Raw genomic sequence first — 53,288 nt, forward strand, 5'->3', positions numbered from 1 at the left:
CGCCTGTCCGCCGACCTGCGCACCCTGGAGCAGAGCACCTACCTGGGCGGCTCGCAATTTGAAGACCTCTATGCCATGGCCATTGCACCCACGGGCGAGGTGTTGGTGGCAGGCAGTACCAGCTCCACCCAGTTCCCCGGCACGGCGGGCGGCGCCCAGCCGGTCGCCGCTGGCGGGGGCAATGACGGGTTCGTCGCACGCCTGTCCGCCGACCTGCGGACCCTGGCGCAGAGCACCTATCTGGGTGGCGCAGGCTACAACGTTGTCCAAGCCCTGACCATCGCTCCCTCGGGGGACGTGCTGGCGGGAGGCTATACCGATGCCATCCACTTCCCCGGCACGGCGGGCGGCGCCCAGTCAGTTATCAATGGCGGGTTCTACGATGGCTTCATCGCACGCCTGTCCGCCAGCCTGCGAACCCTGGAACAGAGCACCTATCTGGGCGGCACCGACATGGAAGCCATCAGTACGCTGGCCATAGCCCCCTCGGGCGAGGTGCTCGTGGGCGGGTTGACGTACTCGCGGAATTTCCCGGGCGCGGCAGGCGGGGCGCAGCCAGGGACCAACAGCAGCGGCGTCATAGGCTTCATCACACGCCTGTCCGCCGACCTGCGCGCCGTCTCCCCCCAGACCATCACCTTTGCGCCACAGGCCAGCCAGGTCCTCGGCAGCCCTGGCTCCACCTTCACCATAGACCCTCCCGCCATGGCCAGCTCCGGCCTGCCGGTGGACTACGGCAGCGCCACCCCGGCCGTCTGCACCGTCTCGGGCACCACGGTCACGATGATCGATGGCGGCATCTGCACCCTGGTGGCCCGCCAGGCGGGCAATGCCCACTGGCTGCCCGCCGACGCAAGCGCCGATGTCCGCATCCGCAGAGCCCAGGCCATCCGCTTCCCGGCACAGGCCAGCCGGTCCTTCGAGGCGGGAACGATCTTTGCAATCGACCCGCCCGCCACGGCCAGTTCCGGCCTGCCGGTGGAATACGCCAGCACGACCCCAGGCATCTGCACGGTCTCGGGCAACAGGGTCACGATGGCGGGCGAAGGCATCTGCACGGTGACCGCCAGCCAGCCCGGCGATGCGCGGTGGATGCCGGCCACCGAGGTGGCGCAGGACATCGCGCTGACTGCGGTGGTGCCGCCTACCCTGCCGCTCCCCGTAGATCCTCCTGTAGATCCTCCTGTAGATCCACCCGTAGATCCTCCTGTGGATCCACCTGTAGACCCACCTGTGACTCCACCCGTGCCGCAGCCCGCTCCGGCGCCCATTCCCGCACTCGGCGCCTGGCCGCTGGCGCTGCTGGGTGCTATGGCGGCAGGCTTCGGTGCGCACGCACTGCGGCGGCGTGGCGTCTTCAGCGCAAGGCAAATCCCAGCGCCACGCCTGCGAACAGGGCGGCACCGATCCAGTGGCTCTTGCTGAAGGCGACGAAGCAGCCCTCGCGCGTGCGGTGGCGGATCAGGGTGAAGTGCCAGATCACCTGGGCCGCGGCCACGGCCAGGCCCAGCCAGAAAGGCCAGGCCAGGCCATAGGGCGCCAGCGCCCAGATAGTGAGCAGGCCGCAGAGCGCGAAAAAGCCCATGACAGCCGCCACGTCGAAGCGGCCCAGGGTGATGGCCGAGGTCTTCATGCCGATCCTGAGGTCGTCGTCGCGGTCCACCATGGCGTATTCGGTGTCATAGGCCAGCACCAGGAACATGTTGGCGAGCCACAGAATCCAGGCCGTGGCCGGCACCTGGCCCTGCACGGCGGCGAAGGCGATGACGATGCCGAAGTTGAAGGCAATGCCCAGGAAGGCCTGGGGCATGGCGAAGAAGCGCTTGGTGAACGGGTAGAGGATGGTGAACAACACGGCGGGCACGGACCAGGCCACGGCCTCCCAGCGCGTGCTCAGCACCAGGCCCAGCGAGACCAGGGCCAGGGCTGCGCCCAGCAGGGCGGCCTCCTTGACCGAGACCAGTCCCGAGGTGATGGGCCGCTGCGTGGTGCGCTTGACGTGGCGGTCGAAGTCGCGGTCGGCAATGTCGTTGATGCAGCAGCCGGCGCTGCGCATCAGCACCGTGCCCAGCACGAAGACCACCAGCAGATGCCAGCCCGGAAACCCGCCCGCTGCCACCCACAGTGCGGCCAGCGTGGGCCAGACCAGGACCAGCCAGCCGGCCGGCCGGTTGAAGCGGACCAGGTCCAGATAGAGCGACAGTTTGCTGCGCCGGGGCGCAGGCATGGGCGTAGAGGAGGTGGTGGGCATGGCGTCTGGGCGCCGATGGCGGCCGTGGGCCGACCATCGCACGCATCACATTCGAAAATGCCCGCATTGTCGCCGCTGGACGGGCGGGCTCGGCGGCGCGCCTCAGCAGCGCCTGCCGGCAACGCGGGTTTGCGCCCACTCCACGGCACAGATCACCAGCGCCATCCAGGCCAGGCCCAGCAGCCAGCCGGCCAGCACATCGCTGGCATAGTGCACGCGCAGCACCACGCGGCTGGCGCCCACGCCCAGGGCGACAGCCAGGGCCGCCAGGCCCACGGGCCAGCGCCAGGCCGGGCGCAGGTACGGCAGCAGCAGCCAGGCCAGCATCAGATAGAGCACGAAGGTGCCCGCACTGTGGCCGCTGGGGAAACTGAAGCCGCCTTCAGGCACCCAGCCACCCACGGGGCGCGGACGGCCCACGCTGGTCTTGATGGCGCGTATCCACAGGCCCACGCCAGCCGTGGCCACCACCCAGGCGGCCGCATGCAGCCAGTCGCGCCGCCACAGCAGCAGCGCCAGCACGGCGGCCGACAGCGACACCATCCAGGCCACATTGCCCAGTTGGGTGAAGGCGACCACGGGGCGCACCCAGGCATCGGTGGCATGGCCGGCCAGCCACAGGTGCAGGGCCTCGTCGAGCACCGGCCAGTCGGTGCAGGTGGCGCAGCCTGCGGGCTGGGCCAGGCCCAGCATGTCGCGCACCATCACGGCCAGTGCCAGCAAGGCCAGCACGCCGGCGGCAGCCAGGCCCAGCCATGCGGCCCGCGGCATGGGCAGGCCTGCGTGGCGCAGCCGGGCCGTGGCAGGCAGGCGCAGATAGAAAAAAAGGCCGCCCAGGGCGGCCAGTACCAGGCACAGGCCGCCCGTGGCGGCGTGTGCGTCAATCCAGGTCCAGAGCATGCGGTGGCATCACTCCCGGGCCAGGGTGGGTACGCGGGAAGACTGGGGTTTGCGCAGCATCAGTCTTCGAGCAGGGCGCGCAGCATCCAGGCGGTCTGCTCGTGCACGGTCAGGCGCTGGGTCAGCAGGTCGGCCGTGGGTTCGTCGCTGGCCTTGTCGGCCAGGGGGAACAGGCTGCGCGCCGTGCGGGCCACGGCCTCGTGGCCGGCGACCAGGATGCGCACCATCTCCAGGGCCTTGGGCGGGTCGTGGGGCACGTCGGCCAGGCTGGTGAGCTTGCCGAAGTCGGCATAGGAGCCCGGCGCGAAATGGCCCAGCGCACGGATGCGCTCGGCGATGGGGTCGACGGCGTTCCACAGCTCCGTGTACTGCCCCATGAACATGGTGTGCAGCGTGTTGAACATCGGGCCGGTGACGTTCCAGTGGAAATTGTGCGTGGTCAGATACAGCGTGTAGGTGTCGGCCAGCAGGGCCGACAGGCCCTTGGCGATGGCCGCGCGGTCCTTGTCGCTGATGCCGATATGGATGGCGGAGGAGCGCACGGACGCCGGTGCCACGTCGGCCAGTGCGGCCTTTGCAGGCTGCACTGCCTTGTCCGCCTTGTCGGCCTGCACGGCCTCTGGCTTCTTTGCACCGGACTTGTCTTTGCTGGCATTTTTGGCCATGGGATCCCTTTCAGCTTCGTACAAACGGAAGATGCTCCCGGCAGGTCGCCCGGGAGCCAGTTGCAACGATAACGCAAGCGCGGCGGCCCCACAGGCCCGACTCGCGCGCCGGTGCGGTCATCAGGACAGGCGTTTGACGCCGGGCAAGGCGCAGGCGTAGACGGCGTTGCGCAGGGCGGCGATGGCCTCGTAGCGCGTGAAGCTGCGGCGCCAGGCCAGGACCACGCGGCGTGTCGGCGGGGCCGAGCCGTCGTCCTCGAGGATGGGCAGGTAGCGGATGTGCGGCTCGTCGGTCTTGCGGCGGCGCGCCGTGGTCTCCAGCGCATCGGCGGGCACGGACAGGCGCGGCACCAGGGTCACGCCCATGCCGGCGGCCACCATGTGCTTGATGGTCTCCAGCGACGAGCCTTCGAAGGTGCGGCGAATGCCTTCGGCATTGCTGGCATAGCGTGCGAACTCGGGGCAGACCTGGAGCACATGGTCGCGGAAGCAGTGGCCCGAGCCCAGCAGCAGCATGGTCTCGTTCTTGAGATCGCTGGTGGAGACATGGTCCTTCTGGGCCAGCGCATGGGTGCTGGGAACGGCGGCCATGAAGGGCTCGTCGTACAGCGGCGCCAGCGCCAGGCCGGTGTCGGGGAAGGGCTCGGCGACGATGGCGCAGTCGATCTCGCCGGTGCGCAGCATCTCCAGCAGCTTGATGGTGTAGTTCTCCTGCAGCATCAGCGGCATCTGCGGCGTGCGCATGATGGAGTTGCGCACCAGGTCCGGCAGCAGGTAGGGGCCGATGGTGTAGATCACACCCAGGGTGAGCACGCCGGACAGCGGGTCCTTGCCGCGCTTGGCGATTTCCTTGATCTCGGCGGCCTGCTCCAGCACGCTTTGCGCCTGACGGATGATCTCCTCGCCCAGCGACGTGACCGACACTTCGCCGGCACTGCGCTCGAAGAGCTTGACATCGAGCTCCTCCTCCAGCTTCTTGATCGCCACGGACAACGTGGGCTGGGACACATAACAGGCTTCGGCGGCGCGGCCAAAATGCTTTTCACGTGCCACGGCCACGATGTATTTGAGTTCGGTAAGTGTCATTGGCGAGCTGTGTCTGGGAGGGAGCCTCGGAAAATACGATGGTCTTACACCAAGAACCTGTGCCGGAACCTTTGTGCAATCAGGCCTTGCGGCCGGCTTGCCGGGGTGCTCCCCTCAAAAGTTCCTGCACAGGTTCTAGGATTTGTCCTAATTCGATTGTGCCAGTCCTCGTCCGCGCATGACCACTGCGCGCTCCCCGACCCGCCGGCTTTTTGTATTTATCCACCTAGTGCAACGGCCGGCGCATCCGGTCGCGTTGCTGCATGAGCTGGTCCATGCCTATCAATGCAGCCAGGCCTATGGCCACGATCACGGTAAAGACCGGAAGGTCCAGGGCGCTGATCACGGCAAAGCCTTGCGGCCTAGCATAACGCTGTGTCTCTGAAATGCATACGAAGTCCGCTGCGGCCATGCCGGTGTAATGCATGGAACAGACCGCCGCGCCCATAACGGCGGCGGCCAGCGCACGCATGCCCGGCGAGCTGGTGCGAAACGACAGCCACAGCGCGGCGCTGGCCGCGGCCACGGCGATGCCCACGGACAGCAGCACGGTGGGAACGGACCAGACGATGAAGCCCGGAAAGCGCATGCCATACATGCCCAGGTAATGCATGAAGGCCACGCCCAGGCCCAGCAGGGTGCCCGCGCCCAGCACGCGCGCCCCGCTTTCGGGCCGCCGCGCGACAAAGGCCAGCGCCACCGAGGTGGCGGCAACGGCGGCGCACAGGGACAGCAGGGTTTCGACCATGGAGTAGCCCGAACCCATGCCCAGGTTCAGCGCCAGCATGCCCGTGAAATGCATGGACCACACGCCGATGCCGCCCAGCGCCGTGCCCGCCGCCAGCAGGTTCAGCCAGCTGATGCCCTCGCGTCCCCGGATGCGCTGCGCCGCAGTCAGGGCCACGAAGGAGCCCAATACGGCAATGCCATACGACAGGACCACCAGGCCCATGCGCCAGGAGGTCTCGACGATCTCATTCGCTTGAACGGCTTCATTCATGTTGGCAGCTCCTCATTCGCAGAAAAATGGGACAACACAAGAGTGATCGCGGCCGTCCTCCCCGTGGGGGAGGCTTGGCAGGCCATCCCCTCCCGGATGGAGCTACCCTGTTTTTTGTGACTCAATGTACCAAAAGGTCACAAATATTCAATGCCGTAACGGGACGGCGCTGTCACCGCCAGGACGGCATGAAGCGCTCCATTTCGATGGCTACAACGCGCGTGGAAACCATGTCTGGTGCGGGCTGCAGGCCTGCGGAAGATGCCGCTGCCAGGCAGCACCCGGACACGTAAAAATACGTAACACAACCACCCGGCAGGAATGGAACGGGCCGATCAGGCCTTGAGGAATTCGGCCTTGCCGCCCAGCCAGCGGCCCACATGGCGCTGGGCCAGTTGCGGGTGCTGCTCCAGCATGCGCGGCGCCAGCTCGCGGGCCCAGTCAAGCAGCATCAGGTCCTGCTCCAGGTCGGCGAAGCGCAGCATGGGAGCGCCGGACTGGCGCGCGCCCAGGAATTCGCCGGGGCCGCGGATCTCCAGGTCGCGCCGCGCGATCTCGAAGCCGTCGTTGGTCTCGGCCATGGCACGCAGCCGGTCCTTGGCCGTCTCGCCCAGGCGCCCACTGTCTCCCACCGAATACAGCAGCACGCAGGCCGAGGCCGCCGCCCCCCGCCCCACGCGCCCGCGCAGCTGGTGCAGCTGCGACAGGCCGAAGCGCTCCGCATGCTCGATGACCATGAGCGAGGCGTTGGGCACGTCCACGCCCACTTCGATCACCGTGGTGGAGACCAGCACGCCCATGACCCCGGCGGAGAACAGCTCCATCACGGCCTTCTTCTCGGCCGTGGGCATGCGCGAGTGCAGCAGGCCGACCATGACGCCGGGCAGCATCTCGCTCAGATAGGCATGGGTGGCCGTGGCGTTGGACAGGTCCAGCGCCTCGCTTTCCTCGATCAGCGGGCAGACCCAGTAGACCTGTCGCCCTTCCGCGACCTGGGCGCCTATGCGCTCGATGACCTCGTCCTTGCGGCTGTCGGCAATGAGCTTGGTGACGATGGGCGTGCGGCCCGGCGGCAGCTCGTCGATGGTGGACACATCCAGGTCGGCGTAGTAGCTCATGGCCAGGGTGCGCGGGATGGGCGTGGCGCTCATCATCAGCAGATGGGGCTCCATGCCCGAGGCCGCGAGCTTCTGGCGCAGCGCCAGCCGCTGGGCCACGCCGAAGCGGTGCTGCTCGTCGATGACGGCCAGCGCCAGGTTCTTGAACTGCACCTGGTCCTGGATGACGGCGTGCGTGCCCACGACCAGGGCCGCCTCGCCGCTGTGGACCAGCTCCAGCATGGCGGTGCGTTCCTTCTTCTTCTGCGCGCCGGCCAGCCAGGCCACGCGCTTGCCCAGCGGGGCCAGCAGCGGCTCCAGCCAACCGACCAGCTTGCCGAAATGCTGCTCGGCCAGGATTTCGGTGGGCGCCATCAGCGCGCACTGCCAGCCGGCCTCGATGCAGGCCACGGCCGACAGCGCCGCCACCACGGTCTTGCCCGATCCCACATCGCCCTGCAGCAGCCGGTGCATGGGCATGCGGCGCTCCATGTCGGCAAGGATCTCGGCCACCACGCGCTGCTGGGCGCCGGTCAGGCCAAAGGGCAATTGGTCCAGGAACTGGCGCGCCAGGCCCTGGGCGCTGTCCATGGGCTGGGCGCGCAGCACGGGCGCCCTGAGCCGCGCGCGTTCGCGCTTGGCCTCGTATTGGGACAGTTGCTGGGCCAGCAGCTCCTCGGCCTTCAGGCGCTGCCAGGCCGGGTGCGAATGGTCTTCCAGCGTGGCCAGGGCCACATCGGGCGTGGGGTGGTGCAGGAACTGCAGCGCATCGCGCAGGCTGAACAGCGGCGGCAGCCCGCCGTTGCCATGGAACTGCGCCACGGGCGGATGCTCGCCCTGGGGCAGCGTATCGGAGAGATCGGCGCGCAGCATGGCCGTGACCGCCGCGCGGCGGATGTAGGCCTGGGGCAGGCCCGCCACCGTGGGATAGACGGGCGTGAGCGCCGTGGGCAGGTCGCCGCCCGCCGCGCGAAACGCCGGGTGCAGCATCTGCCGGCCCCAGAAGCCCCCCTTGACCTCGCCGCGGATGCGCAGCCGCGCGCCCACGGACAGGGTCTTCTGGTGCGAGGGGTAGAAGCTGAAGAAGGTCAGCACGCATTCGGCCGTGCCATCGTCCACCGTGACCTTGAGCATGCGGCGCGGGCGCAGTTGCACCTCGCTGTGGGTCACCGTGGCCTCGATCTGTACCGTATCGCCCTCGCGGGCATTGCGCAGCGCGGTGATGCGCGTCTCGTCCTCATAGCGCAGCGGCAGGTGCAGTGCCAGATCGATGTCGCGCACCAGGCCCATCTTCTGCAGCGCCTTCTGCGCGGCGCTGGCTGCGGGCTTGGCGGGCGCTGCGGGCTTGTCTCCTGCCTTGTCTCCTGCCTTGCCGCCCTTGCCTGCGGCCTTTCCCTTGCCGGCACGCGCGGCCTTGCCGCCGGGGGCGTCGCGCCCCAGATCTGGGAAGGCAGAGGAGACGTTCAAGGGCATGGGCTATCCTGTTTCAGAGCATGCGCATGGGCATAGGCGGGCATGCAGCATAGTGTATGAATATACAGGTGTAGGCAACACGCCACGTTCATGCCGGATGCCCTTGCCCAAAGCACCCTTGAGGCCCCGGGTCTCTGGGGAAGCCGCTACCATGCACGCTGACGTTACGTAGTGTTACCCCGCCACCGAATGCCATGTTGAAGCGTATCAATGTCCAGCATGTCACTCTGGGCATGTTCCTGCACGAGTTCTGCGGCTCCTGGATGGAGCATCCTTTTTGGCGAACCCGTTTCCTGCTCCGCTCCGAGGCCGACCTCCAGCGCCTGCGCTCCACCTCCATCCAGGAGGTCTGGATCGACGTGCGCAAGGGCCTGGACGTGGGTGTCCAGGTGCCTTGCCTGCGCTTTGACCCGCAGGACGAGCTTCGCCACCAGATCCCGGACAGCGCCCGCCCTGTCTCCGAGCAGAGCACGGCCCCCATTTCCACCGCCACCGAGCTGCGCCGCGCCGCCCAGACCTGCGTGCAGGCCAAGCAATTGCTCAGCCGCCTGTTCAGCGACGCGCGGCTGGGCCGGCCCGTGGACGCCACCGCCGCCGGGCAGCTGGTGGACGATGTGACGGCCTCCGTGGCGCGCAATCCCCACGCCCTGATCGGCCTGGCTCGGCTGAAGACGGCCGACGACTACACCTACATGCACAGCCTGGCCGTGTGCGCGCTGATGGTGGCGCTGGCCAAGCGCATGGGCCTGGACGACCACAGCCTGCGCAAGGCCGGCATGGCCGGTCTCATGCACGACCTGGGCAAGACCGCGATCCCGGTCGCCGTGCTCAACAAGCCCGGGCCGCTGGACGATGCGGAATGGGCGCTGATGCGTGCCCACCCACGCCATGGCGAGCAGCTGCTGCGCCCGCTGGGCCTGGACGACGAGGTCATCGATGCCTGCCTGCACCACCACGAAAAGGTGGACGGCAGCGGCTACCCCGACGGACTGCAGCAGGGCGACATCGGCCTGCTGGCGCGCATGACGGCGATCTGCGATGTCTACGACGCCATCACCTCGGACCGGCCCTACAAGAAGGGCTGGCCGCCCTCGGAGGCGCTGCGGCGCATGGCCGAGTGGAGCCCCCGCCATTTCGACAAGCGGCTGTTCGAGCAGTTCGTGCAGACCGTGGGCATCTATCCGCTGGGCTCGCTGGTGCGCCTGCATTCGCAGCGCCTGGCCGTCGTGGTCGATGCCTCGCCGGGCAGCCTGCTGGCGCCGCGCGTCAAGGTGTTCTATTCGCTGCGCCAGGCCTGCCGCGTCACGCCCGAGATCGAGGACCTGTCCGAGAGCCAGGGCAACGACCGCATCATCGCGCGCGAGGACCCGGTGAACTGGGACTTCCCGGATCTGGAGACGCTGTGGCTGGAGTTCGAGCGCCAGCCCCAGACGCAGGCCCAGATGGCCAAGTGACCGCCGCGAAATTCCGGGGATGACCCCAGGGTTTGCGACAATGGCGGACTTCCGTTCAACGAACTTGGAACGGGCCATGTCCGGCCCTCAAGCACTGCATGTCCTCCCTGTCCCGTGTGTTTTCGCTCAGCGATTTCGACTTCGAGCTTCCTGAGAACCTGATCGCCCAGCATCCTGCCGCCCAGCGCAGCGCCTCGCGCCTGCTCGACGGCCGCGACGATGCCACCCCGCCCACCGACCGCATCTTCCACGAGCTGCCCGACCTGCTGCAGCCCGGCGACCTGCTGGTGTTCAACGACACGCGCGTGCTCAAGGCACGCATCTTCGGCGAGAAGGCCAGCGGCGGCCGGCTGGAGCTGCTGGTCGAGCGCGTGCTCGAAGGCAACGATGTCGTGGCCCACATGCGCGTCAGCAAGAAGCCCCTGCCCGGCTCGCGCATCCACCTGTGCGGCGGCAAGAATCGCGGCGGCTTCGACGCCGTGCTGCGCGGCCGCTGGCCCGACGAGAACGGCCCGCTGTTCCACCTGAGCTTCGAAGGCCCGCGCGGCGAGACGCCGCACGAGCTGATGGAGCGCTTCGGCCACCTGCCGCTGCCGCCCTATATCGAGCGCCACCAGGACACCGGCAACGACCCCGACGCCGCCGAAGACAGCGAGCGCTACCAGACCGTCTTCGCGGCCCGCCCCGGCGCCGTGGCCGCGCCCACGGCCGCCCTGCACTTTGACGACGCCGTGCTGGCCCGCCTGGCCGAGCGCGGCATAGAGCGCGCCAGCGTCACGCTGCACGTGGGCGCCGGCACCTTCCAGCCCGTGAAGACCGAGAACCTGGCCGACCACCAGATGCACAGCGAGTGGTACGAGATCCCGCTGGCCACGCTGGCTGCGCTGGAACGCTGCCGCCAGCGCGGCGGCCGCGTCGTCGCCGTGGGCACGACCACGGTGCGCACGCTGGAGTCCTGGGCCCAGACGGGCCAGTTCTCCGGCGACACGCGCATCTTCATCACGCCCGGCTTCGAGTACCAGGTGGTCGATCTGCTGATCACCAACTTCCACCTACCCAAGAGCACGCTGATGATGCTGGTCAGCGCCTTCGCGGGCTACGAGCAGGTGATGGCGCTGTACCGCCATGCGATTGCGCAGGAGTACCGTTTCTTCAGCTATGGCGATTCCATGCTGCTGAAGAAGAAAAGCACCCCCTGAGTCGCTTCGCGCCTTCCCCCCGTTGCACGGCGCCTCTCTACCCGCTTCGCGAGGGAGGGGGCATACGGGCAGCCGGCGACGCCCTCGCGGCGGGGCGGCGCGGCCGGCTTAGGCCCTTGCTTGGTGTCCCTCGCCTCAGGCCGCGCCAGGTTCAAGCGCCAAGCCCGAAACGCCGCATGTTCAACCAAAGTAATGGCAGAGCCTGCGGCCCTTGACCTCGTGCACGCTGACGGGGATGCCGTAGAGGCTGCTGAGGACCTCGTCCTGCACGACCTCGGCCGGCGTGCCCGCCACGGCCAGGCGGCCGTCCTTGAGCGCGATGATGTGGTCGGCGTAGCACGAGGCGAAGTTGATGTCATGCAACACCATGACCACGGTTTTGCCACGCTCGGTGACGGCGCGGCGCAGCAGGCCCATCATGCTGACGGCGTGGGCCATGTCCAGATTGTTCAGCGGCTCGTCCAGCAGGATGAAGGGCGTGTCCTGGCACAGCACCATGGCGATGTAGGCGCGCTGGCGCTGGCCGCCTGAAAGTTCGTCGAGAAAGCGCTCGGCCAGCGGCGTGAGCTGCAGGTACTCCAGCGCCTCGTCCACATGGCGCAGGTCTTCGGGGCCCAGCCGGCCCTTGCTGTGCGGAAAGCGGCCAAAGCCCACCAGGTCGCGCACCGTCAGGCGCAGCGTGCTCTGGTTGTCCTGGCGCAGAATGGCCATGATGCGCGCCAGCGCCTCGGTGGGCGTGGTGGCCACGTCGAGGCCGGCCACCCGCACCTTGCCCGCCGTGATGGGCATGAGGCGGCTGACCAGAGACAGCAGCGTGGACTTGCCCGCCCCGTTGGGCCCGATGATGGCCGTCAGCGCCCGCTCGGGCACATCGAAATTGAGCTCCTGCAGCACTGCCGTGCCGCCATGGCGCTTGAGCAGATCACGCACCTCGATCATTGGGTCCCCTTGCGCATGAGCAGCACGATGAAGACGATTCCACCCAGGAACTCCACCACGATGCTCAGCACGGTATTGAATTGAAAAAGCTGCTCCAGCAGCACCTGCCCACCCATGAGCAGCACGCAGCCCCAGAGCACGGCCGCAGGCAGCACCCAGGCATGGCGGCGCGTGCCCATGGCGTGATAGGCCATGTTGCTGACCAGCAGGCCGAAGAAGATCACCGGGCCGACCAGGGCCGTGGACACGGCCACCATGCAGGCCACCACGGCGAGCAGCCGCAGCACGCGGCCCTCGTAGTCCAGGCCCAGGCTGACGGCGGCATCGCGCCCCAGCGAGATCACGTCCAGCACGCGGCGCTGGCGCCAGATCCAGGCGCTGCCCAGGGCGATCAGCAGCAGCGACGGCAGCAGCAGCTGCAGGTTCACCGCGTTGAAATTGGCGAACATGCGGTCCTGCAGCGCCGTGAACTCATTGGGATCGAGCACGCGCATGGCCAGCCCGGCCAGGCTGCGAAAGAAGATGCCTCCCACCATGCCCACCAGCAGCATCAGGTGCAGGCTGCTGGCATGGCCCACGAACAGCCAGCGCATCAGCAGCACGCTGAAGCCCATCATCAGCACGATGTTGAGCGCATAGCGCCCGACCTCGCCCATGGCGGACACGCCCGCCGCGCCCAGCATCAGCACCATGGACGCCTGCACGAACAGGTACAGCGCATCCAGCCCCATGACGGAAGGCGTGAGGATGGTGTTGTGCGACACGGTCTGGAACACCACGGTGGACAGGCCGATGGCACAGGCCACCAGCGCCATGGTCAGCACCTTGGCGCCCCGGTGCTCCAGCACGAAGGCCCAGTCGGTCTTGACGCCCACGGTCATGAAGGCCAGCAGGCACAGCAGGGCCAGCGCGCCCAGCAGCGCCAGGCGCGCGCCATGGCCCCAGCTGCGCGCTGCAGGCCCATCGGAAGCAACGGATTGCGGCAGGCTGCTCATGCACGGTCCTTGCGGCGGCGCAGGATCAGCGCCAGGAACAGGGCACTGCCCAGCACGCCCAGCACGGTGCCCACGGGGATTTCATAGGGAGCGATCAGCAGCCGCCCGACCAGGTCGCACAGCACGGTCAGGCCCGCGCCGATCAGCGCCACCCACAGCACGCTGCGGCGCACGTTGTCGCCCAGAACCAGGCGCACCACGTTGGGCACGATCAAGCCCACAAAGGGCAGGTTGCCGGCCGTGACCACCACGGCCGAGGTGGCCACGGCCACCACCACCAGCCCCTGCCACACCAGGCGCCGGTAGTTCAGGCCCAGGTTGGTGGCAAAGCTCTCGCCCAGGCCCGCCACGGTGAAGCGGTCGGCCGCCAGGCAGGCCAGGGCCGTGACGCCCAGCGACAGCCACAGCAACTCGTAGCGGCCTTGGACCACCAGCGAGAAATCGCCGTTGGACCAGGACTTGAGCGCCTGCATCATGTCGAACTGCAGCGCCAGAAAGCTGGCGGCTGCCTCCAGCACGCCGGCCAGCACCAGGCCGACCAGGGGCACCATCCACGACGAACGCAGCCGGATGCGCGAGAGCACGGCCAGGAACAGCGCCGTGCCCAGCAGCGCCGCCACGGCCGAAATCCCCATCTTGGCCATCACCGGCCAATGCGGCACCCAGAGGAACGCGGCCAGCATGCCCAGGCTGGCCGACTCCACCGTGCCCACGGTGGAAGGCTCCACGAAATGGTTGCGCGCCAGCATCTGCATGAGCAGTCCGCAGACCGCCATCGATGCGCCGGCCAGCACCAGGGCCAGCGTGCGCGGCACGCGGCTGTACACCAGCACCTGGCTGGCCAGGTCGTCCTCGCTGCGCGACCACAGCACGCTCCAGTGCATGTCGCCGGCGCCCACCATCAGGCTGGCCAGCGACAGCGCCAGCAACAGGCCCAGCGCGAAAAGCCAGGCAAGGGCCTGGCGCGATGGGCGTGACATGGGCGCGGCGTGCGCGGTGGCGACAGGCGGGCTCAACGCTTTGAGGTCATGTGCGGGTGAAGGCATCCGACAGTTGCTGGATATTGGCCTTCAGCGCGCCCGGCCCGGCGTTGGACAGGGTGTACCAGTTGGCTGCGTTCAGATAGACCACCTGCTTGCCGCGCCAGGCCTTGGTGGCACGCACCAGCGGGTTGTCCAACAGTTGCTGGGCGGTCTTGCCATCCTGGCCGATGGCCACGTCGCGGTCGATGACGAACAGCCAGTCGGGATTGGTCTTGAGCAGGAACTCGAAGGAGACCACCTGCCCATGGCGCGCCACCGTCAGGTTGTCGATGGCCGGCTTCACGCCGAACACATCGTGCAGCATGCCGAAGCGCGAACCCGACCCATAGGCACTGAGCTTGCCGCCCGAGGTCAGCAGCACCAGCCCCTTGCCGGCGTCCTGCGCCTTGCCATGCAGTGCGGCGATGGCCTGCTCCACGGACCGGACCTCGGCCTCGGCCTTGTCCTGCAGGCCGTAGACGGCGCCCAGCGTGCGGATGTTGCGGTAGATGTCGGCCATCTGGTGCTGGTCGCTGACACTGAGGTCCAGCACGGGGGCGAAGCGCGACAGCTCCTTGTACTTGGCCTCGGAGCGGCCGCCCACGATGATGAGGTCGGGCGACAGCGCCTTGATGGATTCGTAGTCAGGCTCGAACAGGCTGCCGATGCGTGCGTATTTCGCATCGGCATAGCGGGCCAGCAGCGGCGGCATCTTGAACTCGGGCACTCCCCGCACCTCGCCGCCCAGCGCCTGCAGCGTGTCCAGCGCCGCCAGCTCGAACACCAGCACGCGCACGGGCTTGAAGGGCACCTGGATCTCGCCCTTGGCATGCGGCACGGTCACGGTCTTGCCAGCCGCTGCCGTCTGGGCATGGGACATCTGCGCCGCCAGCGGCAGCGTGACCAGCACGCCCAGGCCCTGGCCCATCTTCGCCAGGATCCGGCGACGGGAATGATTTGCATTCATGGTGTTCATCTCTACAGTGATTGCTGTATTGCCAGGAAGTTCAAACATTGGCCTTTGCGGCATCAGGGAAGTGCCGGCGTGCCGTCCGGCATGCGCTCGCAGGCCGGCAGGCCCTGGGCGAAGCGCCCAGGGTTGAGCAGGGCCACCAGGCCGCAGGCCAGCGAGCCCTGCCACTGCAGGTAGTCATGGCTGGTCTCGTGCTCGGCCTGGGTGACTTCGTAGCCCTTGGCGCGCAGCACATCGGCCAGGTGGCGGTTGGTTTCCAGGATGCCGTCCTGCCCGCCGCGTGCGCGCTCGTAGCGGCCCGCATCCAGATAAAAGCGCACGGGCTGGCGCGGCTCCTGGGCATAGCGGCGCTGCACCCAGCCCGGCACCTCGCCGGCCGGCGACCACCAGAACGATCCCGACATGCTCAGCACGTTGCCGAACCAGCGCGCATTGACCAGGCCCGCATAGGCCGAGGCCAGGCCGCCAAAGCTGGAGCCACCGATCACCGTGCGCGCCGCAGGCTGGCCCAGGCCCTGCTCCCCCACCCAGGGCATCAGCTCCTCATCCAGAAAGCGTGCGAAGGCGGTGTTGGGCGGCAACTCCCTGCCGCGCGCCTGCGGGCTGGCGTTGTCCACCAGCACCACGGCCGTGGGCGGGATCAGGCCGTCGGCCATGAGGTTGTCGATGAGGGTGGGCGTGGACACCTGCTTCGCATAGGCGTTGCCGTCGAACAGCACCAGAAGCGCCTCGGGCGCCTGGCCGCCCGCCGGGCGGTAGGTCCAGACATCGCGGGTGTTGCCCAGCACCCGGCTGGACAGGCGGTGCTGCACCAGCGCCCCCTGGGCCACGCCCGCGCGCGGCGCCACCCAGGGCTGGGGCGGCGCCTTGGGCAGCTCCAGCACGGAGGCGCCCTGGAAGGCGTCGAGGAAGCCGCCCTCGGGGGGCTGCGGAAACACCTTGGGATTGAGCGGATCGCGCTGCGCCGTGGCCAGCAGGGCGCGGCGCTGCTCCATGGCCGAGCCTGCGATCAGCGGCACATCGGGCGCCAGGCGGTAACTGAGCCGCGCGTTGTCGGCCATGCGGAAGCTGGCCCACCAGACATCGCTGCCGTCGAGGTGCTGCAAGGGATCGTGATTGCCGGCCGGGCTGCCGAACAGGCGAACCCCCTGCATGCCGGCGCGCGGCTGGCCACGCCACAGGAAGGTGACCAGGGACTGGCCGCCGGGCAGCGGCTCCACCATCGGCGTGCCCTCCTCCTGCACGCGCCGCCAGAAGGCGTCTGCCGCCACGCCCGAACCCGCGCCGCGCTGGATGGCCTGGGCCAGGGCCTGCAGGCGTGGGCTTTCCAGTGCAGGCAGCTCCAGGGCCTGCACAGACTTGGCGCCCAACGGCGCAAGACTGGAGGTCAACCGCAGCGCAAAGCGGCCGGTTGCGGATTTCACCTCGCCGGCCATCAGCGCGTCCGTTGCGATGTGGCGCGCCACCAGCCTTTGCCTGCCGGCCCCCTCCGTGACCCACATCAGCGACTGCGCACCGCCATCGGGCCGCGCCAGGCGGCGCAGGTGCCGGCCCTGGGCATCCTCCAGGTCCAGGGCCACGCCCTGCCCTTCGAATTCACCCTGGACCACGTGGCCGGCGGGCAGATCGACGCGCCAGGACTCGCGCCCACCGGCAGCCAGGACCCCTGTGGCCGCCTGGCCCGGCGCCAGCGTGCCCGGCCGTGCGGCCAGGGCCTGCCGCGATGCGGCTGCCGTCATGTCTTCACCGGCATGGACGGCTGCGCCCAGCAGGCACAGCAGCGAGGCGGCCAGGCACAGGCCTTGTCGTGCAGCTTGCGCCATGGCGTCAGAAGTCCACCGTAGCCGAGACACGCACCGTGCGCGGGCCGCCCGTGGTGGCGAAGTTGTCGTTGAAGCTGCCGGCCCAGTAGGACTTGTCGAACAGGTTCTCCACCGTGGCGCGGAAGGTGACGGGTTTGGCCGCGATGCGGGTGGCATAGCGCGCGCCCACGTCCACGCGGGTCCAGCTGGGCATCTTCAGCGTGTTGGCCGAATTCACCCATTGCGCGCCCGTATAGATCAGCCGGCCGGTGAGCGTGGCGCCCGGCAGCGCGGGCACGTCCCATTCGCCGCCCAGGTTGGCCGTCCAGCGCGGCACGCCGTAGACGCCGAAGCCATCGCGCGCGCCGCCCTGGGTCTTGCTCTGGATGGCCTGGGTGTAGGCCAGGCCGCCCAGCACGCGCGTGCCGCGCAGCGGCTCGCCGAAGACATTCCACTCCAGGCCCCGGTTGCGCTGCTCGCCATCCATCAGCAGGCGGTTGGTCGCGGTCTCCACCACGGACGAGGGCCGCTCGATCTGGAACAGCGAGACCGTCTGCGTGAAATCACCCGTGCGCCACTTGGCGCCGATCTCGAACTGCTTGGTCTTGTAGGGCGCGAACACTTCGCCGGCATTGGCATAGGTGGCGCCGACGATGGAGCCCGCGCTCAGGCCCTGCACATGGTTGGCATACAGCGAGACCGCATCGCCCCAGGGCTTGACCACCAGGCCCAGCGCGGGCGAGACGGCCTGCTCGTTGTAGCCCGCCATCTTCTGGTTCACGCGCTGCAGGCGTGCGCCCACGGTCAGTTGCACGGCATCGCCGCCCCAGCTCAGCGTGTCGGCCAGGGCCAGGCTGCTGAGCACATCGTCGCGCTCCTGCTTGATGGCTCCGTAGGGGCCGGCCAGCGTGATGGGCGCGGGGTTGTAGATGTTGGTGATGTAGCTGGCGCTGGTGGCCACGGCCGCGCGCCCGCCCTTCTGGTTCATCCAGTTCAGGGAGGCCACCAGCAGGTGGTTCACGCCGCCCGTGCGCAGGCGCCCGCGCACGCCGAATTCGGCCGCGGTGCTGTCGGTATAGCCGTACTGGTTGTAGGTCTGGCCCACGGCCGAGCCGTCGCCCTGGGCGCGCAGCACCACGCGCGTGCCGTTGAGCATGCCGTCGTAGGCATGCTGCGCCGTGCCTGCGGAGCCGAACAGCGTCCAGTCCGCGCCCAGGTCCACCGAGCCGCGCAGCATCAGCGCATCGCTTTGCTGCTTGGCGTGTATGCCGGGGAACAGGTTGGTCGTGGCGTCGGGCGCCGCGATGACCTGCTTGAGGTTCTGCATGCTGACCATCATCGGGCTGCCATCGCGGATGGTGGAGCGGTAGCTGTAGGCATCCAGGCCGAGCGTGAATCCGTCGCCCTGGTAGTCCAGCGCCAGCGCGCCCAGGCCATGGCGGCGGTTCTGGCCGTCGATCTCGGTGTCGCCGCTCGAGGTGCTGCCGTTGACGCGTATGCCCAGGCGGCGCTCGGGGCCGAAGCGGCGCGAGACATCGGCCTGCAGGCCCAGCTGCGAGCCGCTGCTGAACATGGTGGTCACGCGCGTGAGATCCTGGGCCAGCGGGCGCTTGGTCACCAGGTTGATGGTGCCGCCCACGGCGCCGCCGGGCGTCATGCCGCTCATCAGCGCACCGGGGCCCTTGAGCACCTCCACGCGCTCGATCATCTCGACGGGCACGTGGCCGTCGGGCGCCAGGCCATACAGGCCGTTGAAGCCCAGCTCCGAGGCATTCACCCCCAGGCCGCGGATGGTGAAGTTCTCGTAGGCATGGCCGGTGTTGGTGGTGAAGCGCACCGAAGGATCGTTTTCCAGCACCGACATCAGCGTGGCCGCGTTCTGGTTGGCAATGCCTTCGGCCGTGTAGGAGGTGATGTTGAACGGCGTGTCCATCACATCGCGCTGGCCCAGCACGCCCAGGCCCGCACCCTTGGCCACCTGGCCGCCCGGGGCCACTGTGGGAAGGGTCTGGGGATCGGTGGTGCCGCGCACCGTGACCTCGCCCAGCTCGGCGTCAGCGGCCCAGGCGCCGGCGGGCAGCGCCGCGGCAGCCACCATGGCGCAGACACGGGCGATGGTGCCCAGGCGGTGGAGCGTGCAAACAGGGGTGCAAACAGGGGTGAAGGGGCTGACGGCGCCTGCGCGCGGCAGGCCGATGCGGGTACGGGAAGACATCCGGGAGGGCTTTCGAGACGGAAGGAAATGCGCCGCATCCAGCCCGGAGCCACTCGGACACACTCGGGCACAGGCCGGATACGGCATCTGCCCGAATTATAGAAAATGAGAATTATTCTTATTAAGAAAGCAACAACAACGCACCGCGCGCAAACATGGGCGCACGGCCAGCAAACAATCGCGTTGAAAACAGTGGGGGCCAGGCAACAGGCGGCCCGGCCTCGGCGACGCCAGCGGCCGCTAGAAGGTGTCGCCGCGCTCCATGGCGCGGCGGTGGCGCTGCACGAATTCCTGGTAGGTGTCGATGCCGCGCAGCTGCAAGATGGCATTGCGCACGGCGGCCTCGACCAGCACGGCGATGTTGCGGCCCGCCACCACCTGGATCACCACCTTGCGCACGGGTACGCCGAGCACATCCTGCGTCAGCGGCTCGGCCGGCAGGCGCTCGTACTCGCGCTCCATGGTCTCCTTGCGCACCAGGTGCACGATGAGCTTGAGGCGCATCTTGCGGCGCACGGCCGTCTCGCCAAAGATGGCGCGGATATCGAGCAGGCCGATGCCGCGCACCTCCAGCAGGTTCTGCAGCAGCTCGGGGCACTTGCCCTCGATCGTGGTCTGGTTGATGCGGTACAGGTCCACCGCGTCATCGGCCACCAGGCCGTTGCCGCGCGTCACCAGTTCCAGTCCCAGCTCGCTCTTGCCCAGGCCCGACTCGCCAGTGATCAGCACACCCATGCCCAGGATGTCCATGAACACGCCGTGCATGGTGGTGCGGTCGGCGAAATGCTTGGCCAGGTAGGCGCGCAGCACATCGATCACGAAGGCCGACTGCTCGCGCGTGGAGAACATGGGAATGTGGGCGCGCTCGCACATGGACAGCAGCGCCTCGGGCGCCGTCTGCCCGTCGGCCAGCACCAGCACGGGCGGCTCCAGCGTGACGATGCGTGCCACGCGGCGCTGGCAGTCCTGCGGCGTGGCATTGCTCAGATAGGCGATCTCGCGCTCGCCCAGCACCTGCAGCCGGTAGGGATGGATGTAGTTCAGGTAGCCGACGAGGTCCGCGCCGGAGCGCGCCGAGCGCACGGCCATCTCGTCGAAACGGCGCTCCGAGGCTCCCAGGCCCGCCACCCACTCCCAGCGCAGGCTGGAGCGGAACTCCTCGAACAGGACATCGGCGCTGATGGCACTGGGTCTCATGGCAAGGCCCGTGAAAAGGGGAAGGAAAAAGTCTGGAAGACTAGACCAGGGGCGCAGCGGAGGACTGCCAGCCGGCAATCATTCCATGCAGCCGGGCCGCATCGGCGCAGGACTTCAGGCGCTCGCGCAGCTGGCTGTCGCTGAGAAGCTCGGCGATTTCGGACAGGATTTCCAGATGCTTCTGGGTGGCCGCTTCGGGCACCAGCAGAAAGATCAGCAGGCCCACGGGCTGCTCATCGGGAGCATCGAAACCAATGGGATTGTCCAGTTGGAACACGGCCGCCATGGGAGCGGTCAGGCCCTTGATGCGCCCATGGGGAATGGCCACGCCGTGGCCGAGCCCCGTCGAGCCCAGGCGTTCGCGTGCAAACAGGCTGTCGGTGATGAGTGCGCGGGACAGGCCATGCAGGCTCTCGAAGAGCAGACCTGCTTCTTCGAAAGCGCGCTTTTTGCTGGTGACGTCGACGCTCACGAGCACTTGAGCGGCGGGCAGGATGGAGGCAAGACGGTTCATGGTTCGGGAAACAATTATGCACCGCAGTGCCGGAAACCGTGGGGAAACCCTGACCCCCATCAAAAACCGCCCCGAAGGGCGGTGGTCGTGCGTGGCTCATCAGCCACATAAGCGCAGGTATTGTAAGCGCCCGCACAGGGCAGGCGCCTTACCTGTCACCCGACTGACGCCAAGGTCAGCCCAGCATCATCGAGTCGCTTGGCCGAACCATAGCGGCTGCCCTGCTGGCGGGTCTTGTAGCGCACCACCACGCGGTCCAGCTTGTCAGCCAGCGCATCGACGGCGGCGTAGAGATCGAAGTGAGAGGTCTCGACAAAAAGATCCTGGCCCTTGACGCGCAGCGTGCAACCGGCACGTTGGCGCTTTTCCTTCTCCTTTTGGTTATGAACGGTCAGCAAGACCTTTACATCCACCACCTGGTCAAAGTGTCGAAGAATGCGTTCGAGCTTGGCCATGACGTAACTGCGCAGCGAGGGAGTGACCTCCAGGTGATGCCCACTAATCGTCAGATTCATATCTAAACACTCCTTGCTCTGGATGAAAACAGCCCGGTCCACAGGGAGACGATCCGCAGGGACAGGTGCTTGCAGGCCGGAATGCGCATTCGTTTGCTTGCGAATCCACTATGCGCCGGGGTCTGCCCAAAAGCAACGCCGCAAGCCGATAGCGCAGGACGGTGCAGGGCCTTGGAGGCGGGTTTTGCGCGCCATGCAATTGGGCGCACAATCGGCGGGTTTGCCAGGCTGCGCCCCTGGGGTGGGGCTTGCCACGGGCCGCCCGTCACCGTGAGGCGCCGTTGGTTAGAATCGCGCTCCTGCGCGTGCCGCTTGCAGCCATCCGGCCGCTGCAGCCTCTTTGCCAGATTGCCCCTTGCCTCACATGACCACCCAGTCCCGCCCCTCCGCCCTGCACACTTCCAACATTGCCTCGCTGCCGCTGCTCGCGCGCGGCAAGGTGCGCGACAACTATGCCGTGGGTGATGACCGCATCCTGATGGTGGCCTCGGACCGCCTGTCGGCCTTCGACGTGATCATGGGCGAGCCCATCCCCGGCAAGGGCGAGCTGCTGACGCAAATGGCGCTGTTCTGGTTCGACAAGCTCGGCCACATCTGCCCCAACCACCTGACCGGCGAAGCGCCCGAGTCCGTGGTCACGCCCGCCGAAGTGCCCCAGGTCACGGGCCGCTCCATGCTGGTCAAGCGCCTCAAGCCCGTGCTGATCGAGGCCGTGGTGCGCGGCTACCTGGCCGGCAGCGGCTGGAAGGAATACCAGGAATCGCGCTCGGTCTGCGGCGTGCCCCTGCCCGAAGGCCTGACCAACGCCGCCAAGCTGCCCGAGCCCATCTACACCCCGGCCGCCAAGGCCGAGATGGGCGACCATGACGAGAACATCACCTACGAGCGCACGGTGGAGATGGTCGGCGAGAAGCTGGCCTCCCAGATCCGCGATACGGCCATCCGCATCTACAAAGAAGCTGCGGCCATCGCCCTCGAAAAGGGCATGATCATTGCCGACACCAAGTTCGAATTCGGCCTGGACGAGAACGGCGAACTGGTGCTGATGGACGAAGTCCTCACGCCCGACAGCTCGCGCTACTGGCCCGTGGAGGGCTATGCCCAGGCCCTGGCCAATGGCGAGAACCCGCCCAGCTACGACAAGCAGTTCGTGCGCGACTGGCTGGAGCAGGCCCAGGTCAACGGCAAGCCCTGGGACAAGAAGGCTCCGGCCCCGCGCCTGCCCCAGGAAGTGACCGAGAAGACGGCCGCCAAGTACCGCGAAGCCCTGCAGCGCCTGACGGCCTGACGGCCCGCCATATCCCGGCCCCGCGCGCCTTCCCCCGCAAAAGAGAGCTTCGGCTCTCTTTTTGGTTGCGGGCCTGCTTTTTTGCAGCCGGTCATGCCTGCGTCACCGACACTGCCACAATGTTCGCTTCCTCTGACTTTTTCTGAAGGAGCAAGCACATGGCTGGCAAGAAGATTCTGATGATCTGTGGCGACTACTGCGAGGACTACGAAACCATGGTCCCCTTCCAGGCCCTGCAGGCCGTGGGACACACGGTGCATGCGGTCTGCCCCGACAAGAAGGCCGGGGAACACATCAAGACGGCCATCCATGATTTCGAGGGCGCGCAGACCTACAGCGAAAAGCCCGGCCACAACTTCACGCTCAACGCCAGCTTCGCCGACATCAAGCCCGAGCAGTACGACGCCCTGGTGATCCCCGGCGGACGCGGCCCCGAATACCTGCGCAACTACGACGCCGTGCGCGCCGCCGTGCGCCACTTCTTCGACAACAACAAGCCCGTGGCCGCCGTCTGCCATGGCGCCCAGCTGCTGGCCGGAGCCGGCGTGCTCAAGGGCCGCACCTGCTCGGCCTACCCGGCCTGCCGTGCCGAGGTCGAACTGGCCGGCGGCACCTATGCCGACATCGGCGTGGACCAGGCGCATACCGAAGGCAACCTGGTCAGCGCCCCCGCCTGGCCCGCACACCCGGCCTGGATCGCCCAGTTCCTGACGCTCCTGGGCACGCGCATCAGCCACGGCTGAGCACGCAGCGGACGTTGGCGCCGGGCGGCTCAACCGCCCCAGCGCACCAGCACGATGCCGCCGAACACCAGGGCCGAGGCCAGCATGCGCACGCGGCCCAGGCGCTCGCGCATCAGCCAGGCGGCAATCCAGCCCGCAAACAGCACGCTGCTTTCACGCAGCGCAGACACCAGCCCCATGGGCGCCTGCGACAGCGCCCAGGTCGCCATCCAGCTGGCACTCAGCTGCATGGCGGCGGCCAGGGCACACAGGCGCCAGGTGCGTGCATCGGCACGCAGCACGGCGGGGCCGCGCCGCCAGGCGACGATCAGCACCGTGGCCAGGCCATCGCCCAGCGTGAGCAGGGCCGCATAGAGCAGCGCGGAGCCGGATGCGCGCGCACCCAGCCCGTCGATGACCGTATAGCAGGCAATCATGGCGCCCGTGGCCAGCGCATAGCCGCTGCCGCCATAACCGCTGGCCGCGCCGCTGCGCACCGACAGCGCCAGCACGCCCAGCGACAGGCACAGCACGCCGGCCAGCCCGGTCGCGCCCGGCCACTCACCGGCCAGCAGCGCCGCGCCCAGCGTGACGAACAGCGGCGCACTGCCCCGCGCCACCGGGTAGACCACGCCGAACTCGCCATGCTGGTAGGCGCGCGGCAGCACGAAGTGGTAGACGGTGTGCACGGCCACCGAGGCCGCCAGCCACCACCACACCGATGCGTCCCACAACCCCGCCGCGCGCCAGTCCAGCCAGGGCAGCACCAGCAGCGACCACAGGCTGGCCAGCCCCGTGGTCAGCGCCATGGCGACCATCTTGTCGCCGCCCAGCTTGATGGCGCTGTTCCATCCCGCATTCATCAGCGCGGCCCCCAGGGCCGCGGCCAGCACCGCATTGCTCAATTCCATTCCATAGCCTCGCTCTTGATACGGGACGGGATGATGGATTCGCACCCAGATTAGATAAAGTCGAATCTTCAGAACATCATCTTCAGGAAACCTGATGCGACGCCTGAACCTTGACCAGCTCCAGACCCTGGTGGCCGTGGCCGACCTGGGCACGCTGGCTGCCGCCGCCCAGGCCCTTCACCTGTCGCCGCCCGCCGTCAGCCTGCACATCCAGGAGCTGGAAGCGCGCCTGGACACACCGCTGCTGGTGCGCGGCAAGCGCCAGGCGCAGCTGACGCCCGCAGGCGCTCTGCTGGTCGAAGGCGGACGCCGCCTGCTGGCCGATAGCGAGGCCCTGCTGCGCCAGGCGCGCAAGCGTGCCGAGGGCTTTGGCGCCAGCGTGCGCATAGGCGCCTCAGCCGGCGTCAGCCCCCTGCTTTTGCCCGAACTGCTGCAATGGCTGGCCGAGCACGCGCCCGGCGTGGAACTGCGCCTGGAAGTCGTGAGTTCCGCCCAGGCCATGCAGCGCCTGGCGACTGGCCACCTGGACCTGGCCCTGGTCGGGCTGCCCCAGCCCGTGCCTTCAGGCCTTGAAATGCGCGCCTGGCGCAACGACCCCATGGAGCTGTTTGCCCCGCCGCAGATGCCGCTGCCCGAGCAGATCACGCCCGAATGGCTCAACGCCCAGCCCTGGATAGGCTTTGCCGCCGGCACCCAGATGCACCGCCTGCTGTCCCAATGGTTCGCCCAGGCGGGCCTGCTGCCGCAGCCGCGCATGGAAATGAGCTTTCCCGAAGGCATACGCGCCCTGGTCGCCGCAGGCCACGGCCCCACGGTCCTGCCGCGCGAGGAGCCCATGGACGCCGTCAGCCGCACGCTGCAGCAGCGCGGACTCAGCCCCGCACTGACACGCCCGCTGGGCCTGGCCTGCCGCAGCGCCGCGCAACAAGACCCGGCCGTGCAGGCCGTGGTGCGCGGGTTGATGCGATTTGCCGATCCCGTACGGCAGTAGGCGCTACAGCCCGGCCTCCCGCAGCACCCACGCACGCAGCGCCTCGATGGCCGGCTTGCCCTGGCTGCGCCGGGGGTAGAGCAGGTGGTAGGCATAGGCCGGGCCCAGGCCCACGGCGATGTCGAACAGGCGCACCAGGCGGCCGCGGGCCAGGTCTTCGGCCACCAGGTCCTGCTCGACCAGGCCCACGGCGCCGCCGTCCAGCACGGCCTGCACGACGTGGCTGGAGTCGGTGAAGGCGATGCAGCGGCCTGCGTCCAGGCCCTCCACGCCGGCCGCCGCCATCCACATGGGCCAGTTCGGCCAGACCTGGCCGTCCACCCTGCAATCGACATGGCACAGCGTGTGCACCAGCAGGTCAACGGGCCGGACCAGCGGCGGGCCGGACTGCAGCAGGGCCGGGCTGCAGACGGGGATCACCCTGGCATCGAACAGGCGCACCGCCAGGGTGTGCGGATCACGGCCGGTGCCGAAGCGGATGGCGGCGTCGATGTCATCGGCGTCGAAGTCGCGCACCTCGTCGCAGATGTCGAAGCTCAGTTCGATCTGCGGATGCGCGGCGCGAAAGCGCGGCAGCCGGGGCAGCAGCCACTGCGTGGCAAAGCGCGCGCCCAGCGACAGGCGCAGCCGCGTCTCGCCCCGGGCCAGCTGGCGCGCCCGGCCGGTGGCGCGCCGCAGCAGGCCCAGCGCCTCGGCCGTGGCCTCCAGCAGCACGCTGCCTGCGGGCGTGAGCTGCATGCTGCGGCTGTTGCGCGTGAAGAGGACGAGGCCCAGCTGTTCCTCCATCTCCTTGATCTGGTGGCTGACCGCCGCCGGGGTCAGCCCCAGTTCGTCGGCCGCGCGCGTGAAGTTCAGGTGGCGCCCTGCAGCCTCGAAGCTGCGCAGGGCGCGCGTGCCGGGTGGAAGCTGGCGCATGGATCTTCAAATTTTTCTTGATGAATCCTCGAATACTACTTGCTTCCTCTTTTGGGAGCGCCATCGAACAATCAAGAAAACTTGATGGATGAACCCATGGAAACCGCCTCTTTTTTCACCAGCCTTATCGATGGGCAGCCCGCTACGGCGGCCGAACTCGCCGCCCTGGCCTTTGCCGGCCATGCCCATTTCACGGCCATGCAGGTGCGCGGCGGCAGGCTGCGCGGGCTGGACCTGCATCTGCAGCGTCTGCGCCAGGCCTCGCTGGAGCTGTACGGCCAGGCCTTGTCCGATGACCATGTCCAGGCGCAGCTCCGGGCGGCGCTTGCCAACGGCCCGCAGGATGTGTCGCTGACCGCCACGGTGTACTCGCCTGCCGGGGAATTCACGGCCGCCGATGCGCGGCCGCGCATGCTGGTGCGCACCTCGGCACCCGCCTCGGGCCCCGCCGGGCCCTTGAGCCTGGCGCTGTTCGAGCATGAGCGCATGCTGCCCCACCTCAAGCATGTGGGCGAGGTGGCCAAGACGCATCTGCTGCGCCGCGCCGTGGCCCAGGGCTTTGACGACGCCGCCTTTGCCGACCGCCACGGCCGCATTGGCGAGGCCACCATCTGGAACCTGGCCTTCTGGGATGGAGACGCCGTGCTCTGGCCGCGCGCCCAAGTGCTGCCGGGCACGACCGAGTCCATGCTGCGGCGCCAGTTGCAGCGCCTGGGCGTGGCGCAGCGCCAGGCCGTGCTGACCCGGGCCGACCTGCCATCCCTGGCCGGCGCCGTGGTGATGAATTCGTGGTCCCCGGGCATTCCGGTCAGGCGCCTGGCCGATGTGCATCTGCCCGATGCGCCCGGCTTCGTGCAGTTGCTGCACCGCGCGCATGCGGCCGAGGAACCGGTTGCACCCTGAGTCCTCGCCATGAAAAAAGGGAGCCGCAAGGCTCCCCGTCTCTTCACCCGTGCAGCGCCGGTCTCAGTTCAGCGCCATGCTGAGCTTGCGGCGGTAGCTGTTGACCAGTTGCGTGGCTTCGTCCTGCTCGGCGCCAGCCTTGCCCAGCAGCTCGATGCCGCCGCTGCTCTTGCCGGGGATGGCGTCCTGCTTCTTGGGCTTCGGGGGCGTGAGCAGCTCCAGGATGCCCACGTAGAGCTTGCGCGCGGCCTGGCCGTTCCAATCCTTGTCGCGCATGATGATTTCCAGCAATTCGTCCATGCTGGCTGCCCATTGGCCTTCGGCGGCCAGGGCCCGGGCCTTGCCGAAGCGGGTGTCGAAGTCGCGCTTGTTCTGCGCAATGACGGCATCGAACTGCGCAAACTCCCAGTTGCCACGCTCGTCGTTGTGCACGAACAGCATGCACTGCAGCCACTGGTTGAGCGCCTCGAAGCGCGTGGCCTGGGGAATGCGCTTGAGCGGCTCGGCCAGCAGGGCGCCGGCCTCTTCGTAGCCGCCCGTGGCGATCAGCAGGCGCACGTAGTCGAAGCGCGCATCGTCGTTGGCCGGGTCGGCGGCCAGGGCGTCGGCCAGCTTTTGCAGGGCGGCCTGGGTGTCGCCGGCTTCCAGCAACTGGTGGGCCTCGTCGGCTTCGGCCTCGGCGGCCAGCTCGCCTTCGGAGGGCAGGTGCTTGTCAAGGAACTCGCGCAGCTTGCCTTCGGGCTGGGCGCCCATGAAGCCGTCCACGGGGCGGCCGCCCATCATCAGAATGCAGGTCGGGATGGAGCGGATGCCGAACATGCCGGCCAGTTGCTGCTCCTGGTCGGAGTCGATCTTGACCAGCTTGAAGCGGCCTTCATAGGCCACTTCGAGCTTTTCCAGGATGGGGCCCAGCGTCTTGCACGGGCCGCACCAGGGTGCCCAGAAGTCGACGAGCACCGGCACCTGCATGGAGGCGGCGACGACTTCGGCTTCGAAATTCTCAATGGTGACATCAATCATGTGATCAGACCCTGTGGCAAGGCGCGCGGCCAGGGCGCGCAGACTGTGGCGGTTCGGAGTTCGGCGGCCGAATGCCTCCGATGCGGACCGTGTGATTCTCCAGCAATTCCAAGGCCCAGGGCGTGAACGCCATGGGCGGCAGCCACCCCAGATGGGAGCAGGCTGCGCGCATTTCAAGCCGCCCGGCCGAGGGCGCGGCGCGGCAGCGCTGGGCTATATTGGCGCGCTGTGCCGCCATTGCGGCCTGCCATCAACGCAATGAGGGAGGGCTCGCCTTGATCAAGGTTTCGCAGCTGGTGTTCGAGTACCCCGGCCACCGCGCGCTCGATGGCGTCAGCGTCCATATCGCCGCAGGCACCGTCACGGCCCTGGTGGGGCCCAACGGCGCCGGCAAATCCACGCTGATGCGCTGCATCGCCGGGCTGGACCAGCCGCTGTCGGGCCAGGTCCAGGTGCATGGCATTGCGGTGCAGGAGCAGCCCCGCGAAGTGCACCGGCACCTGGGCTATCTGTCGGATTTCTTCGGCCTCTATGACCGCCTGAGCGTGCGGCGCTGCCTGCAGTACGCGGCCCTGTCCATGGGCGTGCCCCCGTCCGAGGCGCCGCAGCGCGTGGCGCACGTGGCCGGGCAGCTGGGCCTGGCCGATCTGCTGGAGCGCCTGCCCACCGAGCTGTCTCGCGGCCAGCGCCAGCGCGTGGCCATCGGCCAGGCCATCGTCCACCAGCCGCGCGTGCTGCTGCTGGACGAGCCGGCCAGCGGCCTGGACCCCGAGGCCCGCGCCAGCCTGTCCCAGCTGATGCGGGCGCTGCAGGCACAGGGCATGACCCTGATCGTCTCCAGCCACATCCTCAGCGAACTCGACGAGTACTGCACCCACATCCTGAGCCTGCGCGGCGGCCGCGTGGAAAGCCACGAGGCCCTGCACGGCGGCATCAAGGCACCTGCCGCCGGCGGCGATGCCCCGCTGGCACTGTACGCACTGGAGCTGGCGCCGCCCCCGGGTGCCTCGGCCGAGTCGCTGGCGCGGCAGCTGCACCAGGTCCTTCCCGACACCCCTGTGCCGCCGCCCGATGACCAGGGCCTGGTGCATCTGCAGCTGTGGCTGCCCACCCTGCCGCGCGAACGCGCCGACCTGCTGGCACGCCTAGTTGGCGCCGGCCTGCCCGTGGCCAGCCTGGCGCCTGTGCGCGAGCGCCTGCAGGACCGCTACGCACGCGGCCTGCAGGCTGCAGCCCCCCTCACCCCTGCGGAGCAGCCATGACGCACAACCCGGAATTCCAGCGCCAGCTCTGGCTCAACTGGCGGCCCGCCCAACTGGGCTGGAGCCTGCTACTCACCGCCTTGCTGCTGGCCACGCCAATGGTCCTGGTCCAGCCCGAAGACCGCCTGCATGCCCTGCTGGTCGCCGCCCTGATCGGCATGTGGATCGCCGCGGCCGGCCTGGGCAGCGTGCTGGCCGGGCGCGGCCTCAACGAAGAGGCGCACCAGCACACCTGGGACTGGCAGCGCCTGTCGGCCCTGACGCCCTGGCAGATGGCCTGGGGCAAGCTGCTGGGCGCCCCGCTGGCGGCCTGGCTGTACATGCTGTGGTGCGCGCTGGCCGTGCTGGCCACCTCGGCGGGCCAGCCGGGCGGGCTGGCCTGGGGCGTGCACGCCGTGCTGCAGGCCGTGCTGTGGGGCCTGGCCCTGCAGGCCTGGAGCATGCACTCCGTGCTCATGGGCTGGGGGCCGAAGGAGCAGCCCGCGCGCCGCATCCGCTTCGTGCTGGTGCCGCTGCTGTTCGTGATGGTGCTGCCCGGCCCCATCCTGGGCCGGTTGACCGAGCAGCTGGGCCGCGAAGAAGGCCGCCCTGTGCTGTGGTGGTCCGTGCCGCTGCACGGGCGCGGCGCCATCTACCTGTTCGGCGCCATCGCGCTGGGGCTGGGCCTGCTGGCCCTGTGGCGGCTGCTGTGCACGCGGCTGGATGTGCGCACCCTGCCCTGGGCCTGGCCGCTGGGCCTGTGCGTGGCGGGCCTGGCCTTTGGAGGCATGCACCTCGATGCAATGCAGTTGCAGGGCCCCGGCCCGGCCTCTTTCTTCGCTTGGACCACCGGGCTGGCGCTGGCGGGCACGGCCTATGTCTGCCTGCACGGCATGGACGAGGGCCTGCGCAGCTGGCGCCAGGTGCAGTGGTGCGTGCTGCAGGGGCGCTGGCGTGGCGCGCTCGAAGCGCTGCCGCTGTGGCCCGTGAGCTGGCTGCTGGCCGTGCTGGCCTGCGCGCTGTGGCTGCTGTGGCCCGCGGGCGGCCAGCCCATGGTGCCGGGCGCGGCCCAACTGGCGGCGCTGGCCACGGCGCAGTTGCTGCGCGATGCCGCGCTGGCCACGGGCTTTTCCCTGCTGGCCGGGCGCATCAAGTCGCCGCTGGCCGCGTTTGCCGTCACCTGGCTGCTGGTCAACATCGTGCTGCCGCTGCTGGCCTTTGGCCTGGCCGGGGCCGATGCCGCCGTGCTGGCCCAGCCGCTGGCAGCCGGCCTGACAAAGCCCGTCACCAGCGGAATGTGGCTGTCGCTGGTCGTGCAGGTGGGGCTGGCCCTGGCCTGGCTGACCCATGTGTTTCGCCAGCGCGTGCTGGGTTTTGCGCGCGAGCAGCACACGGCTGTGCGGTGATTTGGCGCATGGATTACGCGAATTAGGACTAAAAAAGTAAAATCGCGGGTTCCACTAGGCCGGGCCGCAGGCGCCCTCACGACATGAACTCCATCCAGATCGGTGTGGTCATGGGCTCCAGCAGCGACTGGGAGACCATGCAGCACGCAGTTGCCATTCTTCAGCAATTTGGCATTGCCCATGAAGCCCAGGTCGTCTCGGCCCACCGCATGCCCGACGACATGTTCGCCTACGCCGAGGCCGCTGCCGGCCGTGGCCTGAAGGCCATCATCGCGGGTGCGGGGGGCGCTGCCCACCTGCCCGGCATGATCGCCGCCAAGACCGTGGTTCCCGTGCTCGGCGTGCCGGTGGCCAGCCGCCACCTGCAGGGCGTGGACTCGCTGCACTCCATCGTGCAGATGCCCAAGGGCGTGCCCGTGGCCACCTTTGCCATCGGCGCGGCCGGTGCGGCCAATGCGGCCCTGTTCGCCGTGGCCCTGCTGGCCAATGAGGACCCGGCCCTGCGCACCAGGCTCGAAGCCTTCCGCGCCGAGCAGACCGCCGCAGCGCGCGCGATGACGCTTCCCCCGGTGGCCGTATGAGCGCAGATGTGATCCTGCCGGGCGCCACGCTGGGCGTGCTGGGTGGCGGCCAGCTGGGCCGCATGTTCGTGCAATCGGCCCAGGCCATGGGCTATTTCACGGCCGTGCTCGACGCCGACCCGACCAGCCCTGCCGGCCTGGTCAGCCACCACCACATCCGTACCGGCTACGAAGACCCGCAGGGCCTGGCCGAACTGGCGCGCCTGTCGGCCGCCGTCACCACCGAATTCGAGAACGTGCCCGCCGCGGCGCTGAACCTGCTGGCCGCCCAGCGGCCGGTCTCGCCGGCCGGCTCGTCCGTGGCCATTGCCCAGGACCGCGCCCAGGAGAAGGCCCACTTCGTGCGCTGCGGCGTGCCCTGCGCGCCCTATGCGGTGATCGAGACGCCCGCCCAGCTTGCGGCCGTGCACGCCAGCCTGCTGCCCGGCATCCTCAAGACCGCCCGCATGGGCTACGACGGCAAGGGCCAGGTGCGCGTGAAGAACGCCGCCGAGCTGGCCACCGCCTGGGAGCAACTGGGCCGCGTGGCCTGCGTGCTGGAAAAAATGCTGCCGCTGGCCCATGAATGCTCGGTCATCGTGGCGCGCGGCCGTGACGGCTCCATGGTCAACCTGCCCGTGCAGCGCAACCTGCATCGCGAAGGCATCCTCTCCGTCACCGAAGTCTACGAAGGCAACCTGCCGCAGGCCCAGGTCGAGCAGGCGCTGGCCGCCGCACGTTCCGTGGCCGATGGCCTGGACTACGTGGGCGTGCTCTGCGTCGAATTCTTCGTGCTGCAGGACGGCATGCTCGTGGTCAACGAGATCGCGCCGCGCCCGCACAACAGCGGCCACTACAGCCAGAACGCCTGCGATGTCTCGCAGTTCGAGCTGCAGGTGCGCTGCATGACCGGCCTGCCGCTGACGCAGCCGCGCCAGCACAGCCCGTCCATCATGCTGAACCTGCTGGGCGACCTGTGGTTCAAGGACGGCGAACAGGCCAAGGCGCCGGCCTGGGACCAGGTCCTGGCCCTGCCCGGCTGCCACCTGCACCTGTACGGCAAGCACGACGCCAAGCGCGGCCGCAAGATGGGCCACCTGAACGTCACCGGCCCCTCGCCCGAGGCCGTGCGCTCCACCGCCCTGCAGGCCGCTGCCATCCTGGGTATAGAGCCCTTCTGAAGGCCCGCGCGATGATTCTTGATGGAACGCTGGCGGCCTCTGTCCAGGCCGCCGCGCAGGCGCTGCAGCGCGGCGAACTGCTGGGCCTGCCCACGGAAACCGTCTACGGCCTTGCGGCCGACGCCGACAACGACGCGGCCGTCGCGCAGATCTTCACCGCCAAGGGCAGGCCGCCCAACCATCCGCTCATCGTGCATGTGGCCGACAGCGGCGCCATTACGCGCTATGCGCGTGAAGTGCCGCTGTTCGCGCAGCAGCTGATCGACGCCTTCTGGCCCGGCCCGCTGACCCTGATCCTGCCGCGCCTGCCCCAGGCCGCCCGGGCCTCGACCGGCGGCCAGGACAGCGTGGGCCTGCGCTGCCCCTCCCACCCCGTCGCCCATGCCGTGCTGGCCGCCTGCCAGCAGCTGCAGCCGCCCGTCTGGGGCGTGTCGGCGCCCAGCGCCAACAAGTTCGGCCGCGTCAGCCCCACCACGGCAGCCCATGTGGCCAGCGAGTTCGGCGACACGCTGCTGGTGCTGGACGGCGGCGCCTGCGAAGTGGGAATTGAATCGACCATCGTGGACTGCACGCGCGGCTTGCCCGTGCTGCTGCGCCCCGGCGCCATCACGCGCGACGATATCGAGCGCGCCTGCGGCCAGCGCCCCCTTTCCAAGGAAGAGCTGCAGGAGAACACGCCACGCGCCTCCGGCACCCTGCTGGCCCACTACGCGCCCAACGCCCAGGTGCGCCTCATGGACGCCAGGCAGCTGCAGGCCGGGCTGGACGTGCTGGGCGCCGACGCCAGGAACCTGGCCGTCTACCACCGCACACCGCTGCGCACCGCCTCGCGCGCCGTCACGCTGCGCGCCATGCCCGACGACGCCGCCGCCACCGCGCGCGAGCTGTTCGGCGCCCTGCGCGACTTCGATGAAGTCGGCGCCCGGCTGATCTGGATCGAGACCCCGCCCGACGCGCCGGACTGGGAAGGCGTGCGCGACCGGCTGCTGCGCGCGGCGGCTGCGGGATAGAAGAGGTCCCCCCGGGACTGCAGTGCCGCATCGGGCATCAACCCGCGCGCCTGTCCAACGGCGTGCGGCGCAGGAACAGGCGCCGTTCCAGGCCTTTGAATGGCAGGAGTTGCTAGAATCGCACTACACAATCCCTTCGCGGTGTCATTCAGTTGGCTCAGGCTTAGGGCGAAAAGGCCACCGCAAGGTGGTCTTTTCATTGGTGGCTTGGACATTGACCAGAACAACCATCTACATCGACGGCTACAACCTCTACTACTCGCGGCTCAAGGGCACGCCGTACAAGTGGCTGGACATTGCTGCGCTGTTTCGTGATCGAATCCTGCTGCCGCAAGACCCTGGGGCAGAGGTTGTCGCCATCAAGTACTTCACGGCCCCTGTCAAAGCCTCGTACGCCCGCCATGGCGAGGCATCGGTCCAGGCACAGACCCAATACCTTCACGCCCTGCAGGCACGAGACCCTGGCCTGATCCAGATCGTCAACGGCTTCCACGTCTTCGAACCCACATCCCTGCCAAGCTACCAAGCGGGCGCCAACCCGAGCAAGAACAACGTGTCGCGCGTCTGGATGATCGAAGAAAAGCAGACCGACGTGAACCTTGCGCTGCACGCCTACCGTGATGCAGTACGTGGCGAATGCGACCAGTTGGTGATCTGCTCCAACGACAGTGACGTAGAACCCGCACTGCGCATGCTGCGCGAGGACGTGCCCGCCGCCAGGCTGGGGCTGGTCATGCCATTGCGCGACAGGACCGCAGCAGACGGCAAAGTGCCCAACAAGCGCTTGACGGCGTTGGCGCACTGGGTTCGCCATCACATCAGGGACGACGAGCTGGCGCAATCGCAGTTGCCGCTGAACGTGCAGACGCGGAAAAAACCAGCCAGCAAGCCTGCGCATTGGTGAACCCCCACAAAGCGGCCCTGGGCGGAACGCTGCCGCCTAGGACCTCTTCACCGAAGGCTCGTACGCCAGCTCCATCCGGTAGGCCAGCGCCAGGAACAGCGACTGCGCCAGGGTCAGCGTGCTGGTCAGGGAGCGAAAGCCGAAAGTGGCTGCGTCCTGGGCCAGCAGGGTGACGGTGGCGCGGGATGCCAGGGGGCTGAGCTGGCTGTCGGTCAGCGCCAGCAGGCGCGCGCCGCGTGCCAGGGCCGCGTCCACCATTTCCAGCGTTTCGGGCGCATAGGGCTCGAAGGAGACGGCCAGCATCACGTCGCCGGGCGCCAGCGCGCGCAGCTCGCCCTTTTGCATAGCGCCCAGGCCGTGCAGCCAGTGCACGGGCTTTTCGGTGTGCTGCAGCGCATAGGCTAGGTAGGCGCCCACGGGGAAGGCGCGGCGCGAGGCGGCCAGCCACAGCGAGGGGGCATCCAGCATGAGATCCACCGCCGTCTCGAACTGCTCGGGCGGCAGGCCGCGCTGCAGGGCCTGCAGGCTTTCGATGCTGCCTTCGATGACCTCGTGCGCCAGACGCGCGCTGCTGCGTGGCTCGTTGCCCGAGGCGATCAGGCCCCGGATGCGGTCCTGGTAGTCATGCTGGGCCGAGAGCTGGCGCGCCGCATCGGCGCGGAACAGCGCCTGCAGTTCCGAGTACCCCGAGAACCCGAAATGCTTGGCAAAGCGCACCACGGCCGAAGGCTGCACGCCACATTGCTCGGCCGTGGCCTGGATGCCGTCGAAGGCCAGGCGATCGCCCTGCATTTCCACATGGCGGCCTATGGCCTTGAGCTGGCGGCTCAGGGCCTCGAAGCCTTCGCGCAGCACGGTGAGGAAGGCGGCGCGGTCGGCGTAGGGGCCGGCCAGCGAGGGGGCGCCTGCATCGCCAAGGGTTTTTCTATTTTTCATATATATGGAAAACTTTTTCTATTTCGATCTATGATCGCATGCACGCAACGATTATGGACAGGCCCGCACGCGGGGGTCCGCAACGCACAGGCCTATGACGATGAGCATGCTGAACTTTCCCTCCGACCGGCCGCTGGACGTGGCCTGCCTGGGCCGACTGGCCGTGGACCTTTACGCGCAGCAGATCGGCTGCAGCCTGGAGGAGGCCGGCAGCTTTGCCAAGTACCTGGGCGGCTCCTCGGGCAACATGGCTTTCGGCACGGCGCGCCTGGGGCTGCGCTCGGCCATGATTTCGCGCGTGGGCGATGAACAAAATGGCCGCTTCCTGGTCGAGACGCTGCGCCGCGAGGGCTGCGACACCAGCCAGGTGCAGGTCGATGCCCAGCGCCTGACCGGCATGGTGCTGCTGGGCATCAAGGACCAGGAGACCTTCCCCCTGCTCTTCGCCCGCGAAAACTGCGCCGACATGGCCCTGGACGCCGAGGCCATCAGCGAGGCGTTCCTGGCCCGCTGCCGCTGCCTGGCCATCACGGGCACCCACCTGAGCGCACCCGGCGTGCTGGCGGCCAGCCGCAAGGCACTGGAGATGGCAGGCCGCCACGGCCTGGTGCGCGTGCTGGACATCGACTACCGGCCCGTGCTGTGGGGCCTGGCCGGACGGGGCGATGGCGAGACACGCTATGTGGCCAGCGCCGAGGTCAGCCGCAGGCTGCAGGCCGAGCTGGGCCAGTTCGAACTCATCATCGGCACCGAGGAGGAATGGCTGATCGCCGGCGGCGTGGAGGGCGACCTGATCGCCAGCCTGCGCCGCGTGCGCGAATGCAGCCGCGCCGTTTTCGTGGTCAAGCGCGGGCCGCTGGGCTGCTCGCTGATCGAGGGCGAGGTGCCCGATGCGATCGCCGATGCGCCCACGGTGCTGGGCGAGCGCGTGGAGGTGCTCAATGTGCTGGGCGCGGGCGATGCCTTTGCCTCGGGCCTGCTGTCCGGGCTGCTGCGCGGCAAGAGCCTGGAGGAATCTGCGGCGATTGCCAACGCCTGCGGCGCCATCGTGGTCTCGCGCCATGGCTGCGCGCCGGCCATGCCCACGCAGGCCGAGCTGGCGCACTGGTTCTCGGGCCACCGCCATCCGCGTCCCGACCAGGACCCCGAGCTGTCCCACCTGCACCGCGTCAGCCGCGCGCGGCCGCAGTGGCCCGCGCTGTGCGTGCTGGCCTATGACCACCGCAGCCAGTTCGACGATCTGGCGCGCGAGGCCGGCGCAGCGCCCGCGCGGCTGCGCCCGCTCAAGCGGCTGATCAACGAGGTGGTCGCCCAGGTCGAGCGCGATCCGGGCAACGCGGGCCGCATGGGCGTGCTGATCGACGGCCGCCATCACCTGGGCGAGGCCGCGCTGCACGACGCCACGGGACGCGGCTGGTGGATAGGCCGGCCCATCGAGCTGCCGGGCTCGCGCCCGCTGCGCTTTGACGGCACGGACTCGCTGGCTTCCGAGCTGCTGCACTGGCCGCAAAGCCATACCGTCAAATGCCTGGTCTTCTACCACCCCGACGACACGCCCGCACTGCGCGCCGAGCAGGATGCCTGGCTGCAGCAGGTCTGGACCGCCACGCGCGCCAGCGGCCATGAGCTGCTGCTGGAAGTGATCCCGCCAAAGGACACGCTGGCGCCCGACGACCGGGGCGAGGCCGTGCTGCGCGCCATACGCCATTTCTACGACCTGGGCCTCAAGCCCGAATGGTGGAAGGTCGGCACCATGGCGCGCGAGAACTGGGAGGCGCTGGACGCCCTGGTGAACGAACGCGATCCCTGGTGCCGGGGCGCCGTGATCCTGGGCCTGTCCCAGCCCGTGGAGCAACTGGTGCAGGGCTTTGCCCAGGCGCGGGCGCCCGTGGTCAAGGGTTTCATGATCGGCCGCAGCGTCTGGGCCGGACCGGCGCTGCAGTGGCTGCGCAACGAGCTGGACGACGCCGCGCTGCGCGATGCCGTCGCCGCCAACTTCCGCGCGCTGATCGCGGGCTGGGATGCCAGCCGCGTGGACGCGCGCCAGGACATCACCGAAGGAGCTGCGGCATGAGCCCCCGCCCGGCCGCTCCGAAGGGGGCTCGCACCGCAGCCCGTGAGGGCGAAGGTCTCCCAATGAGCCTTCTCGTCAAGGCCGCGCCCGGCCGCGTCGTCACCGACATCACGCCCGCCAGCGCGGGCTGGAAGCACATCCACTTCAAGGCCCTGAGGCTGCAGGCGGGCGAGGTGGAGGCGCTGTCCACCGGCCCGCTTGAATACTGCATCACCGTGCTCACCGGCCAGGTGGATGTGCAGGTCGGCAGCCAGGCGTTCAGCGCCCTGGGCAGCCGCGCCAGCGTGTTTGAGGAGAGTGCGCCCACGGCCGTCTACGTGCCGCCCGGCCAAAGCCTGCGCATCACGGCGCGCGGCCCGGCCGACATTGCCTTGAGCGCCGCACCCGCCACGGGCCGCCACGCCACGCGCGTGATCGCCCCCGAAAGCATGCGCCGCAGCGTGCGCGGCCAGGGCAGCAACACGCGCCATGTCTGCGACATCCTGCCCGAGACCGAGGCGGCCGAGTCCCTGCTGGTGGTCGAGGTCATCACGCCCGCGGGCAACTCGTCCAGCTATCCGCCGCACAAGCACGACAGCGCCGACCCCGCCGCGCCGGACGCCGAGACCGTGCTGGAGGAGACCTACTTCCACCTGCTCAACCCCAGCCAGGGCTTTGCCTTCCAGCGCGTCTACACCGATGACCGCAGCATCGACGAAGCCATGGCGGTGGAGCACCGCGACACCGTGATGGTGCCGCGCGGCTACCACCCCTGCGTGGCCCCGCACGGCTACGACCTCTACTACCTCAACACCATGGCCGGGCCCGAGCGGCGCTGGGCCTTCCGCAACGATCCCGCGCACGAATGGATGCTGCGGCCTCGCTGACGCACGGCGCAACAGACACCCATAAAAACCACCGGAGACAAAAAATGCTGTTCAACCCAATGGCCCTGCACCGCAAGGCCTGGCTTTCCTGCGCCCTGCTGACGCTGGGCATGGGCACCGCCCAGGCGCAATCCGCCCCAGCCCCGTCCTCCCAGAGTGCGCCAGCCTGGCCCACCCAGCCCGTCAAATGGGTGGTGCCCTACGCACCGGGCGGCACCACCGACGTGATCGCGCGCCAGCTGGCCGTGCAGATGGGCAAGGACCTGGGCCAGCCCGTGGTGGTGGACAACCGTCCCGGCGCGGCCAGCATCATCGGCGCCACGCTGATCGCACGCGCCCCGGCCGATGGCTACACGCTGGGCACGGCCGACTCGGGCACGCTGGCCTTCAACCCCGCCATGTATGCGCGCCTGAGCTATGACGCGGGCAAGGACTTCAGCTACATCGGCGGCCTGGGCCGCATGCCGCTGGTGCTGGCCGTGCATCCGTCCTTCCCGGCGAAGAACGTGCAGGAATTCCTGGCGATGGCGCGCAAGGAGCCGGGCGGCATCTCCTCGGCCTCGTCGGGGCCGGGCTCGCCGCTGCACGTGGCGCTGGAGCTGTTCAAGCAGCGCACGGGCACCCAGATCCTGCACGTGGCCTACAAGGGCTCGGCTCCGGCGCTGCAGGACCTCATGGCGGGACAGATCCAGTCCATGTTCGTGGACCTGCCGCCCAGCATCTCGGCCATCCGCGCGGGCAAGCTGCGCGTGCTGGCCGTGGCCACGCCCCAGCGCCTGCCCATCCTGCCCGACGTGCCCACCATGGCCGAGGCCGGCGTGCCCGGCTTCGAAGCCTATGCCTGGCAGGGCTTCGTCGGCCCCGCCCACCTGAGCCCCGCGCTCACCGAGCGCCTGAACAAAAGCCTGGCCACAGCCCTGCGCCACCCCGAAACGCGTGCCAAGCTCGAAGAGATCGGCATACAGCCCATGGAGATGACGCCGCAGCAGTTCGCAGGCTTCGTGCGCTCGGAACAGGCGCTGTGGAGCGGCGTGATCAAGGCCGCCAACATCAAAATGGATTGAGAAGAAGCACGTCCTGAGCGGCCGCGCGTACCGTGGGAGCGAGGCGGCCGACACCGCGCAACCGGCCAGGAGCCTGGACGGCAGAGGCCGCCCAGGCTCCGGCTCGCTGGTGAACCGTCAGGGGCTGAAACTCAGGCCTTCGGCGGCCGATGCAACAGGCACAGCTTGTTGCCATCCAGATCCCGCACATAGGCCAGGTACAGCCGGCCACCGGGCGAAGCCTCGCGCCAGCCGGGCGGATCCTCGCAGGTCACGCCCCCGGCTGCCACGGCGGCGGCATGGGCCGCGTCGGCCTGCTCGGGCGACTGCGTCGCAAAGCCGATGGTCGCGCCATTGCCGTGGCAGGCAGACTCGCCGTTGATCGGTGTGGAAATGGCAAACGTGCCGCCCGCGCTGCGGTAGAAATAGCGGTTCTTGTTGGCCATGCCCGGCGCAATGCCGAGCGCTCCCAGGAATGCGTCGTAGAACTGCTTGGATTTTTCGAGGTCGTTGACCCCGACCATGACGTGGCTGAACATGCCTGTGTCTCCTTGGTTGATGCGAACCGGGATGTTAGCTGCGGCACGCCGCCCTGCTGTCACCCATGCGCGCCAGCGACCATACTGTCGCCCCCGCCACAGCCGGCGGACATTGCACCGATACCGCGATACCGAAACCATGCGCCTTCTTCACACTTCCGACTGGCACCTGGGCCAGCACTTCATGGGCAAGAGCCGCCAGGCCGAGCACGCTGCGCTCATCGACTGGCTGCTGGAGCAGATCGATGCCCAGGCGGTGGATGCCGTGCTCATCGCGGGCGATATCTTCGACACCGGCGCGCCGCCCAGCTATGCGCGCGAGCTGTACAGCCAGCTGGTGGTTCGCCTGCATGCGGCGGGCGTGGCCCTGTTGCTGCTGGGCGGCAACCACGACTCCGTGGCCACGCTGGCAGAGAACCGCGAGCTGCTGGCCTGCCTGGACACCACCGTGGTTGCCGCCGTGGGCGAGACGGCCAGCCACGTGGTCGAGTTGCCGCTGCGGCGCCGGCCGGGGCAGCCGGCCGCGCCCGGCTGCATCGTCTGTGCCCTGCCCTTCATGCGCCCGCGCGACCTGGTGCTGAGCCAGCCCGGCCAGAGCGCCGAGCAAAAGCAGCAGGCGCTGCAGGCCGCCATCGAGTCCTGCTACCGCTGCGTGCACGATGCCGCCATGGCGCGCCGTGACGCGCTGGACGCCGCATCCGGCCAGCGCCTGCCCATCATCGCCACGGGCCATCTCACCACCGTGGGCGCCAGCAGCAGCGAGTCCGTGCGCGAGATCTACGTGGGATCGCTGGACGCCTTCCCCACCTCGGCCTTTCCACCCGCCGACTACGTGGCCCTGGGCCACATCCACCAGCCGCAGAAAGTGGGCGGCCTGGAGCACATCCGCTACAGCGGCTCGCCCATTGCGCTGAGCTTTGACGAGGCCCGCCAGTCCAAGCAGATGCTGCTGGTGGACCTGGGCCCCGAAGGGCTGCAGGCCGTCACGCCGCTGCCCGTGCCCTGCTTTCAGCCCATGGCCTCGGTGGCAGGCAGCCTGACCGCCTTGCCGGATCTGATGCGCGCCGCCGCCCAGGCCGGCAGCCCTGCACGGCCCGTGTGGTTGGAGGTGGTGGTGGAGCAGGACGACTACCTGCCCCAGCTCACCGACCGCGTGCAGGCCCTGGCCGATGAGCTGCCGGTGGAACTGCTGCGCGTTCGGCGCCAGCGCGGCCGGGCGGTGGCCGGCATGGCCGCCGCCGCCGGCGAGTCGCTGCACGAGATCAGCCCCGCCGACGTCTTCGAGCGCCGCCTGGCGCTGGAAACACTGGAGCCCAGCCTGGCCCAGGCCCTCACCCGGCGCTACCAGGAAGTGGTGGCCGGGCTTGATGCACCCCAGCCAGGCGCCGGCGAACACGGCGAGGAGGCCCGCGCATGAAGATCCTTACGCTGCGGCTCAAGAACCTCAACTCGCTCAAGGGCGAATGGCGCATCGATTTCACGCAGGCACCGTTCGCGGGCAACGGCCTGTTCGCCATCACCGGGGCCACGGGCGCGGGCAAGTCCACCCTGCTCGATGCCATCTGCCTGGCGCTGTACCACCAGACACCCAGGCTGAACAACATCTCGGCATCGGCCAACGACCTCATGACGCGCCACACGGCCGACTGTCTGGCCGAGGTCGAGTTCGAGGTCAAGGGGCAGGTCTACCGCGCCTTCTGGAGCCAGCGCCGCGCACGCGACAGGCTCGATGGCGCACTGCAGGCGCCCAAGGTGGAACTGGCCCGGGGCGACGGCAGCATCCTCAGCAGCCAGACGCGCGACAAGCTGGAGCAGACCGCCGCCATCACCGGCCTGGACTTCGAGCGCTTCACCAAGTCCATGCTGCTGGCCCAGGGCGGCTTTGCCGCTTTTCTGCAAGCCAATGCCAATGAGCGCGCCGGCCTGCTGGAAGAGCTGACAGGCACCGAGATCTACGGCCTCATCTCGCAGAAAGTCTTCGAACGCGCCCGCGATGCGCGCCAGCGCCTGGACCAGCTCAAGGCCCAGGCCGATGGCGTGGAGTTGCTGACGCCTGAGGCGCGCGATGCCCTGCAGGCCCAGGCCGACAGCCTGGTGACGGAGCAGGCCACATTGCAGACCGACTACCTGCGTACCCAGGCCCAGCACCAATGGCAGCAGCAACTGGCCCAGGCCACCCAGACACTGCAGGCCGCCCGCACCGGCTGCGCAGACGCCGCCCAGGCACTGGAGCAGGCCGCGCCCGAACTGGAAAGACTGGCCAACGACGAGCCTGCTCAAGCACTGCAACCGCTGCACCAGGCCTGGCAGCGCAGCACCTCCGCCTGCGATGACAGCCGCCAGCAACTGCAGCAACTGCGCAAGCACGAACAGCAAACCCAGGCCCGGCTGCTGCTGCAGCACCGCCATGCCCAGGCCCTGTCCGCCCGCCTGGCCCAGGCTGCGCAAGACACTCTGGCCCGCCAGCAGGCCGAGCACCAAACGCTGGAACAGTTCTGCACACACCATGCCGCACATGCCCTGCTGGGCGAGCGCCTGGGCAGCTGGCGCCAGCAGTTCAAGCTGCGCGCCAGCCAGCAACAGCAAGCGGCCAACCAGCAGCAGGCCCTGCGCAAGCTGGATGCCGAACAGGCCCGCATGGCGCAAAGCGCCGAAGCCGGCACGGCCCAGGTCCAGGCCGCCACCGACGCCCAGGCCCGCGCCAGCGCCGCACTCCAGCACGCGCAGGACGAACAGGCGCAGCGCCTTCAAGGCAGCGGCGGCATGGCCGAACTGCGCGCTCGCGAGCAGGCAGAGCAGGACCGCCTGCACCTGTGGCGCCAGGCAGAAACCCAGGCCGCGCAGCGCCGCGAACTTGCGCGCCAGCAAGCTGCGCTGGAGCAGGAATTGCGCGATGGAGAGGCACAGGCGCGGGCGCAGGACACATCGCTGCAAGCCCTGCGGCAGCAGTACAAGAGCGTCAAGGAACAGGTCGCGGACAAGCAGACCCTGCTCCTGCAGGAGCAGCGCATCCAAAGCCTGTCCGAGCACCGCCACGCCCTGCAGCCCGGCCAGCCCTGCCCGCTGTGCGGCGCGCACGAGCACCCGGCCGTGGCCGCCTACGAAGCGCTGGACGCCTCGGCCACCGAAGCCGCGCTGCGCCGCAAGCAGGATGAACTCGACGCCCTGCAAACCCAGGGAGAAACCGCCCGCGCCACGCTGGCCGCCACCACGGCCGCGCAGGCGGCGCGCCAGCGCCAGGCCGACGAGCTGGAACAAGACATCGCACGCTGGCACGGCACATGGCACGACACATGGCAGGGCCTCGCGCAACCCCTGCAACTCGTGCCAGACAGTTGGCAACAGGCCGACACCCTCGCCGTATCGGCCCAGGCCTGCGCCCGACAGCTGGACACGCTCAAGCGCGCCGTGCAGGCCGCCGAGCAAGGCGAGCAGGCCGTGCAACAGGCCAAGGACGCCGCCCAGCACAGCCGCCAGTCACTGCAGACCGCGCAAGGCCAGCTTGCGCTGCAGCAGCAGGCCCTGGCCGACCACAGCGCACGCCGCGATGAACTGCAGCAATCCATCGCCAGCCTGCAGGCCGAAGCCCAGGCGCTGAACGCGCAGTTGCAGGCTTCACTGGGCGAGGCCGGCCACACGGTGCCCGACGACGCCCAGCCCTGGCTTGAAGCGCGCGAAGCCGAATGGCAGCACTGGCAACAGGCCCGGCACGACTTGCAGCAGTTGGCCCAATCCATGGCCTTGCAGCGCAAGGAATGCGAGGCCGCCGAGGCCGATGTGCAGCGCTGGAAAAAACAGTGGGAAACACAGTGGGAGGCGCAGAGAACGGCGCAGCACCATCCCGCCGATACGGCTGTGGCAGAGCCGCCTTCCCTGCCCTTGCCGCCCGTGGAACAGCTGCCGCAGGCCCTGGCCGAATGCGCCAGCGACATCGCCGCTCTCACGCGGCAGCAGGATGCCCTGCAAGGCCAGCAGCAACAGGCCCAGGCCACGCTGGCCCGCCAGCGCGAGGAAGCGGACCAGGCCGAATCCGCATGGCAGGCCGCCCTGGCCGCCAGCCCCTTTGCTGACGAACCCACCTACCTGCAGGCCCTGCTGCCCGCACCCGAACGCCAGCGCCTGGCCACGCTGCGCCAGCAACTGCAGGCGGCACAACAGCGCGCGGCCACCCTGCTGGAAGCCGCGCAGCGCGAGCACGCGGATCTGCAGGCCCAGGCCCTGACCGACCTCGCACCCGAAGCCATACAGGCCCTGCTGCAAACACTGCAGGAGCGCCATACGGCACTCAGCGAACAACTGGGCGGCGCCCGCGCTCAGCTGGCCGACGACCAGCGCCGCCGCCAGGGCCAGCAGGCCCTGTTCGAGCACATCGCTGCCCAGGCCAGCGACAGCGACCTGTGGCAGCACCTGGACGGCCTCATCGGCTCGGCCAAGGGCGACAAATACCGGCGCTTCGCCCAGGGCCTCACCCTGGACCACCTGCTGCACCTGGCCAACCTCCACCTGGCACGCCTGCACGGCCGCTACCTGCTGCGCCGCAAGCCCGAAGGCGAGCTGGAACTGGACATCGTCGACAGCTGGCAGGGCGACACCCCGCGCGACACGCGCACGCTATCGGGCGGCGAGGCCTTCCTCGTCAGCCTGGCCCTGGCACTGGCGCTGTCCGACCTGGTCAGCCACAAGACCTCCATCGACTCCCTGTTCCTCGACGAAGGCTTCGGCACGCTCGATGCCGACACGCTGGAGATCGCCCTCGACGCACTCGACCGGCTCAACGACAGCGGCAAGATGATCGGCATCATCAGCCACGTGGAGGCGCTCAAGGAGCGCATCGCCGTGCAGGTGCGTGTGGAGAAAGGCGGTGGCGTGGGGCATTCGAGGCTGGTGGTTTCTTCGTGATCCGAAGCGTTTCAAAATCTCTTAGGCTGTTGTTTTGAAAAGAATTTCGGTACGTTTCTGGTTTTTTGAGAAACGTACCGAAAAAGGCTCTTTCGATTTCTGCCGGTAAGTTGTTGCGTGCTACCGCTTCGCCCGACTCTGCTTGCGGGGCTGTGAGTCACTACAGAACTGTCACCAAACTGCCTCCCAACGCCTGCACCATCCTGCGGGCACGGCCTGCCTGGCCGCCGTTCACTCCTTTTCAAGGACCGTTCCATGCAAGTGCGCTTTCCCAATCCCTTCGGCCTGGCCCTGCCCGACGCCCAGGCGGTGCGCGAGTACCAGGCCGCGCAAGGCTTCTCCGACGCCTACGCGCAGTTCCTGATCACGCAGAACGGCCTGGACTTCGACCGGCTCGAAGCGGCGCCCGACCGCGAGGACTACCTGCAGGCCGACGACGAGACCGGCGACAACCACGCCTGGCTGCGCACCCTGCACCACTTCCGCGCAGGCTCGGAGCACTGCGACGTGGAGGACCACCAGCGCGAAAACCTGTTTGCCGCGCACTTCATGGTCATTGGCCATGACCCCGGCGGCAACCCCTTCGTGGAAGTGCTGCACGGCGCCTTCAAGGGCCGCATCGGCAGCCTGGACCATGAGCTGTTTGCAGGCTGCGAGGACCTGGAACAGTTCCTCGAAGAAATGGAACTGAGCGGCTTTGCCGCCGCCAGCGTGGACGAACAGACCGACATGCTTTGCGACGAAGACCAGGGCCTGATCTGGTTCCACGCCAGCAGCATGGACAGCTTTGTGCAGCAATGCGTGTTCTGCGACGAGGACGGCTCGGGCTTCGTGGTGGACGAGCCGGGGTTGGAAGAGGATTGAGCTACGGGGCGGGAAGGCCGGTGCTCGTGCGCAAGGGAAACCACTGCGCATTGGCATGACCGGTGGCTTGGCGTTCGCTTGCGGTTGCTCGCAACCGGCCAATCAGGCATGCCAGAATGCCCGGCGCCTTTGCGGCCATCGTCATTGCATCGGGATCAGGCAGCCCGGCCTCTTCGGATTCAGGACCTCCACATGCGAGCAATAAAGCTGACAACCCTGGCACTGGCAGCCTGCATTCCTCTGTGGAGCCTCGCCACGGAAATCATTTCTCAACCCGATGAACGCGCCTTGCGCGAGGAATGCAGTGCCCACTCCCAGGCCAGAATGCGAGACTGCCTGGCGCGCAGGCTCGCAGACAGCCACAAGGCCTTGAAGCAGGCCGAGGAACAGGCAGCCAGCGCGCTGGGGCAATGGGATGAGGATGCCAAATATGCCGCCCAGGCCAAGGCCAGGCTGTCCGCCTCCGGCAAGGAATTCACGCAGTACCGCGATGCCCAATGCAGCTGGCTTGCTTCTCTGGCTGGCGGCGCAGCCGGCAACGCGACGGAGATCAGGCGCCTGTCCTGTGCTGCAGCACTGAACTTGGGGCGGGCTGCGCAGCTGCGCGACGCCACATCCGAGCTGCCGTTGAAATAGCACGGAGCGCCCGCTGCGGGCGCGCCTGAGGAGCGTGTCAGCGGAACTTCACCGGCTGCACCCCCAGGTGCTTGGGCCTGACCACCACGGTGCCCGCAATCTTGTCGTGCCAGCCCTGCTTGCGCGGGTCAAAGGCCACCCAGATCAGCCCCAGGCACAGCGGGATGATGGACACGAAGTAAGCCAGGTAGCGAATGATGGCCTGCCGTGTGCTCATGTCCGCGCCGGTCTGCGCGTCCACGATCCTGGCGGCGATGAGCATCTTGCCCGGCGTGGCCTGTTTCTTGATCCAGAAGATGACGACGGCAATGGCAGGCAGCACCCAGGAGATGACGAAATCGGCCGGGCCGTGCAGCAGTTTTTCGGACTCCAGGTATTCCCAGCCATAGATGGAGATCAGGGCCGGAAGCATGAGCACGAGCAGGATCACGGTGTCGATCAGCGCGGCGCCGGTGCGGGCCCAGAAGCCTACGTATTCGAGATCGTCATCCTGCATGGCAAGTCCTATTGGTGCGACATCAAAAACAGCGGCTCTCTGTATTCATAAAGCAATGCGCAGGAAGTCATGAAAAAGATCCAAATTTGAATTCAGATTTCTAGCTTGTTGAATTATGGAAATTCAACAAAGACTGCACTCCATCCATCAAATCATCCAGAAAAGTCTGATCCAAGCCACAGACCCCTGAAATCTTTGGCCCATCTGGGGGTCTTGGCTGAAAACTCCAATCCATGATGATCAAGCCCCTTTCCAGCATTCTCAATGAAATGCCAAGTCCCGGCTCCGTTCCGGACAGTATTGCACTCGTCTCAAAATTATTCCCAGCCTTCATCGACTGGAGTTCCATCCAGAATTTCTTCAACTCTCCAGGCATCGCAGACCAATTACCTTCTGCATCTATCCCAGGGACAGCCACCTTGACAAACAAGTCAATCCATTCAAGATATGGTCCACCCGGGGCCTCAAAACGACTGGCCACCGGCTCTATCTGAAGACTTAGATCTTCTGTATTGATGTTCAGCATTTTCAGAAATACATAAAATGCAGGATAGTCCAGTCCGACTCCCGAACAACAACCTCAAGTGTTTTCTGTTCCTTGACGTACCCAGCGCCTCGCTTGATGAATCTGGACATCGGAATTTCGTACCTGAAAACACCTGCAACTTTTTGAGGATCTGGCATCCTCTTTCCATGCTTTATGGCCAGATGAATGATGTGTAAAGGAACAAATCTCCCAGGATTTTCCATGTGCCTGAGTGTTGTCTCGGTAAATTTCAAATTTCTTACCGAAACCCCTTTCAGCTTGCTTCGAAGAAGCGGCAACAGGGAACGAGTCAGCTGTGATGCAGTGCCAAGTGCCGCCCGCCCAGCAACCAAGCGACTTACAGAACCGATTCCTGCACGAACCAGCTTCAACGCAACTGGACCAAGCAAAATAAGATCCAATGGATCAATAAGCGGCTCTTCTAAAGGACTCTCTCTGATCCCAACATGCTGTCCCGAGATATCGTAAATGTGCCAAACATTCTTGGCACCTTCATGGATATACCCAACACAGTCTCCAGATGTCTCATCAATTATCGGACTTGCCCCGGACGGCAATGAGGGAATGTTGACTGCAAAACCAGAACCAACTGCGTGAACCGGCTCACCCAGAAGAGGAATTCCATTTTCTTCACCAGAATATTCATTCATAGAGAGGCAGCTCGTCTTTCAACAAGTTCAACGGAATCAACGAGATCACTCATTGCAGCCCGAGCCTGGCTTGGCTAAACGCAGACAGACCGGAGACCCGGAAACCGAAGCTTCGAAAGATATGGGTTATACCCTGATTTCAAGAAAAAATCCTCTGATCCAACAACAATGGTCATGAAATCAGAGGACTCCTCGTGAAAGGAGACAACGCTCCAGTCGCAGCGCTCCCGATTGTGAAAACCGTGAGAGGCCGTCATGCCTCTCGCATCAGAAGATGCGGGCATCATCGGGAAAAGGTAGATCTCACTCTTACCGATCGAATACTGCCTGCAGGTCCTTCTGCCCCGTCACGCCGGACTGCAGCGCCAGCATCAGCAGGATCCGCGCCTTGGGCGCGCGCAGGTCGTCGGCCATGACGGCGCCGGCCTCGAACGAGGTCTTGCCGCCGCCCTCGAAGCCGTAGCTGGGCATGACGCGCCCGTTGTGCACGCGCGTGCTGACGACCACGGGCACGTTCTTGCCGATGGCGTACTTGGCGGCATCGAGCATGGCGACGTTCATGTTGCCCATGCCCAGGGCGTCGATGACGATGCCCTTGACGCCACGGTCCACCGCCTGGCGCACGGCCTGGCCGTTGGCGCCGCCGTACATGGGGAAGATCTCCACCTCGGGCATGGTCTGCGCCTGGATAGGCAGGTGCTGGCGGCGCGCGGGGGCGGAGGCGAAGTTCACGCGGTCCGGGTAGACCTCGCCCAGAAAGCCGAATTCACCCGAGCGGAAGGTCTCCACGTTGGCCGTGTGTGTCTTGGTGACGTAGCGCGCGGCGTTGATCTGGTTGTTCATGGCCAGCATGGCGCCCTTGTCGCGCGCCTTGGGGTCCACGGCGATGCGCACGGCGTTGAGCAGGTTGCGCGGCCCGTCGAAGTCGGACACCGAGGCATTGCGCTGCGCGCCGATGAGCACGACGGGCTTGGACGACTGCACGGTCAGGTCCAGCCAGAAGGCGGTTTCCTCCAGCGTGTCCGTGCCGTGCGAGACGATGGCGCCGGCCACCTCAGGGCGGGCCAGCGCGGCCTGTACGGCCTGGGTGAGCTGCACCCAGCGGGCCGGGTCCATGTAGTCGGAGGGCACGTTGGACAGGTTGTTGACCTGGATGCGCGCGTACTTGCCCACGTCGGGCACGGTGGCCAGCAGGTCGTCGCCCGAGATCGCGGGCACGGGCGCGTTCTTGACCGGGTCGATCTTCATGGCGATGGTGCCGCCCGTGGCAATGAACTGGACCACGGGCTTGTCCTGGGCGGCGGCGCTGGTAGCAATCATGGGCAAGGTGCAGGCAGTGAGCAGGGCGAGGGCGGTGCGGCGGAAGGCTTTCACGGGTGTTGTCTCCTTGTTGTGATGTCAAGGAGCATGCTAACCATGGCGTGCGGCCGGACCGCGCCGCCGGCCCTGCGTGAAACCCTGATGGACAGGCGCGATCAGCGCGCATCAACGCCCATCAACGCATCAAAGCGCCAGCGCGGCCTCGATGTCCGTGGACAGCTTGGCCGGCGCATCCTGGGGCGCATAGCGGCGGATGACCTGGCCGTCGCGGCCAACGAGGAATTTGGTGAAGTTCCACTTGATGGCCTTGGTGCCGAGCACGCCCGGCGCCTCGGCCGTGAGCCAGCGGTACAGCGGGTGGGCGTTGGCGCCGTTGACGTCGATCTTGCCCATGAGCGGAAAGCGCACGCCAAAGTTCAGGTCGCAGAAGCTGGCGATTTCCGATTCGCTGCCCTTTTCCTGGGAACCGAACTGGTTGCACGGAAAGCCCAGCACCACCAGGCCGCGCCCGCCGTACTGCTCATGCAGCGCCTGCAGGCCCGCGTACTGCGGCGTGAAGCCGCAGGCGCTGGCGGTGTTGACGATGAGCAGCACCTTGCCGCGGTAGTCCGCCAGGGGGACGGCCTGGCCCGTGATGGAGGTGGCCTCGAAGTCGTAGGCCGAGCGGGGCGCGGCGGCGGTGTCATTCATGCGGGTGCTCCTGGAGTGGAGCGCCCATGGTAGCGCCGGGATACCCAGGGACACCCAGGGGCGCGCTGGCCGGGCATGGGGATGCGGACTTGTCTCACAGACAGCAGGCGGCCAAAAACTTACCTTGGAAGGCAACAGGCGGGCACATCGGCCCGCCTGGTCCCGTTTCGCTGGCAGGTGTTTACAAGCCGCATAGGCGCATGCCTGCCGTAGTTTCCGTCCCACGATGAAGAGACCACGTATGAACCCCAACAGCACCCCCACGAAACAAGCCAAATCCAACGCCGGCAACGGCCACCTCGCGCTGGACCCCAAGGCCCTGGAGGCCGCCAAGCACAGCCTGGACGATGGCGCCGTGACCCCGCACTTCGGGCCCTGGCGCGAGGACATCATCAAGCTGCTCAATGACTCGCTGGCCACCGAGCTGGTGTGCGTGATGCGCTACAAGCGCCACCACTTCACGGCCGTGGGCCTGGCTTCGCCCGCCATTGCCGACGAGTTCCTGGTCCATGCCAACGAGGAAATGGCCCACGCCGACAAGCTGGCCCAGCGCATCGTGCAGCTGGGCGGCGAGCCCGACTTCAATCCCCAGACGCTGACCCAGCGCAGCCACGCCGACTACAACGGCGAGATGGACCTGAAGGCCATGATCCGCACCAACCTGATCGCCGAGCGCGTGGCCATCGAGGCCTACAGCCAGATGATCGACCTGATCGGCGACAAGGACCCCACCACGCGCCGGCTGATCGAATCCATCCTGGAGCAGGAGCAGGAGCATGCGGACGAGCTGTCCGACTGGCTGGAGAAATAAGCACTTCCCGCCAGTACCCGCCAGCCCGACAATACCGGGGCTTGGCCCACAGGCAAGGCACCCCGCGCGAGCGGGGTGCCGTTTTTTTGGGCATTCTCTCGGCTTCGCGGAATGGTCCCGCCCTATCGGCCCTGATGTCCTGTCATCAGGGCCGTCTTGCAATATGCGCTTTTCTTTCAATGACTTGAAGCTGCCCGACGCTGTGCTCACAGCCTGGCAAAGGCTGCTGGCCAGCCGCATCGGCCAGCGCGTGGCGGCCCTGCCCTGGTGGCACCGCTGGCCCACGCGGCGTGAATGGCTGCTGTTCGCCGCTGCGCTGCCGTTGCTGTTTGCGCTGTATGTGCTGGCCCTTATCCCGTTCACGCCCGGCATCCGCGACATACGCAAGGCCAAGCTGGAGCAGCCCGCCCAGATCATGAGCGCGGATGGCAAGCAGCTCGCGCAGTTCAAGCGCAGCAACCGGCAATGGGTGAAGCTCGACGAGATGTCGCCCTCGGTGATCAAGGCGCTGATCGCCACGGAGGACCACCGCTTCTACGAGCACCACGGCATGGACTGGCGGCGCACGCTGGGCTCGGTGGTGCACACGCTGCGCGGCGATCCGCAGGGCGGCTCCACCCTCACCCAGCAGCTCGCACGCAACCTGTACCCGACCGAAATCGGCCGCGCGCCCACGCTCAACCGCAAGCTCAAGGAGGCGATCACGGCCTTCAAGATCGAGGCGCTCTACACCAAGGACGAGATCCTCGAGACCTATCTGAACACCGTTCCCTTCCTCTACAACGCCTTCGGCATAGAGATGGCGGCGCGCACCTATTTCGACAAGCCCGCCGCGCGGCTGACGGTGCTGGAAAGCGCCACGCTGGTGGGCATGCTCAAGGGCACGAGCTACTACAACCCCGTGCTCAACCCCGACCGCGCGCTGTACCGCCGCAACACGGTGCTGTCGCAAATGGTCAAGCGCGGCGTGCTGCAGGAGGCCGAGTTCGCCCAGCTCAAGAAGCGCCCCATGCGCATCAACTTCGAGCGCCAGGAAGAGCCCCTGGGCATGGCGCCCCACTTCGCGCAGCAGCTGCGCAAATGGCTGATCGACTGGGCCGACCGCAACGACTACAACATCTACACCGACGGCCTGGTGGTGCACACCACCATCGACTCGCGCCTGCAGAACTGGGCCAACCAGGCCGTGGCGCGCCAGACGCGCACGCTGCAGGGCGTGGCCAACGGCGCCTGGAGCCAGCGCGACGGCTGGAATGCCGCCAACCCGCTGGTGCAACAGCTGGTGCGGGAGACCCCCGCCTGGCGCGCGGCGCGCAAACGCGCGGACGGCCAAGGCAAGGACAAGGCAACGGACAAGGACAGCGAGGAAGACACCCTCAAGGCCCTGCTGGCCGACAAGGCCTTCATGAAGCAGCTGCGCGAGGACAAGACGCGCGTGCAGGCAGGCTTTGTGGCGCTGAACCCGGCCACCTCCGAAGTGCTGGCTTGGGTGGGCAGCCGCGACTTCACGCAGGACGCCTACGACCATGTGCAGCAGGCACGGCGACAGCCCGGATCCACCTTCAAGCCCTTTGTCTATGGCGCCGCGCTGCAGCAGGGCGCCACCCCCGACGACAAGCGCGTGGACGGCCCCGTGGAAATCAAGCTGCCCGGCGGCGAAGTCTGGCGCCCCACCGACGCCACACCACCCACGGGCCGCGAGATGACGCTGCGCGACGCCCTGGCCTACTCCAAGAACACCATCACCGCCGAAGTCATGCAATCCGTGGGCCCCGCCCGCGTGGCGCGCCTGGCGCGCGCCCTGGGTGTGCGCCAGAGCCCGCTGGACGAAGTTCCCGCCCTGGCCCTGGGCAGCAGCCCGGTGTCACTGCTGGAAATGGTCAACGCCTATGCCAGCCTAGCCCACGGCGGCCGCTGGCTGCCACCCATGATGGTCACGCGCATCGAGGACGCCGACGGCAAGGTCATCGCCGAATTCGCCCCGCCCAAGCCCGAGCGCGCACTGGACGAAGACCACGCCTACGCCCTGGTGAACATGCTGCGCGCCGTGGTGGACAAAGGCACGGCCGTGGCCGTGCGCCAGCGCTACGGCATCCACGCCGACGTGGCCGGCAAGACCGGCACCACCCAGGGCAATGCCGACGGCTGGTTCATCCTTATGCACCCGGAAATCGTCACCGGCGCCTGGGCCGGCTTCAACGACCCGCGCATCACCCTGCGCAGCGACCGCTGGGGCCAGGGCTCGCGCAGCGCCCTGCCCATGGTGGGAGACTTCATGTCCCGCGCCCTGCGCAGCCCCGTCATCGACGCCAAGGCCCGCTTCGAGCCGCCCGAACAAAGCCACTGGTGGTCCGACATGGTCGGCCGCCTGCGCGAACGCATGCAGGACTGGTGGCCTGACCAGCCGCCGCCCGCACAGCCCGGCCAACCCGCCACCCCGGAGCCGGCTCCGACCCCTGAACCCGCACCCGAGCCCCCGGAGCCACCCGGCCCGGGCCTGTCGCCCGGCGAGGAAATCATAGAAAGCACTCCCGCCCTGCCCGCCCCCAGCATCCCCCTCACCCAGGG

Annotated in this window: 47 protein-coding genes; 22 read left to right on the plus strand and 25 right to left on the minus strand. The window is 67.9% G+C overall.

Annotation, left to right across the window (positions count from 1 at the left end; translation table 11 throughout):
* A partial coding sequence (locus IAE24_RS24710; protein WP_200016395.1) for an IPTL-CTERM sorting domain-containing protein occupies positions 1-1,425 on the plus strand: 1,425 nt, incomplete at its 5' end.
* On the opposite strand, the gene ubiA is transcribed toward IAE24_RS24710, so the two are convergent.
* From ubiA to recG, 6 genes are all read right to left on the minus strand, one after another.
* On the minus strand, positions 1,358-2,227 hold the full coding sequence (ubiA, locus tag IAE24_RS24715) for a 4-hydroxybenzoate octaprenyltransferase (RefSeq protein ID WP_199961934.1): 870 nt from the start codon (positions 2,225-2,227) through the stop codon (positions 1,358-1,360). The two genes, IAE24_RS24710 and ubiA, sit on opposite strands and share 68 nt — an antisense overlap.
* 126 nt (positions 2,228-2,353) lie before the next feature.
* Entirely contained in the window at positions 2,354-3,151 is a 798-nt protein-coding gene (locus tag IAE24_RS24720; RefSeq protein ID WP_012202947.1) for a phosphatase PAP2 family protein, read from the minus strand.
* A gap of 59 nt (positions 3,152-3,210) precedes the next feature.
* Entirely contained in the window at positions 3,211-3,816 is a 606-nt protein-coding gene (locus tag IAE24_RS24725) for a Dps family protein (protein WP_043822499.1), read from the minus strand.
* A 120-nt stretch (positions 3,817-3,936) separates the two neighbouring features.
* Complete coding sequence (locus tag IAE24_RS24730) at positions 3,937-4,902, minus strand: LysR substrate-binding domain-containing protein (protein ID WP_013804463.1); 966 nt, start codon at positions 4,900-4,902, stop codon at positions 3,937-3,939.
* A gap of 226 nt (positions 4,903-5,128) precedes the next feature.
* Positions 5,129-5,902: an MHYT domain-containing protein gene (locus IAE24_RS24735; RefSeq protein ID WP_013804464.1), complete on the minus strand. Its 774-nt coding sequence runs from the start codon at positions 5,900-5,902 to the stop codon at positions 5,129-5,131.
* 335 nt (positions 5,903-6,237) lie between these two features.
* Positions 6,238-8,472, minus strand: coding sequence for an ATP-dependent DNA helicase RecG (gene recG, locus IAE24_RS24740; RefSeq protein ID WP_180318251.1), 2,235 nt, complete (start codon positions 8,470-8,472; stop codon positions 6,238-6,240).
* Between the two features lie 194 nt (positions 8,473-8,666).
* Between recG and IAE24_RS24745 the strand changes: the two genes are divergently transcribed.
* Both IAE24_RS24745 and queA read left to right on the plus strand, forming a co-directional pair.
* A complete protein-coding gene (locus IAE24_RS24745; protein ID WP_097204019.1) occupies positions 8,667-9,926 on the plus strand; it encodes an HD-GYP domain-containing protein in 1,260 nt (419 codons plus the stop codon).
* A gap of 98 nt (positions 9,927-10,024) precedes the next feature.
* The gene (gene queA / locus IAE24_RS24750) at positions 10,025-11,125 is read left to right on the plus strand and encodes a tRNA preQ1(34) S-adenosylmethionine ribosyltransferase-isomerase QueA (RefSeq protein ID WP_034389929.1); all 1,101 of its coding nucleotides are present in this window, start codon (positions 10,025-10,027) and stop codon (positions 11,123-11,125) included.
* A 180-nt stretch (positions 11,126-11,305) separates the two neighbouring features.
* Here the strand turns inward: queA and IAE24_RS24755 are convergent, their stop codons facing one another.
* The 9 genes from IAE24_RS24755 to hpf form a co-directional block, all read right to left on the minus strand.
* Positions 11,306-12,064 carry an iron ABC transporter ATP-binding protein gene (locus IAE24_RS24755; protein WP_013804468.1) on the minus strand — a complete coding sequence of 253 codons (759 nt, stop codon included), beginning with the start codon at positions 12,062-12,064 and terminating at the stop codon, positions 11,306-11,308.
* The gene (locus tag IAE24_RS24760) at positions 12,061-13,059 is read right to left on the minus strand and encodes an iron chelate uptake ABC transporter family permease subunit (protein WP_012202939.1); all 999 of its coding nucleotides are present in this window, start codon (positions 13,057-13,059) and stop codon (positions 12,061-12,063) included. The genes IAE24_RS24755 and IAE24_RS24760 overlap by 4 nt, the downstream gene beginning before the upstream one ends.
* On the minus strand, positions 13,056-14,039 hold the full coding sequence (locus tag IAE24_RS24765) for an ABC transporter permease (RefSeq protein ID WP_199961920.1): 984 nt from the start codon (positions 14,037-14,039) through the stop codon (positions 13,056-13,058). Before IAE24_RS24765 ends, IAE24_RS24760 begins: the two co-directional genes overlap by 4 nt.
* 46 nt (positions 14,040-14,085) lie before the next feature.
* Complete coding sequence (locus IAE24_RS24770) at positions 14,086-15,096, minus strand: siderophore ABC transporter substrate-binding protein (protein ID WP_199961921.1); 1,011 nt, start codon at positions 15,094-15,096, stop codon at positions 14,086-14,088.
* Between the two features lie 14 nt (positions 15,097-15,110).
* A complete protein-coding gene (locus IAE24_RS24775; protein WP_199961922.1) occupies positions 15,111-16,877 on the minus strand; it encodes an enterochelin esterase domain-containing protein in 1,767 nt (588 codons plus the stop codon).
* A gap of 4 nt (positions 16,878-16,881) precedes the next feature.
* Entirely contained in the window at positions 16,882-19,071 is a 2,190-nt protein-coding gene (locus IAE24_RS24780; RefSeq protein ID WP_065345960.1) for a TonB-dependent receptor, read from the minus strand.
* A 240-nt stretch (positions 19,072-19,311) separates the two neighbouring features.
* On the minus strand, positions 19,312-20,268 hold the full coding sequence (gene hprK, locus IAE24_RS24785) for an HPr(Ser) kinase/phosphatase (RefSeq protein ID WP_012202934.1): 957 nt from the start codon (positions 20,266-20,268) through the stop codon (positions 19,312-19,314).
* Between the two features lie 40 nt (positions 20,269-20,308).
* Positions 20,309-20,782: a PTS sugar transporter subunit IIA gene (locus IAE24_RS24790; protein WP_013804474.1), complete on the minus strand. Its 474-nt coding sequence runs from the start codon at positions 20,780-20,782 to the stop codon at positions 20,309-20,311.
* 155 nt (positions 20,783-20,937) lie between these two features.
* On the minus strand, positions 20,938-21,297 hold the full coding sequence (gene hpf / locus IAE24_RS24795; protein WP_012202932.1) for a ribosome hibernation-promoting factor, HPF/YfiA family: 360 nt from the start codon (positions 21,295-21,297) through the stop codon (positions 20,938-20,940).
* 364 nt (positions 21,298-21,661) lie between these two features.
* Here hpf and IAE24_RS24800 point away from each other — a divergent pair, with 364 nt between their 5' ends.
* Positions 21,662-22,585 (plus strand): phosphoribosylaminoimidazolesuccinocarboxamide synthase, encoded by a 924-nt coding sequence (locus tag IAE24_RS24800; RefSeq protein WP_012202931.1) that lies wholly within the window; start codon positions 21,662-21,664, stop codon positions 22,583-22,585.
* Positions 22,586-22,743: 158 nt separating this feature from the next.
* Positions 22,744-23,328 (plus strand): DJ-1/PfpI family protein, encoded by a 585-nt coding sequence (locus IAE24_RS24805; RefSeq protein ID WP_012202930.1) that lies wholly within the window; start codon positions 22,744-22,746, stop codon positions 23,326-23,328.
* 29 nt (positions 23,329-23,357) lie between these two features.
* Here the strand turns inward: IAE24_RS24805 and IAE24_RS24810 are convergent, their stop codons facing one another.
* Positions 23,358-24,218 (minus strand): DMT family transporter, encoded by an 861-nt coding sequence (locus tag IAE24_RS24810; protein ID WP_012202929.1) that lies wholly within the window; start codon positions 24,216-24,218, stop codon positions 23,358-23,360.
* Positions 24,219-24,312: 94 nt separating this feature from the next.
* Between IAE24_RS24810 and IAE24_RS24815 the strand changes: the two genes are divergently transcribed.
* Positions 24,313-25,209, plus strand: coding sequence for a LysR family transcriptional regulator (locus tag IAE24_RS24815; protein ID WP_199961923.1), 897 nt, complete (start codon positions 24,313-24,315; stop codon positions 25,207-25,209).
* Positions 25,210-25,212: 3 nt separating this feature from the next.
* On the opposite strand, the gene IAE24_RS24820 is transcribed toward IAE24_RS24815, so the two are convergent.
* Positions 25,213-26,124, minus strand: coding sequence for a LysR substrate-binding domain-containing protein (locus IAE24_RS24820; RefSeq protein WP_199961924.1), 912 nt, complete (start codon positions 26,122-26,124; stop codon positions 25,213-25,215).
* A gap of 96 nt (positions 26,125-26,220) precedes the next feature.
* On the opposite strand from IAE24_RS24820, the gene IAE24_RS24825 reads away from it, so the two are divergent.
* Positions 26,221-27,027: an aminotransferase class IV family protein gene (locus IAE24_RS24825; RefSeq protein ID WP_199961925.1), complete on the plus strand. Its 807-nt coding sequence runs from the start codon at positions 26,221-26,223 to the stop codon at positions 27,025-27,027.
* A 63-nt stretch (positions 27,028-27,090) separates the two neighbouring features.
* On the opposite strand, the gene trxA is transcribed toward IAE24_RS24825, so the two are convergent.
* Positions 27,091-28,047 (minus strand): thioredoxin, encoded by a 957-nt coding sequence (trxA, locus tag IAE24_RS24830; RefSeq protein ID WP_012202925.1) that lies wholly within the window; start codon positions 28,045-28,047, stop codon positions 27,091-27,093.
* Between the two features lie 275 nt (positions 28,048-28,322).
* On the opposite strand from trxA, the gene IAE24_RS24835 reads away from it, so the two are divergent.
* The 6 genes from IAE24_RS24835 (at position 28,323) to IAE24_RS24860 (ending at position 34,349) form a co-directional block, all read left to right on the plus strand.
* Positions 28,323-29,309, plus strand: a complete 987-nt coding sequence (locus IAE24_RS24835) for an ABC transporter ATP-binding protein (protein ID WP_123694372.1) — start codon at positions 28,323-28,325, stop codon at positions 29,307-29,309.
* Positions 29,306-30,694 carry a hypothetical protein gene (locus IAE24_RS24840; protein ID WP_123694374.1) on the plus strand — a complete coding sequence of 463 codons (1,389 nt, stop codon included), beginning with the start codon at positions 29,306-29,308 and terminating at the stop codon, positions 30,692-30,694. The genes IAE24_RS24835 and IAE24_RS24840 overlap by 4 nt, the downstream gene beginning before the upstream one ends.
* Before the next feature lie 83 nt (positions 30,695-30,777).
* Positions 30,778-31,275, plus strand: a complete 498-nt coding sequence (gene purE / locus IAE24_RS24845) for a 5-(carboxyamino)imidazole ribonucleotide mutase (protein WP_012202922.1) — start codon at positions 30,778-30,780, stop codon at positions 31,273-31,275.
* A complete protein-coding gene (locus IAE24_RS24850) occupies positions 31,272-32,435 on the plus strand; it encodes a 5-(carboxyamino)imidazole ribonucleotide synthase (RefSeq protein ID WP_013804484.1) in 1,164 nt (387 codons plus the stop codon). Before purE ends, IAE24_RS24850 begins: the two co-directional genes overlap by 4 nt.
* A gap of 11 nt (positions 32,436-32,446) precedes the next feature.
* Positions 32,447-33,445: an L-threonylcarbamoyladenylate synthase gene (locus tag IAE24_RS24855; RefSeq protein WP_199961926.1), complete on the plus strand. Its 999-nt coding sequence runs from the start codon at positions 32,447-32,449 to the stop codon at positions 33,443-33,445.
* A gap of 214 nt (positions 33,446-33,659) precedes the next feature.
* The gene (locus IAE24_RS24860; RefSeq protein ID WP_233626358.1) at positions 33,660-34,349 is read left to right on the plus strand and encodes an NYN domain-containing protein; all 690 of its coding nucleotides are present in this window, start codon (positions 33,660-33,662) and stop codon (positions 34,347-34,349) included.
* Positions 34,350-34,385: 36 nt separating this feature from the next.
* Here IAE24_RS24860 and IAE24_RS24865 read toward each other — a convergent pair whose 3' ends face one another.
* Positions 34,386-35,285 (minus strand): MurR/RpiR family transcriptional regulator, encoded by a 900-nt coding sequence (locus tag IAE24_RS24865; RefSeq protein ID WP_199961927.1) that lies wholly within the window; start codon positions 35,283-35,285, stop codon positions 34,386-34,388.
* A gap of 100 nt (positions 35,286-35,385) precedes the next feature.
* On the opposite strand from IAE24_RS24865, the gene IAE24_RS24870 reads away from it, so the two are divergent.
* The 3 genes from IAE24_RS24870 (at position 35,386) to IAE24_RS24880 (ending at position 39,289) form a co-directional block, all read left to right on the plus strand.
* The gene (locus tag IAE24_RS24870; RefSeq protein WP_097204035.1) at positions 35,386-37,359 is read left to right on the plus strand and encodes a bifunctional 5-dehydro-2-deoxygluconokinase/5-dehydro-2-deoxyphosphogluconate aldolase; all 1,974 of its coding nucleotides are present in this window, start codon (positions 35,386-35,388) and stop codon (positions 37,357-37,359) included.
* A gap of 62 nt (positions 37,360-37,421) precedes the next feature.
* On the plus strand, positions 37,422-38,225 hold the full coding sequence (iolB, locus tag IAE24_RS24875) for a 5-deoxy-glucuronate isomerase (protein WP_199961928.1): 804 nt from the start codon (positions 37,422-37,424) through the stop codon (positions 38,223-38,225).
* Between the two features lie 44 nt (positions 38,226-38,269).
* Positions 38,270-39,289, plus strand: coding sequence for a Bug family tripartite tricarboxylate transporter substrate binding protein (locus tag IAE24_RS24880; RefSeq protein ID WP_197944809.1), 1,020 nt, complete (start codon positions 38,270-38,272; stop codon positions 39,287-39,289).
* A 131-nt stretch (positions 39,290-39,420) separates the two neighbouring features.
* Here IAE24_RS24880 and IAE24_RS24885 read toward each other — a convergent pair whose 3' ends face one another.
* Positions 39,421-39,807, minus strand: coding sequence for a VOC family protein (locus IAE24_RS24885; RefSeq protein WP_047326371.1), 387 nt, complete (start codon positions 39,805-39,807; stop codon positions 39,421-39,423).
* 139 nt (positions 39,808-39,946) lie between these two features.
* Here IAE24_RS24885 and sbcD point away from each other — a divergent pair, with 139 nt between their 5' ends.
* From sbcD to IAE24_RS24905, 4 genes are all read left to right on the plus strand, one after another.
* A complete protein-coding gene (sbcD, locus tag IAE24_RS24890; RefSeq protein ID WP_199961929.1) occupies positions 39,947-41,224 on the plus strand; it encodes an exonuclease subunit SbcD in 1,278 nt (425 codons plus the stop codon).
* Positions 41,221-44,706 carry an AAA family ATPase gene (locus tag IAE24_RS24895; RefSeq protein ID WP_199961930.1) on the plus strand — a complete coding sequence of 1,162 codons (3,486 nt, stop codon included), beginning with the start codon at positions 41,221-41,223 and terminating at the stop codon, positions 44,704-44,706. The genes sbcD and IAE24_RS24895 overlap by 4 nt, the downstream gene beginning before the upstream one ends.
* Positions 44,707-44,961: 255 nt before the next feature.
* Positions 44,962-45,570 carry a hypothetical protein gene (locus tag IAE24_RS24900; protein ID WP_034366885.1) on the plus strand — a complete coding sequence of 203 codons (609 nt, stop codon included), beginning with the start codon at positions 44,962-44,964 and terminating at the stop codon, positions 45,568-45,570.
* 78 nt (positions 45,571-45,648) lie between these two features.
* Entirely contained in the window at positions 45,649-46,206 is a 558-nt protein-coding gene (locus tag IAE24_RS24905) for a lysozyme inhibitor LprI family protein (protein ID WP_233626359.1), read from the plus strand.
* Between the two features lie 37 nt (positions 46,207-46,243).
* Here the strand turns inward: IAE24_RS24905 and IAE24_RS24910 are convergent, their stop codons facing one another.
* From IAE24_RS24910 to IAE24_RS24930, 5 genes are all read right to left on the minus strand, one after another.
* Positions 46,244-46,702, minus strand: coding sequence for an RDD family protein (locus tag IAE24_RS24910; protein ID WP_088165804.1), 459 nt, complete (start codon positions 46,700-46,702; stop codon positions 46,244-46,246).
* A 100-nt stretch (positions 46,703-46,802) separates the two neighbouring features.
* A complete protein-coding gene (locus tag IAE24_RS24915) occupies positions 46,803-47,228 on the minus strand; it encodes a WapI family immunity protein (RefSeq protein WP_199961931.1) in 426 nt (141 codons plus the stop codon).
* A gap of 2 nt (positions 47,229-47,230) precedes the next feature.
* On the minus strand, positions 47,231-47,899 hold the full coding sequence (locus IAE24_RS24920) for a hypothetical protein (protein WP_153053841.1): 669 nt from the start codon (positions 47,897-47,899) through the stop codon (positions 47,231-47,233).
* A 309-nt stretch (positions 47,900-48,208) separates the two neighbouring features.
* Positions 48,209-49,273, minus strand: a complete 1,065-nt coding sequence (locus IAE24_RS24925) for an asparaginase (protein ID WP_016449874.1) — start codon at positions 49,271-49,273, stop codon at positions 48,209-48,211.
* A gap of 129 nt (positions 49,274-49,402) precedes the next feature.
* Positions 49,403-49,909, minus strand: a complete 507-nt coding sequence (locus IAE24_RS24930; protein WP_199961932.1) for a glutathione peroxidase — start codon at positions 49,907-49,909, stop codon at positions 49,403-49,405.
* Between the two features lie 241 nt (positions 49,910-50,150).
* On the opposite strand from IAE24_RS24930, the gene IAE24_RS24935 reads away from it, so the two are divergent.
* Both IAE24_RS24935 and IAE24_RS24940 read left to right on the plus strand, forming a co-directional pair.
* Positions 50,151-50,720 carry a ferritin-like domain-containing protein gene (locus tag IAE24_RS24935; protein WP_013804567.1) on the plus strand — a complete coding sequence of 190 codons (570 nt, stop codon included), beginning with the start codon at positions 50,151-50,153 and terminating at the stop codon, positions 50,718-50,720.
* Positions 50,721-50,883: 163 nt separating this feature from the next.
* A partial coding sequence (locus IAE24_RS24940; protein WP_200016396.1) for a penicillin-binding protein 1A occupies positions 50,884-53,288 on the plus strand: 2,405 nt, incomplete at its 3' end.

Source organism: Delftia sp. S65 (assembly GCF_016516495.1).
GTDB lineage: Bacteria > Pseudomonadota > Gammaproteobacteria > Burkholderiales > Burkholderiaceae_C > Comamonas > Comamonas acidovorans.

Bases quoted from the DNA above. Each gene is read 5' to 3' on its own strand.
- ubiA (WP_199961934.1), bottom strand. From the start codon at position 2,227: ATGCCTGCGCCCCGGCGCAGCAAACTGTCGCTCTATCTGGACCTGGTC.
- IAE24_RS24885 (WP_047326371.1), bottom strand. From the start codon at position 39,807: ATGTTCAGCCACGTCATGGTCGGGGTCAACGACCTCGAAAAATCCAAG.
- hpf (WP_012202932.1), bottom strand. From the start codon at position 21,297: ATGAATCTGACGATTAGTGGGCATCACCTGGAGGTCACTCCCTCGCTG.
- IAE24_RS24720 (WP_012202947.1), bottom strand. From the start codon at position 3,151: ATGCTCTGGACCTGGATTGACGCACACGCCGCCACGGGCGGCCTGTGC.
- IAE24_RS24790 (WP_013804474.1), bottom strand. From the start codon at position 20,782: ATGAACCGTCTTGCCTCCATCCTGCCCGCCGCTCAAGTGCTCGTGAGC.
- IAE24_RS24880 (WP_197944809.1), top strand. From the start codon at position 38,270: ATGCTGTTCAACCCAATGGCCCTGCACCGCAAGGCCTGGCTTTCCTGC.
- IAE24_RS24915 (WP_199961931.1), bottom strand. From the start codon at position 47,228: ATGCTGAACATCAATACAGAAGATCTAAGTCTTCAGATAGAGCCGGTG.
- sbcD (WP_199961929.1), top strand. From the start codon at position 39,947: ATGCGCCTTCTTCACACTTCCGACTGGCACCTGGGCCAGCACTTCATG.
- IAE24_RS24730 (WP_013804463.1), bottom strand. From the start codon at position 4,902: ATGACACTTACCGAACTCAAATACATCGTGGCCGTGGCACGTGAAAAG.
- IAE24_RS24900 (WP_034366885.1), top strand. From the start codon at position 44,962: ATGCAAGTGCGCTTTCCCAATCCCTTCGGCCTGGCCCTGCCCGACGCC.
- IAE24_RS24895 (WP_199961930.1), top strand. From the start codon at position 41,221: ATGAAGATCCTTACGCTGCGGCTCAAGAACCTCAACTCGCTCAAGGGC.
- IAE24_RS24735 (WP_013804464.1), bottom strand. From the start codon at position 5,902: ATGAATGAAGCCGTTCAAGCGAATGAGATCGTCGAGACCTCCTGGCGC.
- IAE24_RS24770 (WP_199961921.1), bottom strand. From the start codon at position 15,096: ATGTTTGAACTTCCTGGCAATACAGCAATCACTGTAGAGATGAACACC.
- IAE24_RS24840 (WP_123694374.1), top strand. From the start codon at position 29,306: ATGACGCACAACCCGGAATTCCAGCGCCAGCTCTGGCTCAACTGGCGG.
- IAE24_RS24725 (WP_043822499.1), bottom strand. From the start codon at position 3,816: ATGGCCAAAAATGCCAGCAAAGACAAGTCCGGTGCAAAGAAGCCAGAG.
- purE (WP_012202922.1), top strand. From the start codon at position 30,778: ATGAACTCCATCCAGATCGGTGTGGTCATGGGCTCCAGCAGCGACTGG.
- IAE24_RS24920 (WP_153053841.1), bottom strand. From the start codon at position 47,899: ATGAATGAATATTCTGGTGAAGAAAATGGAATTCCTCTTCTGGGTGAG.
- hprK (WP_012202934.1), bottom strand. From the start codon at position 20,268: ATGAGACCCAGTGCCATCAGCGCCGATGTCCTGTTCGAGGAGTTCCGC.
- IAE24_RS24910 (WP_088165804.1), bottom strand. From the start codon at position 46,702: ATGCAGGATGACGATCTCGAATACGTAGGCTTCTGGGCCCGCACCGGC.
- IAE24_RS24780 (WP_065345960.1), bottom strand. From the start codon at position 19,071: ATGTCTTCCCGTACCCGCATCGGCCTGCCGCGCGCAGGCGCCGTCAGC.
- IAE24_RS24935 (WP_013804567.1), top strand. From the start codon at position 50,151: ATGAACCCCAACAGCACCCCCACGAAACAAGCCAAATCCAACGCCGGC.
- IAE24_RS24810 (WP_012202929.1), bottom strand. From the start codon at position 24,218: ATGGAATTGAGCAATGCGGTGCTGGCCGCGGCCCTGGGGGCCGCGCTG.
- queA (WP_034389929.1), top strand. From the start codon at position 10,025: ATGTCCTCCCTGTCCCGTGTGTTTTCGCTCAGCGATTTCGACTTCGAG.
- iolB (WP_199961928.1), top strand. From the start codon at position 37,422: ATGAGCCTTCTCGTCAAGGCCGCGCCCGGCCGCGTCGTCACCGACATC.
- IAE24_RS24765 (WP_199961920.1), bottom strand. From the start codon at position 14,039: ATGTCACGCCCATCGCGCCAGGCCCTTGCCTGGCTTTTCGCGCTGGGC.
- IAE24_RS24815 (WP_199961923.1), top strand. From the start codon at position 24,313: ATGCGACGCCTGAACCTTGACCAGCTCCAGACCCTGGTGGCCGTGGCC.
- IAE24_RS24760 (WP_012202939.1), bottom strand. From the start codon at position 13,059: ATGAGCAGCCTGCCGCAATCCGTTGCTTCCGATGGGCCTGCAGCGCGC.
- IAE24_RS24855 (WP_199961926.1), top strand. From the start codon at position 32,447: ATGATTCTTGATGGAACGCTGGCGGCCTCTGTCCAGGCCGCCGCGCAG.
- IAE24_RS24745 (WP_097204019.1), top strand. From the start codon at position 8,667: ATGTTGAAGCGTATCAATGTCCAGCATGTCACTCTGGGCATGTTCCTG.
- IAE24_RS24805 (WP_012202930.1), top strand. From the start codon at position 22,744: ATGGCTGGCAAGAAGATTCTGATGATCTGTGGCGACTACTGCGAGGAC.
- IAE24_RS24755 (WP_013804468.1), bottom strand. From the start codon at position 12,064: ATGATCGAGGTGCGTGATCTGCTCAAGCGCCATGGCGGCACGGCAGTG.
- trxA (WP_012202925.1), bottom strand. From the start codon at position 28,047: ATGATTGATGTCACCATTGAGAATTTCGAAGCCGAAGTCGTCGCCGCC.
- IAE24_RS24825 (WP_199961925.1), top strand. From the start codon at position 26,221: ATGGAAACCGCCTCTTTTTTCACCAGCCTTATCGATGGGCAGCCCGCT.
- IAE24_RS24865 (WP_199961927.1), bottom strand. From the start codon at position 35,285: ATGAAAAATAGAAAAACCCTTGGCGATGCAGGCGCCCCCTCGCTGGCC.
- recG (WP_180318251.1), bottom strand. From the start codon at position 8,472: ATGCCCTTGAACGTCTCCTCTGCCTTCCCAGATCTGGGGCGCGACGCC.
- IAE24_RS24850 (WP_013804484.1), top strand. From the start codon at position 31,272: ATGAGCGCAGATGTGATCCTGCCGGGCGCCACGCTGGGCGTGCTGGGT.
- IAE24_RS24930 (WP_199961932.1), bottom strand. From the start codon at position 49,909: ATGAATGACACCGCCGCCGCGCCCCGCTCGGCCTACGACTTCGAGGCC.
- IAE24_RS24775 (WP_199961922.1), bottom strand. From the start codon at position 16,877: ATGGCGCAAGCTGCACGACAAGGCCTGTGCCTGGCCGCCTCGCTGCTG.
- IAE24_RS24820 (WP_199961924.1), bottom strand. From the start codon at position 26,124: ATGCGCCAGCTTCCACCCGGCACGCGCGCCCTGCGCAGCTTCGAGGCT.
- IAE24_RS24800 (WP_012202931.1), top strand. From the start codon at position 21,662: ATGACCACCCAGTCCCGCCCCTCCGCCCTGCACACTTCCAACATTGCC.
- IAE24_RS24870 (WP_097204035.1), top strand. From the start codon at position 35,386: ATGAGCATGCTGAACTTTCCCTCCGACCGGCCGCTGGACGTGGCCTGC.